General features: G+C 63.2%; 52 protein-coding genes and 1 tRNA gene (1 of these 53 running past the window's edge). 20 read left to right on the top strand and 33 right to left on the bottom strand.

The window, feature by feature from the left end:
- The 3 genes from GGR39_RS10930 to GGR39_RS10920 all read right to left on the bottom strand — a co-directional run.
- Positions 1 to 1,419 carry the 5' portion of a GumC family protein gene (locus tag GGR39_RS10930; RefSeq protein ID WP_183617173.1) on the bottom strand. It extends 783 nt beyond the left edge of the window, so only the first 1,419 of its 2,202 coding nucleotides appear in the window; its start codon is at positions 1,417 to 1,419; its stop codon lies beyond the left edge, outside the window.
- A 14-nt stretch (positions 1,420 to 1,433) separates the two neighbouring features.
- Positions 1,434 to 2,021, bottom strand: coding sequence for a polysaccharide biosynthesis/export family protein (locus GGR39_RS10925; RefSeq protein WP_221226097.1), 588 nt, complete (start codon positions 2,019 to 2,021; stop codon positions 1,434 to 1,436).
- 213 nt (positions 2,022 to 2,234) lie between these two features.
- A complete protein-coding gene (locus GGR39_RS10920; protein WP_183617171.1) occupies positions 2,235 to 4,853 on the bottom strand; it encodes an O-antigen ligase family protein in 2,619 nt (872 codons plus the stop codon).
- 64 nt (positions 4,854 to 4,917) lie between these two features.
- Between GGR39_RS10920 and GGR39_RS10915 the strand changes: the two genes are divergently transcribed.
- Positions 4,918 to 5,886 carry a M48 family metalloprotease gene (locus tag GGR39_RS10915; RefSeq protein ID WP_343055873.1) on the top strand — a complete coding sequence of 323 codons (969 nt, stop codon included), beginning with the start codon at positions 4,918 to 4,920 and terminating at the stop codon, positions 5,884 to 5,886.
- A gap of 71 nt (positions 5,887 to 5,957) precedes the next feature.
- Here the strand turns inward: GGR39_RS10915 and GGR39_RS10910 are convergent, their stop codons facing one another.
- Positions 5,958 to 6,239 carry a hypothetical protein gene (locus GGR39_RS10910; RefSeq protein WP_183617169.1) on the bottom strand — a complete coding sequence of 94 codons (282 nt, stop codon included), beginning with the start codon at positions 6,237 to 6,239 and terminating at the stop codon, positions 5,958 to 5,960.
- Between the two features lie 145 nt (positions 6,240 to 6,384).
- Positions 6,385 to 7,107: a metallophosphoesterase family protein gene (locus GGR39_RS10905; protein WP_183617363.1), complete on the bottom strand. Its 723-nt coding sequence runs from the start codon at positions 7,105 to 7,107 to the stop codon at positions 6,385 to 6,387.
- Positions 7,108 to 7,518: 411 nt separating this feature from the next.
- Here GGR39_RS10905 and GGR39_RS10900 point away from each other — a divergent pair, with 411 nt between their 5' ends.
- Both GGR39_RS10900 and GGR39_RS10895 read left to right on the top strand, forming a co-directional pair.
- Positions 7,519 to 7,911, top strand: coding sequence for a glycosyltransferase family protein (locus GGR39_RS10900; RefSeq protein ID WP_221226096.1), 393 nt, complete (start codon positions 7,519 to 7,521; stop codon positions 7,909 to 7,911).
- Entirely contained in the window at positions 7,908 to 8,435 is a 528-nt protein-coding gene (locus tag GGR39_RS10895) for a glycosyltransferase (RefSeq protein WP_183617167.1), read from the top strand. Before GGR39_RS10900 ends, GGR39_RS10895 begins: the two co-directional genes overlap by 4 nt.
- A gap of 88 nt (positions 8,436 to 8,523) precedes the next feature.
- Here GGR39_RS10895 and GGR39_RS10890 read toward each other — a convergent pair whose 3' ends face one another.
- The 3 genes from GGR39_RS10890 to GGR39_RS10880 form a co-directional block, all read right to left on the bottom strand.
- Positions 8,524 to 10,665, bottom strand: a complete 2,142-nt coding sequence (locus GGR39_RS10890) for a GumC family protein (RefSeq protein WP_183617166.1) — start codon at positions 10,663 to 10,665, stop codon at positions 8,524 to 8,526.
- A gap of 71 nt (positions 10,666 to 10,736) precedes the next feature.
- Positions 10,737 to 12,062, bottom strand: a complete 1,326-nt coding sequence (locus tag GGR39_RS10885; protein ID WP_058737134.1) for an outer membrane beta-barrel protein — start codon at positions 12,060 to 12,062, stop codon at positions 10,737 to 10,739.
- A gap of 187 nt (positions 12,063 to 12,249) precedes the next feature.
- A complete protein-coding gene (locus GGR39_RS10880) occupies positions 12,250 to 12,822 on the bottom strand; it encodes a polysaccharide biosynthesis/export family protein (protein ID WP_183617165.1) in 573 nt (190 codons plus the stop codon).
- Between the two features lie 168 nt (positions 12,823 to 12,990).
- Here GGR39_RS10880 and GGR39_RS10875 point away from each other — a divergent pair, with 168 nt between their 5' ends.
- Positions 12,991 to 14,121 carry an acyltransferase family protein gene (locus GGR39_RS10875; RefSeq protein ID WP_183617164.1) on the top strand — a complete coding sequence of 377 codons (1,131 nt, stop codon included), beginning with the start codon at positions 12,991 to 12,993 and terminating at the stop codon, positions 14,119 to 14,121.
- Between the two features lie 118 nt (positions 14,122 to 14,239).
- Positions 14,240 to 15,280, top strand: coding sequence for an acyltransferase family protein (locus GGR39_RS10870; RefSeq protein ID WP_183617163.1), 1,041 nt, complete (start codon positions 14,240 to 14,242; stop codon positions 15,278 to 15,280).
- 2 nt (positions 15,281 to 15,282) lie between these two features.
- On the opposite strand, the gene GGR39_RS10865 is transcribed toward GGR39_RS10870, so the two are convergent.
- From GGR39_RS10865 to GGR39_RS10835, 7 genes are all read right to left on the bottom strand, one after another.
- Positions 15,283 to 17,712, bottom strand: coding sequence for a WD40/YVTN/BNR-like repeat-containing protein (locus tag GGR39_RS10865; RefSeq protein WP_183617162.1), 2,430 nt, complete (start codon positions 17,710 to 17,712; stop codon positions 15,283 to 15,285).
- 30 nt (positions 17,713 to 17,742) lie between these two features.
- Positions 17,743 to 18,513, bottom strand: coding sequence for a WecB/TagA/CpsF family glycosyltransferase (locus GGR39_RS10860; RefSeq protein WP_246388636.1), 771 nt, complete (start codon positions 18,511 to 18,513; stop codon positions 17,743 to 17,745).
- 143 nt (positions 18,514 to 18,656) lie between these two features.
- On the bottom strand, positions 18,657 to 19,919 hold the full coding sequence (locus tag GGR39_RS10855) for a hypothetical protein (protein WP_183617160.1): 1,263 nt from the start codon (positions 19,917 to 19,919) through the stop codon (positions 18,657 to 18,659).
- Positions 19,916 to 21,346: an O-antigen ligase family protein gene (locus GGR39_RS10850; RefSeq protein WP_183617159.1), complete on the bottom strand. Its 1,431-nt coding sequence runs from the start codon at positions 21,344 to 21,346 to the stop codon at positions 19,916 to 19,918. Before GGR39_RS10850 ends, GGR39_RS10855 begins: the two co-directional genes overlap by 4 nt.
- Before the next feature lie 106 nt (positions 21,347 to 21,452).
- The gene (locus GGR39_RS10845; protein ID WP_221226093.1) at positions 21,453 to 22,559 is read right to left on the bottom strand and encodes a glycosyltransferase; all 1,107 of its coding nucleotides are present in this window, start codon (positions 22,557 to 22,559) and stop codon (positions 21,453 to 21,455) included.
- A gap of 1 nt (position 22,560) precedes the next feature.
- Entirely contained in the window at positions 22,561 to 23,559 is a 999-nt protein-coding gene (locus GGR39_RS10840; protein ID WP_183617157.1) for a glycosyltransferase family 2 protein, read from the bottom strand.
- Positions 23,556 to 24,734 (bottom strand): glycosyltransferase, encoded by a 1,179-nt coding sequence (locus tag GGR39_RS10835; protein ID WP_183617156.1) that lies wholly within the window; start codon positions 24,732 to 24,734, stop codon positions 23,556 to 23,558. The genes GGR39_RS10840 and GGR39_RS10835 overlap by 4 nt, the downstream gene beginning before the upstream one ends.
- A 143-nt stretch (positions 24,735 to 24,877) precedes the next feature.
- On the opposite strand from GGR39_RS10835, the gene GGR39_RS10830 reads away from it, so the two are divergent.
- Positions 24,878 to 26,782, top strand: coding sequence for an acyltransferase family protein (locus tag GGR39_RS10830; RefSeq protein WP_183617155.1), 1,905 nt, complete (start codon positions 24,878 to 24,880; stop codon positions 26,780 to 26,782).
- Positions 26,783 to 26,785: 3 nt separating this feature from the next.
- On the opposite strand, the gene GGR39_RS10825 is transcribed toward GGR39_RS10830, so the two are convergent.
- The 11 genes from GGR39_RS10825 to ykgO all read right to left on the bottom strand — a co-directional run bounded on the left by GGR39_RS10825 (position 26,786) and on the right by ykgO (position 37,004).
- Positions 26,786 to 28,279, bottom strand: coding sequence for a hypothetical protein (locus GGR39_RS10825; RefSeq protein WP_183617154.1), 1,494 nt, complete (start codon positions 28,277 to 28,279; stop codon positions 26,786 to 26,788).
- Between the two features lie 10 nt (positions 28,280 to 28,289).
- Entirely contained in the window at positions 28,290 to 29,687 is a 1,398-nt protein-coding gene (locus GGR39_RS10820; RefSeq protein WP_183617153.1) for an O-antigen ligase family protein, read from the bottom strand.
- A 142-nt stretch (positions 29,688 to 29,829) separates the two neighbouring features.
- A complete protein-coding gene (locus tag GGR39_RS10815) occupies positions 29,830 to 30,594 on the bottom strand; it encodes a proteasome-type protease (RefSeq protein WP_058737146.1) in 765 nt (254 codons plus the stop codon).
- Positions 30,595 to 30,638: 44 nt separating this feature from the next.
- Positions 30,639 to 31,475 (bottom strand): transglutaminase domain-containing protein, encoded by an 837-nt coding sequence (locus GGR39_RS10810; protein ID WP_183617152.1) that lies wholly within the window; start codon positions 31,473 to 31,475, stop codon positions 30,639 to 30,641.
- 12 nt (positions 31,476 to 31,487) lie between these two features.
- On the bottom strand, positions 31,488 to 32,435 hold the full coding sequence (locus tag GGR39_RS10805; RefSeq protein WP_183617151.1) for an alpha-E domain-containing protein: 948 nt from the start codon (positions 32,433 to 32,435) through the stop codon (positions 31,488 to 31,490).
- Positions 32,436 to 32,571: 136 nt separating this feature from the next.
- Entirely contained in the window at positions 32,572 to 34,002 is a 1,431-nt protein-coding gene (locus tag GGR39_RS10800) for a circularly permuted type 2 ATP-grasp protein (RefSeq protein ID WP_058737149.1), read from the bottom strand.
- Between the two features lie 112 nt (positions 34,003 to 34,114).
- The gene (locus tag GGR39_RS10795; protein WP_183617150.1) at positions 34,115 to 34,669 is read right to left on the bottom strand and encodes a CAP domain-containing protein; all 555 of its coding nucleotides are present in this window, start codon (positions 34,667 to 34,669) and stop codon (positions 34,115 to 34,117) included.
- Between the two features lie 116 nt (positions 34,670 to 34,785).
- On the bottom strand, positions 34,786 to 35,382 hold the full coding sequence (locus GGR39_RS10790) for a L,D-transpeptidase family protein (RefSeq protein WP_183617149.1): 597 nt from the start codon (positions 35,380 to 35,382) through the stop codon (positions 34,786 to 34,788).
- Between the two features lie 35 nt (positions 35,383 to 35,417).
- The gene (locus GGR39_RS10785; protein ID WP_183617148.1) at positions 35,418 to 36,038 is read right to left on the bottom strand and encodes a hypothetical protein; all 621 of its coding nucleotides are present in this window, start codon (positions 36,036 to 36,038) and stop codon (positions 35,418 to 35,420) included.
- Positions 36,039 to 36,143: 105 nt separating this feature from the next.
- Positions 36,144 to 36,695, bottom strand: coding sequence for an HAD-IA family hydrolase (locus GGR39_RS10780; protein ID WP_183617362.1), 552 nt, complete (start codon positions 36,693 to 36,695; stop codon positions 36,144 to 36,146).
- Between the two features lie 183 nt (positions 36,696 to 36,878).
- Positions 36,879 to 37,004, bottom strand: a complete 126-nt coding sequence (gene ykgO / locus GGR39_RS10775) for a type B 50S ribosomal protein L36 (RefSeq protein ID WP_003046794.1) — start codon at positions 37,002 to 37,004, stop codon at positions 36,879 to 36,881.
- A gap of 208 nt (positions 37,005 to 37,212) precedes the next feature.
- Here ykgO and GGR39_RS10770 point away from each other — a divergent pair, with 208 nt between their 5' ends.
- Positions 37,213 to 37,818, top strand: a complete 606-nt coding sequence (locus GGR39_RS10770; RefSeq protein WP_183617147.1) for a DUF4136 domain-containing protein — start codon at positions 37,213 to 37,215, stop codon at positions 37,816 to 37,818.
- Entirely contained in the window at positions 37,815 to 38,987 is a 1,173-nt protein-coding gene (locus GGR39_RS10765; protein WP_183617146.1) for a M14 family metallopeptidase, read from the top strand. Before GGR39_RS10770 ends, GGR39_RS10765 begins: the two co-directional genes overlap by 4 nt.
- Positions 38,988 to 39,048: 61 nt before the next feature.
- Here the strand turns inward: GGR39_RS10765 and GGR39_RS10760 are convergent, their stop codons facing one another.
- The 4 genes from GGR39_RS10760 to GGR39_RS10745 all read right to left on the bottom strand — a co-directional run bounded on the left by GGR39_RS10760 (position 39,049) and on the right by GGR39_RS10745 (position 41,552).
- Positions 39,049 to 39,819, bottom strand: a complete 771-nt coding sequence (locus tag GGR39_RS10760) for a hypothetical protein (RefSeq protein WP_183617145.1) — start codon at positions 39,817 to 39,819, stop codon at positions 39,049 to 39,051.
- A 96-nt stretch (positions 39,820 to 39,915) separates the two neighbouring features.
- Complete coding sequence (locus GGR39_RS10755) at positions 39,916 to 40,341, bottom strand: cytidine deaminase (RefSeq protein ID WP_183617144.1); 426 nt, start codon at positions 40,339 to 40,341, stop codon at positions 39,916 to 39,918.
- Entirely contained in the window at positions 40,338 to 41,000 is a 663-nt protein-coding gene (locus GGR39_RS10750) for a glycoside hydrolase family 25 protein (protein ID WP_343055872.1), read from the bottom strand. The genes GGR39_RS10755 and GGR39_RS10750 overlap by 4 nt, the downstream gene beginning before the upstream one ends.
- Before the next feature lie 69 nt (positions 41,001 to 41,069).
- On the bottom strand, positions 41,070 to 41,552 hold the full coding sequence (locus GGR39_RS10745; RefSeq protein WP_183617142.1) for a UPF0262 family protein: 483 nt from the start codon (positions 41,550 to 41,552) through the stop codon (positions 41,070 to 41,072).
- A gap of 143 nt (positions 41,553 to 41,695) precedes the next feature.
- Between GGR39_RS10745 and GGR39_RS10740 the strand changes: the two genes are divergently transcribed.
- Positions 41,696 to 43,207 carry a replicative DNA helicase gene (locus GGR39_RS10740; protein WP_183617141.1) on the top strand — a complete coding sequence of 504 codons (1,512 nt, stop codon included), beginning with the start codon at positions 41,696 to 41,698 and terminating at the stop codon, positions 43,205 to 43,207.
- Between the two features lie 3 nt (positions 43,208 to 43,210).
- On the opposite strand, the gene GGR39_RS10735 is transcribed toward GGR39_RS10740, so the two are convergent.
- Both GGR39_RS10735 and GGR39_RS10730 read right to left on the bottom strand, forming a co-directional pair.
- The gene (locus GGR39_RS10735; protein WP_183617140.1) at positions 43,211 to 43,603 is read right to left on the bottom strand and encodes an acyl-CoA thioesterase; all 393 of its coding nucleotides are present in this window, start codon (positions 43,601 to 43,603) and stop codon (positions 43,211 to 43,213) included.
- Positions 43,604 to 43,846: 243 nt separating this feature from the next.
- Complete coding sequence (locus tag GGR39_RS10730) at positions 43,847 to 45,937, bottom strand: S9 family peptidase (RefSeq protein WP_183617139.1); 2,091 nt, start codon at positions 45,935 to 45,937, stop codon at positions 43,847 to 43,849.
- Positions 45,938 to 46,106: 169 nt separating this feature from the next.
- On the opposite strand from GGR39_RS10730, the gene GGR39_RS10725 reads away from it, so the two are divergent.
- From GGR39_RS10725 to GGR39_RS10705, 5 genes are all read left to right on the top strand, one after another.
- The gene (locus tag GGR39_RS10725; protein ID WP_183617138.1) at positions 46,107 to 47,936 is read left to right on the top strand and encodes an aminopeptidase P family protein; all 1,830 of its coding nucleotides are present in this window, start codon (positions 46,107 to 46,109) and stop codon (positions 47,934 to 47,936) included.
- Positions 47,936 to 48,409 (top strand): cupin, encoded by a 474-nt coding sequence (locus GGR39_RS10720; RefSeq protein ID WP_246388635.1) that lies wholly within the window; start codon positions 47,936 to 47,938, stop codon positions 48,407 to 48,409. Before GGR39_RS10725 ends, GGR39_RS10720 begins: the two co-directional genes overlap by 1 nt.
- Before the next feature lie 125 nt (positions 48,410 to 48,534).
- The gene (locus GGR39_RS10715) at positions 48,535 to 49,077 is read left to right on the top strand and encodes an EF-hand domain-containing protein (RefSeq protein WP_183617137.1); all 543 of its coding nucleotides are present in this window, start codon (positions 48,535 to 48,537) and stop codon (positions 49,075 to 49,077) included.
- Positions 49,078 to 49,095: 18 nt separating this feature from the next.
- Positions 49,096 to 49,830, top strand: a complete 735-nt coding sequence (locus tag GGR39_RS10710; protein WP_183617136.1) for a response regulator — start codon at positions 49,096 to 49,098, stop codon at positions 49,828 to 49,830.
- A 32-nt stretch (positions 49,831 to 49,862) separates the two neighbouring features.
- Complete coding sequence (locus tag GGR39_RS10705; RefSeq protein ID WP_183617361.1) at positions 49,863 to 51,245, top strand: sensor histidine kinase; 1,383 nt, start codon at positions 49,863 to 49,865, stop codon at positions 51,243 to 51,245.
- 136 nt (positions 51,246 to 51,381) lie between these two features.
- Here the strand turns inward: GGR39_RS10705 and GGR39_RS10700 are convergent, their stop codons facing one another.
- Positions 51,382 to 52,980, bottom strand: coding sequence for a helicase HerA-like domain-containing protein (locus tag GGR39_RS10700; protein ID WP_183617135.1), 1,599 nt, complete (start codon positions 52,978 to 52,980; stop codon positions 51,382 to 51,384).
- A 167-nt stretch (positions 52,981 to 53,147) separates the two neighbouring features.
- Here GGR39_RS10700 and pabB point away from each other — a divergent pair, with 167 nt between their 5' ends.
- The 6 genes from pabB to GGR39_RS17545 all read left to right on the top strand — a co-directional run.
- Positions 53,148 to 54,986, top strand: a complete 1,839-nt coding sequence (pabB, locus tag GGR39_RS10695) for an aminodeoxychorismate synthase component I (protein WP_246388654.1) — start codon at positions 53,148 to 53,150, stop codon at positions 54,984 to 54,986.
- The gene (locus GGR39_RS10690) at positions 54,986 to 56,152 is read left to right on the top strand and encodes a pyridoxal phosphate-dependent aminotransferase (RefSeq protein ID WP_183617134.1); all 1,167 of its coding nucleotides are present in this window, start codon (positions 54,986 to 54,988) and stop codon (positions 56,150 to 56,152) included. Before pabB ends, GGR39_RS10690 begins: the two co-directional genes overlap by 1 nt.
- Positions 56,149 to 56,832: an RluA family pseudouridine synthase gene (locus GGR39_RS10685; protein WP_183617133.1), complete on the top strand. Its 684-nt coding sequence runs from the start codon at positions 56,149 to 56,151 to the stop codon at positions 56,830 to 56,832. Before GGR39_RS10690 ends, GGR39_RS10685 begins: the two co-directional genes overlap by 4 nt.
- Positions 56,825 to 57,235, top strand: coding sequence for an alternative ribosome rescue aminoacyl-tRNA hydrolase ArfB (gene arfB / locus GGR39_RS10680; protein WP_183617132.1), 411 nt, complete (start codon positions 56,825 to 56,827; stop codon positions 57,233 to 57,235). The genes GGR39_RS10685 and arfB overlap by 8 nt, the downstream gene beginning before the upstream one ends.
- A gap of 62 nt (positions 57,236 to 57,297) precedes the next feature.
- A tRNA-Gly gene (locus tag GGR39_RS10675) sits at positions 57,298 to 57,371 on the top strand.
- Between the two features lie 74 nt (positions 57,372 to 57,445).
- Positions 57,446 to 57,671 (top strand): DUF6538 domain-containing protein (locus tag GGR39_RS17545; protein ID WP_425490596.1); only part of this gene is annotated, 226 nt, incomplete at its 3' end.

The following is a 57,671-nucleotide window of genomic DNA, read 5'->3' as shown; positions in this document are numbered from 1 at the left end:
ACCGTAAGCGTAGAGCAATGCAAGGCCAAGGCCGACAATCAGCGCCATCGCCATGTTGACCAGCGGGCGCGGCGATGCGGGCCGACGCGGAACATCAGCGTTGTCGACCACGGTGATGTTGTTGTTGGTGACGCCGGCCTCCGCGCTCAACTCTTTGAAGCGCTGCAGCAGGCTCTCATACATCTGCCGATTGGTATCCACTTCGCGGCGCAGGATGTTGTACCGCACACCCAGGTCCTGCTCGGACAAGGTATCAGACTTCAACGCGTTCACCTGGCCGGAGATCGCGGCCTCCTGACGCTGAGCGGTCAGGTATTGGTTGCGGATCGAGTTGCGGATGCTTTCCCCCAACGCGCGGGCCTGGCGATCCAATTCGCTCAACTGCGCCGAAGCGCGCAGGACCGTCGGGTGATCAGGCTGCAAGTGCTGGCGCATCTGACCCAGATCGGCATTGAGCGCGGCGCGCTGCTGGAGCAACTCCTGCATCGCCGAGTTCGACAGGACCTCTGGCAAGGTCGTCGCCGGCACGCCCTCGGCCTGTTCCCAACGCTGCTGCGCCTGGAGCCTCTGCGCCTTGGCATCACCCAGTGCGCGGTTGAGCTGAACGAGGTTGGCAGTGACCAGCGAGCGCGGCTGATCAGCCTCGCCCGATTGCGCGGTTGCGCCATTGCTGGCGTCGATCAGACGCGTGGAGCGCGCGTAGCTGATCAAGGCGCGTTCCGAGGCTTCAAGACGGTCCTTGGCCAGGCCCAGCTGATTCTGCAGGAACTGGCGCGAATAGTCTCCGGTCGAGAATTTACGCTGAATGTTGCTCTGGATATATTCCTGGCAATACGTGTTGGCGATGCGAGCGGCCATTTGCGGATCGCGGCTCTTGAAAGCGATCCCCACCACGCGCGAGTTGCGACGAAGGTCGATCGTCAGGTTCATCACCAGTGCATCGATGACCTTCTCCTCACGCTGCGCGGGCGTCAGTTCGTCCAGCGACCCTGCACCTTCGGATGTGAGAAAATCATCCGATCTGGCAAGACCCAAGCGGTCGGAAACCCGCTTCGCCATTGTGCGGCTGTTCAGTACGTCCACTTGGGTCTGCAAGAAGCGATCGGCATCCGCGCCGCTGACAACGGGCTCGGTGTCCTCGGTGCCGAGGATCTTGTTGGTCTGCTGATCGACCTGCACGCTGGCGCTGGCCTGATAGACGCGCGGCATGAAAAGGATCGACGCCAGCCCGATCAGGAGCGCAGTCGCGACGATCAGGATAATCGCGATGCGATTGCGATATAGCATCGCCCATAGCGCCCGGACGTCGACCACCGGCTGGTTGGTGTAGCCCAGCGCGGAAACGGTTCCCTCGGCCGGGGCGAGATCACCCTCGTCGATCTCGTAGGGCCTGCCGGCCGCAATCTGCACCTGACGCATAACTGCGAGTTTTCCTACCTGAACGCCGTGAAGATGTTGAGCAGCGGTGCAGCACGCAGTGTATCGTGCCAAGCCTGCTTCACATTCGAATGGCCGACGACAATAACGTCTTTGCCCAGAATTGCCGGGTCCGGGTCATCGCCGCGACGGATGCGATTGAGGTCGAACATCGCTGCCGAACGCTGGCCGTCGATCGTGCGAATGACCAGCACTTCCTGCAGCTTCGCATCTTCGCTTTCGCCTTCCGCAAGGGCAATCGCATCCAGCAAGGTGGTGCCCCCGCGCACGTCGTACAGCCCGGCCTTCTTGACCTGGCCTTGAACGGTAACCCTCTGCGAAACCGAACTGTTGACCGTAACGGTGACCTGTGGATCAACATAATAGCGCCCATATCCCGACCGCAGAGTATCAGCGAGCTGGGTGGCGGTAAGCCCGCTGGCGCGAATGCGGCCTATCAGTGGCAGCGCCAGATTGCCCACCGCGTCGACGGGGATGCCGCTAGATGAAACTTCCGGCTCGTTGAAGACGTTGATGGCGATTACGTCGAGGGGACCGATAACATAATCCATCGCCGCCGTTTCCGGCGACGGAGGTGGGATCAACTTGTAGGCGTCCTCACCCGTGCGAACATTGCTGCCACGCAAGCTGGGTGCACAACCCGTCGCCAGCAACAGACAAACCAACACTGTCCGTGATGGTCGCATCATGCATTCATGCCCTCGATTACACCCCTGCCGTCCGATCCGCCGAACAAGCTCAGGCCTTTCCGTCTAAAACGGCGACAATTTCTCGTTTCAGCGAAAACGACTGCAAGGTCAAGCATGCGGACGCGGTGCGCTCCGGATCGAGACACCATCGATCCAAGCAGAGAACGGCCGCCCGTTGGTTTGCGGCAGGGTGAGTATCAGCGCCTGACCCGGGCACTCCGCGCTGACGGTGAAGCTGCCGCGCGCGGTCTGCCATCCATCCGCACCGGATGACCATGTTAGCGCGACTGGTACATTCGGCAACCCGGATGTCTGCTCACCCCGGCGGCATTGAAGCAGCGCGCCGAACTGCTGGACCAACATCACATCGTCGGCGGACACGGTAAAGGTCAGGTCATACGTTCCAGAAACGAGCGCGATCACCTGTTGTACCGCCGCCCCTTGGGCCAAGCCGTCTGAACCCACTGCCAGTGCCTGCCCGTGCCCCGGCGTTACCGCTGCGGCAACTTCGGTTCGTACTCCCGTGAGGGCTGGCGTATGCCAGGCATAAGGCGGCGCCCATGGCGACAGCACGCCTTTCTCCGCCTCGAAATCGCCGTCTCCGATCAGTGCGGTTTGCCCCGCTGCATGCCAGACGGTACGCATATCCCCAAAGCGATCGTTTGCGGCTAAAACGGTGCGAATCAGCCCGCTTTCCGCTGTGGTCATCGGCGTGCCGGCCCGGCGTAGATGACGGATCAGGTCGACCAGCTCTGCCATGGTCCAACCCGGCTGACGGGCGACCTGGTTGAAAAACGCAACCCGCCAACCAGGATTGAGCGAGAGTTGCTCCGCCAGGGCATTGCGTCCCGCCTGGGTTCGCAGCAGCTTGGGCATCAAGGGAAGCAGTTGGTCCCCGAATTTTTCCTGCCGGATAACCGCGTCCATCCGCTGCAACGCGAAAGCGTCCTGCCCGGCGGCCGTTGCCTGCTCGGCCAGCCAGAGCTGTGTCAGGATATCGCGCCAGCCCAGCGGTGCGCCTAGGCTCAGCAATGCCGCGCCTCGTTCCGCCTGCCCCCGCGCGATCAGCTCAAGCCCTTCCGTCCGCACACCCACCGGGTCAAGCGGCGCTAGAGCCAAGGTTCGCTGGGCCACTTTCAGCGCTTGATCACGATCCCCCCTGAGGACCGCCAGATTGGCGGCGGCGGCCTGCACCGGTGAAGACCATGGCGCGACGATCCGGGCCGCACCGCCCGCCCCGATCGCAGCGAGTTGCAAACCCCACTGGGTAGACAAGACCCCGAGCCCGAGCAGTGCCAGAGGTCCGGCAAATAACATCCGCCGTGCTGATCCAGCCTCCCGTCGGGCGGGTATCGGCAGGAGCATGCCGATCAGCAGCGCCAGGGTGACGGCGATCGTGTGCATCCGCGTCGGATAGTCCGTCAGCGAAGCCGCCAGCGTCAAAATCACCGCTAATGCCGCCACGATCGGTACCATCCGATCGCGTCGCCCACCCGCTTCGGCTCGGCTCCGCCAAGCTGCGTAAACTACGAAGGCAAGCCAGGCCACCAGCAGCGCAATCGCCGCGACGCCGCCCTCCAGCAGCAGTTCCAGCACATCATTATGCGCGTGGTTCACCACGTCGGGCCTCACCTCGCTCAGCGGCTCGTAAGTGGGATAGACCAAGGTAAAGGTGCCAAAACCAGTGCCCAGCGGCAGCGCATCGCGCGCGGCCAGCAAAGTGTTGGTCCAGTATCGAAAGCGCAAGTCTTCGGTTGCCGTGGCGTAGCGCGAGAGGACGGCATGCACCGGCGGGGCCACGCGCAAAACCAGCACCAGTACGACCGCCGCAACCGCGCCGCCCGCAACTACGGCGGGACTTAGCCGGCGGCGCTGCGATATCAGCACCGCCGAAGCCAGCGCCACCGGCAACAGGAATATGCCGGATCGGGACAAGGTGGAGAGAACGCCCAGCGCGAGCAGCGCCAAAGCGGCCAAGCGCGCGGCCCACTCGATCGCCTTGGCGTCCTGAGCCGGCCGAGCAGATCCCGGAATCCCCGGAACCGCCGCGATCAGAATGGCGATCAACAGGAACAGCGCGAAGTGATTGCGGTTCACGAACAGGCCAACGCCCAGTCCACGATGCGCAGAGGAAAACAGCATCGGCGCCGAATTGGGTCCAAGCGCGAGTTGCACGATCGCCAAAGGTGCGCTCAGCAACGCGATGATCAGAATCGCGCGCAGTATCCACCGCCGCTCCTGCGCATCCGAACGCGCCGCGATGAGAAGCGCTGCACTTGGCGGGGCCAGCGCGGACAAGGCCGCAAGTGTTCGATCGGGAGACAAACTCCAAGCGTGCCAGCCCGAGCCGCCCGCCGCCTCTGCGACCTGCGCCGCAAGTTGATGCCCAGGCAGCCCACCCCATAGTCGGCCAGGCAGCGGGACAACCTGCAACAGGCATAAGATCATGCAACTCACGATCAGCCACGCGGCCATGCGTGATCGCGTATCCAAGCCCTGCCAATCCAGCTTTGGAAGTTCCACCGCCAGCACGACCAGGGCGACCGTTGTAATCAGCCAACTTGCGATTGGGCTGGCAATTCCCGCCCCGCCCAGCAACAGCGCACAAACAAGGTATCCCCGTGAAAGGTTGAGGGATCGGCGCCAGATCGGGGTTTCCTGTTCAGGCTTGCGACGCTGCCGCCGTCGCTTCGATCCTGCTGTCCCGTAATTGCGTCCCGTTTCCATTTGTACGATCGCGTAGCCGAGCCATCGCACAGTGACAACCGAGCAGCTAAGGACTGTTCCTGAGATGACGAGCGATTCACCCTCCCCCCATCGACCCAGCCTCCGTGAATGGCTGGTCGGAGCGCTTTCATCGCTATTGTTCACCACGCCTGCACTGTCGCACGAGGCGGCAGAATCGCCCTTCCTGAATACTAGCTCCCCCGAAATGCGCACAGCAACGATCGGCTATCGGCTAGCCACTGCCAGCGCCACATCGTGCGCCAGGACTGAGCCTGTTACAGGCCTTTTACTTCATGACCTATCTGCATATCCGCTATCGGTCAGATCGGCCGTGTCCGCCCGCTATCGAATGACCGAGGGTTTTGGCATCCTGGGTATCGTGCCCGGGTCGCCGGCTGACGAAGGCGGTCTGAAGGCGGGAGACGAGATCGTGGCGCTGAACGAAGTCCCGATCGCCAAGCTGGAATTGCCCCCAGTTGCCATCGAACCGTCCTATGCCAGGATCGAGGCATTCGTGGCCATACTGACAAACGCACTCACGGTCGGGCCGGTCGTCGTGAAGGTTCGGAATCTTTTGGACATACGCAAGGTGAACCTGGCTGGCCGCACCGCCTGCGCCGCGCCCGTGGCAGTCGTCCCAGGCGATAGACCGGAAGCCTGGTCCGATGCCCATTATGCGGCGGTTACGCAAGGCTTGGCTCGCCTCGCCCGCGATGATGAACTGGCCTTCGCAGTCGCACACGAAATGGCGCATGTTCTGTTACAGCACGCTGGTGAACCGCACGGACCTTTAACCACGATCGGCATTGGTGGCCGCAGGTCACGCGAGCGCGAGCGGGCCGCCGATCGCCTGGGAACGATCTTGATGGTGCGAGCCGGCTACGACGCCAAGGGCGCGGAAGCATTTCTGCAACGGATGGCAGCTAGCCACCCCCTGGGGATCAGCATGACGCACCCTTCCGTGCGGGCGCGTATAGAAAGTATCAGGGTGACCGCCCAGGAGATGAAGAGCGAGCAAACCGTCAGGGATTGATGACCCGACACAAACAAAACGCCGCAGAAATATCCGCGGCGTCTCTATATCCATGCATGATCAGAGATCTCTTAGCCGGGACTGCCGTTCCTGCCTGTCGCCACCGCAGCGACAAGACCAATCACTATGATCAGACCGGCCAGCGGCACGAATACCGGAATTGTGCCGAAACCGGAGTTCGCCTTCTTCACCACGGGGGCCGACGCAGCAAATCCAGCCAGAGTGCTTGAATTGGCAGTCGCCGCCGGAGCGCGGAACGCGAGATAGGTCGGCCGCTGCTCAGCGGCGACAGCAACCGATGAGACAAGGCTGACACCAAGAGCAAGACCAAGAGCAAGTTTCTTCATGATCAATCTGCCTCCGCCTGACCGCCATCACGATCTGCCGTGATCAAACCGTCTCAGCAAAAATCCTTAAAGTCAATTCAAAGGCCGTTACGATGTACTGTGGTCGGCATCGAAGCTTCAAACACCCGCTCCGGCCGAGGGATACGAAAGTTCACCTATCGGTGACCGCGATCAACTCCTGACGATCATCTTCAAGATAAAGTGCGGTCAGCACACCGTGACAATATGCACCGGTATCAATTCCGATCCGGTTGGCGCGCACCTTAACCGTCGGCTCAATGGTATGGCCATGCACGATCACCGCGCCGTGATCGGCATCGTCATCGATAAAATCGTGGCGGATCCACAACAGGTCTGAGCGAGCCTGGCGCCCCAACGGCACGCCAGGGCGTATACCGGCATGACAAAAGAAATAATCTCCGGATTGCGCCGTCAGCGGTAGATTGCGCAGCCAGCGCATCTGTTGCTGCGGCAACGACGCCTGGAGATACCGAATGTATTGCCGCAGATCGTCGCGGGAAGTCGGCAGACGCAAGCCGTAGCTTTCTATCGTCTCCGCACCACCTACACCCAGCCAACGCTGCAGGATGCTGGCATCGCCCTCCAAGGATTGGATCATCGCCTCTTCGTGATTGCCCATCAGGACGATCACTTGATCGGTACGCTGCTCCAAGTCCCACAGAAACTCGACGACTTTGGCGCTCTGCGGTCCCCGGTCAACCAGATCACCCAGAAACACGAGATGCAAAGATTCGGGCTGTGGCAAGGCTGACGAGTGTTCACCGATCTTGTCCATCAAATCGCGCAACAGGTCATATCGACCGTGAATGTCGCCGATGGCATAGATACGTTCGCCCGGGTCAGTCCTTGGCAATGGATTCAATCCGCATATAAAACGTCGTGCATCTCATAACCCGCCATGCCCCAGCAACGCTCCGCAAACCAGCACGATTAATTTCACAGCGTCGCCACATGGCCCTTTCCGAGACGGCTTTCGGCAAACCGGCATGCCCCCTATGCGGCAGGCGAGAAATTTGCGATAGACGCATCACGGGGTCGTTAGCTTTCCACTCAAGGAAAACGGCGTAATGGTAATCTTTCGGATGAGAGCACGTTTCGCTTGATGCCAATCCACGCCCTGCCCAAGACAAGCGAGGATCCAGCTGCGATCTTGCGTGTGGATATGCCACCTGCCCCAGTCGAGGCCTCAATCGCTCGCTTTCCTGCCCGTCAGCGCGTGTTGCTGATCGCGTCTGGAGGAGGTCATTGGATTGAACTGACCCGCTTGGCCGATGCTTTTAGACATTGTCAGTGTGAGTTCGTCAGCACCGCCCCGAGCCTGATCGCGCCGATTGGCGATCAACCGGTCATCAAGGTAACGGATGGCTCCCGCGATACGTTGCGTAACCTCATCAGCGCAACGCGGCAGATTTGGCGGATCATTCGTTCACGCCGCCCAGACCTGATCGTGTCGACCGGGGCAGCTCCCGGTGCCATCGCCATCTACATCGCCAAGCTGCACGGTATCCGCACCATCTGGATCGACAGTGTCGCCAATAGCGACAGCTTGTCATTGTCCGGCCGCGCCGTACGTCCAGTGGCAGACCTTTGTCTTACCCAATGGCCGGAACTTGCCGAGCGCGACCCCCGTCTCAGGTACTTTGGGCGCGTTTTGTGATCCTGGTATCCGTCGGCACGCAGTTGCCGTTCGATCGGCTCATCAAGACTGTCGACCAGTGGGCGCTTGCCCGTGAGCGCAAGGACGTCGTGGGGCAGATCGGGCCGACGGACTACCTGCCCAAGGCGATCGACTACTTCCCATTCATGGAGCATGATCGTTTCTTCGCGTTACAGTCGAAATGCCGTGTCATGGTCAGCCACGCCGGCATGGGCTCGATCATCACCGCGCTTGAGCTTGGCAAACCCCTGATCATTCTGGCGCGCGATCATCTGCGCCACGAGCATCGCAATGCGCATCAAAGCGATACCTTGCGACAGTTTGCCAACCTAGCCGGCATCTATGCCGCGCGAGACGAAACCCATCTTTTGGAACTGCTCGACAGCCATGAGACGCTGACCGCACGGCCTTCCATAGATGCCTCGGCACCGCGCGAATTTGTCGACCGTCTCGCCGAATATGTTCAGAATACCCCGCACCGCTCACGCCGCGCTCGCTTGATGGCCAAGCTGCGCCGCCGGTAACTGCGCTTTTAGTACGTACTTACTCAATAAGAAAGGGCGCGAACGTTACCGATCGCGCCCTTTCCGGCTGTCTTATCGGCCCAGCACGTTAACTGGTAGGTTGGTTGTAATAGGCCGAATATTTCTTGGAATAATAATAGTACGCACCGACCGATTCCGAACTTTGATCGACCATCGTGTAGATCGCGCCAATCACGTTCGACCCATCAGCTCGCAACGAATTCATCGCACTGCTGACCGCGTGCTGTGGCGTTGCATCCCACTTGATCACCATCACCACGGCATCCGCCAGCGCCGCCAGGAAACGACCGTCGGCAAGACCGAGCAACGGCGGAAGATCGAGCACGATAACATCGTACTTGGCGGCCAGTTCTTCCAGAATGTTGGGCATCACATCATTGCCGAACAGGTTTTCGGAGCTGAAGTAAGGCTTGTTGACCACGATCTGATCGAGGTTCTCGAGCCCTGAGGCCTCGATCGCCTGCTCTAGCGGAGCATCCCCCGTCAGCACTTCCACTGTGCCTGCCGCCACAGCTGGGGTACCGAGGATCTGGCGAAGCTGAGCGCGTCGCACGTCGACGTCGAGGATGATCGTACGCTGGCCATTCATGGCCATGGTCCGCGCCAGTGCCAGAGCCGTAGTGGTCTTGCCCTCGCTCGGCATGGCCGACGTCAGTGCGATAACGCGCGGTTTCGTATCCGACTTCACACCCATGATCGACGCGCGCGCATTGCGCAGTGCCTCGGCGAACTGTGACGTCGGCTTTTCGATCAAGAGATCGGCCGGGCGAGCCACCTTTCGCATCGCGGGGATCGCGCCCAGCAACGGCACGCCGAGTTCGCCTTCGACGTCCTCGACACTGCGCATGCCCGACACCATCAGTTCCTGCACGGTGATGACTGCGATGCCCGCACCGACACCCACCAGCATCGACAACAGGATCAACAGCGGGCGGTTCGGCCAGCTGGGAGCTTGCGGGGCATCAGCGGCGTCGACGATCTTGGCTTGCGCGATCGAGTTTTGTGACGCCTGGCGCGTTTCGGAAACCTGCTGCGCCAAGCGGTCGTAAGCCGCATGGGCGCTGTCGGCTTCACGCTGGAGACTGTCGGCGATGACAGAAGCGCGAACGCTGTCGACCTGCTTGCCCTCCAACGCATTCATATCCGAGCGCAATGACCCCGACATTGCGGCGCTGGAGCTGGCTTGCGACTGCAAGGAGCGGATGACGCGCGCAGACTCTTCGCGAAGCTGGCGATCAAGTTGGCTGAGCTGGTCGCGCACGCGCGCGGTTTCAGGGTGACGGGGGCCATAGCGATCCTCGATCTCGCCCAAGGCACGCAAAACTTGCGCGCGCTGGCTGCGAAGATCCTGGATCGTTGTGGAATTGAGCACATCGGACACCGTATCGATCCGACCGGAGCGGACCTGCGCTTGTGCCGCCGCGAGATCGGCGCGCGCCTTGGCGGCTTGCGCATCTGCCTGGGCCAGCTGAATGGCAAGCGGCGAAATCTGCTGGTCGATGATGGTCTGCTGGCGCTGGTTCTGCTCGCCACCGCCGCTCAGAATGCCGTACTGCGATCGGTATTGCGCCACTTTGGCGTCAGCTTCACGAGCTTCGCGACCCAGTTCGTCCAGGCGCTTCTGGAAGAAGGCGAACTGGCGTTCGGCGGTGCCAATGCTGCTGCCCACCTTCGCATCAAGGTAAGCAGTCGCAAACGCGTTGGCGACACGGGCGGCCTTGGATGCGTCAGGCGAGGTAAAGCGGACGGCGATGATGTAGGTAAGCTTCTCGCGCGATACGGACACCTGTTCGCGCACCTTGTTCACGACGGCGTCGAACCGACCGGCGCGGCTAAGCTTACCCTTGGCGATGGCTTCGTCCAGGCCTTCGGTGAACTCTGGATCCTTATCGAGGCTGAGGCGCTGGACCACGGTGCGGGCCACCGCGATCGAGTTCGCAACCGAAACCTCGGTTTCGATCGCTTCGCTGGCCAGCTGGGCCTGCGCTTCGTTGGCGCTGCGCAAGGGGTTGCGCGTGGGATCGATCTGCACGCGCGCCACACCAGTGTAGACCGGCGTGATCCGCAGCGTCAGAAACACGCCTACGACCGTGACCAATCCGGCCACGATCAGCAGCGTAAGCAACCTGCGGCGCACGACATCGCGCGCCGTGCGGAGGACATCCGACAAGCGGGCCTCATAGTTTGCGACGTTGGTCGAGACTTTCATGCCGATCTCATTCCTTTGCCCAGTAAGCGCAAGATGCCCGTCATCCCCGCCCCCCTGGTTTCCTCGTTACCCTAGCGCCTGACGCGCAACGTGACTTGCCCGCGCAACTCGTCGAACGCGATACCCAACGGGAGCGCGCCTGGGCGCGCGTGACCGTACTGCACATTCGCGGCAATGCTGATGAAGCGGTTGGATTGGTATTTTGCGGTAAAGCCGGCAATCGTCAGGCGCGATGTCGCATCCGTATCCAGGAGCTTCTGGTTCACCCGCGTCAGATTGGCCGTCAAGATGAGATTCCGAAGCAAGGCATGATCGATGTTCACGCTGGCGCGTGTATCCGTATACGCACCGTTGAACGGCGAGCTTGAGTCCTGAATCGTTCGCTGCGCACCTAGCCCTATGGTCGTCAGAGGGGACAGGAAGAACTCCGATTGCACCTGCAGAATGAAGCCGGAGTTATCCCGGTAGAAAGCAGCATCGAAATTGCGTTTGGCATAGCCACCGCCGATCGTGCCCCGCATCAACCCCGCAAGGTCGAAATTAAGGCCCGTCAGCACGGTGTAGGCCTTGCCGTCGCGGTTTGCCCGTCCATCGGAGCGGAGCGGTGCCTTGTAGTCCGTTGCCTCGTAGGTCACCTGGGCGAAAGCTGCGATGCTCGGCGACAATCCATACTCGGCTTGCACCGTCAGGCGATCAAGGCTCCGATCGCGCTCGCGCTGGCTACGGATGGCGCCACTTACAAAGCGAATATCATCAAAGTTGAGAGATATACGTTCCGCTCTGGCCGTCAGGCGAGTTCGCCCGGCTGAATAAACCGCCGTCAGCGAAGGAGAGGCCCTAGTAAAGATCGAAAGAACCGAAACGTCAGCTGCAAGATCAGATGCAAAGGGCGATTCCGACGCCCGGCTATATTGCATCCGACCGGTGATCTGGAGGTTGCGGCCAATATCAAGACGGCCCTGCCCCGTCAGCGCATAGGCATTCTGGTTACGCAACTGCTCATGCGCGTAACGCTGGATGTCGGCACTGGCGACGATATCCACTTTATGGCGCGGCAGGTCTGTGGTGACATTCACGACCGGCTGAAGAAAATAGAATGCGTCGCTACGCTTGAATGAATTAGAATTGAAGACGTTGTTGGTCGCACCGGTGACGATGCTGAGCGAGGGATATACGAGCACCGAGCCCGATCGGACACCCAAAGGTTGGAATGCCGGATCAAATTGTTCGACTACGGCAATATTGCGACCACGGTTGTAGGTCGGTTCCAGCGTCAACGGCACCAGCGGAGCAATAGCCTGCGCTCGTGCCACGCCCGCGCCGGCCAGGAGCGGCAGCGCAACGATTGATCCGCAGAACGCCCGTGAGCGCAGGCCGCGAGCAACGACGTCAGTCATGCGGCGAGCAGAGCGTGTCGCTTGCATTATGGCCGCGTAAGTCAAATCCGACATGTCTGCGCGCAAAGGCCCGGCCACGACGATACGACCGTCACGCTTAATGATACGGCGTCCGTCCAGCGTCCGGTTCAGTCGCGGCGCCGACCCGCGACGCCCCCCGACATCGCGGAAATCAGAGGCGATATACTCAGAAATATCGCTCGCCTATGCGGATCGTATCGCCCGGCAGCACACGCAGGGTCGGCGTCAATTCGAATTCCGTCTCAGCCTCCTCGCCACGATGACGAATGAAGGCGCGGCTCTTCTTCGCGCGCGGTGTGAAGCCGCTTGCAGTGGCGACCGCACTGTAAACGGTCATCCCACTGACGTAGGGATATTGCCCTGGCGTGGTCACTTCGCCCAAAATGAAGAAAGGCCGGTAAGTGATGACTTCCGCGCTGACCTTGGGATCGCGCAAGTAGCCGTCCGCCAGGAGACGGGCGTAATCCGCCGCGACGTCGCGCGTCGTCTTGTTCGCAGCCGGGACATTGCCGACCAACGGCAGCGACACTTCACCGTCACCACTGACGAAAAATTCGCCCGAAAGTGTCGGCTCATTAAACACGGTTACGCGTAATTTGTCACCTGCACCTAGCGGGTACGTCTCAGACAACTGGTCGTTGACGGCGTAGCGCTCACCGCTGGAAACGACGCTTCCCGACGACGCACATCCGGCCAGCGACAATGCCGCCAAAATGACGTAATATTTGCGAAACCCCACCGGCAAGCGCCTTTCCGTTGCCACTTTATCGATACCTGCCTAAACAGCTTTCTCGAATTGATCAAGCTTCGGCGGAATGATTGGCGAAGCGGTTGGTGCCGAAACGACACAACGCCTCATACTTATTTACGATGGCAGCAAAAACGGACATATACGATCAATAACGATATGGCATTCTTGGTGGGTAGTAATGGTATTCATAAAAAGGGTACCATTGTTGATGGCATTCAATACCTCCGCGGTTTGAGTGCCGTTATTGTCGTTATCAGTCATTGCAATGGCATCATCGGTAAACCAGAATACTACTCGAGAATGGTGATGCCTGACTGGCACGTTGCATCGCTCTTCGCAGTTGCAGCATTCTTTTCTATCAGCGGTTTCATCATCCTGATCGCGGCGATGGATGAGCATCTCGTACCCAAAGCGCCGGTTGGAGAATTCCTGCGCAGACGGTTCGTCAGGATCGTGCCGTTCCTGTGGCTCTGCACAATCGGTTATAACGCATTGAGCTGGGCGGGAACTTCGCGCCTAGAGTGGGATCTCGCCCTTCGCACGCTTATCGTCTGGCCAATCGGGGAGTTGAAGCCGAACGTTGCCTGGTCGTTGCGACATGAGTTGTTGTTCTACGGCGTCTTCGCTTGGGCTTTGCTAGGCTCACGCCGCCGCCCTGCAATTCTGATCGCCTGGTTCGTCGCCAGCGCAGCCTTCTACTTCCTGAGCTACGATCTGGGGTGGGCAGCGGACGTGACGCAGCAGCCGTGGTTCGAGGTTCTGAAAGTCGTAATGGGCGGGGATCACGGCGCAAATTTCCAGTTTGCCATCGGCATGACGGTGGCATGGCTTTTCCTGACCAGGCCACATCTTCTGCCGATCGGCCAAGTGCCGGCGGTCACGATGATCGGCTTGATGGCGGCAAGTTGCCTGATCGTCACGTTGCTGCCGGAGCAATATGGCCTGGGCATTTCCGCTTTATGGACCGCACTGAGCGCGCCGATCCTGCTATGCGCGGTCTGCGCCCGGCCCGCCTGTGGTTGGTTAGGCAAGGCGGGTCTGGTTTTGGGCAATGCCTCCTTCGCGATCTACTTGGTACACAATCCCATCGTTTTGGTACTGCTGGCGATCGCCGCAAAAGTGCACCTTCCCTTGGGTAGCCCCCTTGCGCTGGCTGCGTTCTTGATCGCGTGCGTTGTTCTGGCGGTTACAGGCGGAATCGTGGTCCATTATCTGGTCGAAACGCCGTTGATACGGATCGTCAATCAATGGTCCCGCGGGCAGCGACCTATTCCGGTGCTTCGATGAACCCACGCAGCGTTAGCGTGCCGGAACAGGACCCATTTATATATTGCCCGAGCTCGGGCTGGACACGATGGCACACCAGCGCAATGGTCTTGCTTAACAACGAAAGCCATCGGGCCGCATGAGGATACTCCCGATCCAGTACTTGCGCGGTGTCGCGGCCCTGATGGTTGTCGTTGCGCATGCGCTGCTCCACCCCATCGATTACGTTGACGCTACCTATCGGCGACTGGGATCGTTTGGGGTGCTACTTTTTTTCGTCATCAGTGGCTTCATCATGGTCTATAATACCGGGCAGGGCCCGTTCAACGGTGGCCGCTTTCTGCGCCGCCGGATCGAACGGATCGTGCCGCTGTACTGGCTGGTGACCATCGGAGTCGCGCTGCTCGCGGTCGTGGCGCCAGCGTTCCTCAAGAACACCACGTTCTCATGGGCGCAGTTGGCCAAGTCGCTGCTGTTCATCCCTTACGCCCGCGAAAATGGCGAGTTGGTGCCGTTGATGAAGCTGGGGTGGACGCTGAACTACGAGATGTTCTTCTATGTGCTGTTCGCACTGGCGGCGTCACTCAGCGTGGGCCGGCGCGTGGCGGTGATCGCCATGCTGTTCGTGGTGCTCACACTCATCGGCGCGCTGATACCGTTTCAAAGCGCCATACCGCGCTTCTACACCGAAGAACTGTTGCTCACTTTCGCGCTGGGCATGGGCATCGGCATGCTTTTCCTGCGAGGCTCATGGCTGATAAAGGACCCCCGCATGGCGCTGTTCTGGATCGCGAGCGCGATCACCTTCATCGTGCTGGGCTTTGCCATGCCCGCCGATCCGCCGCTCGGGCCCAAGACAGATGCGATGTTCACCCTTGCCTCCGCATCGCTGATCGCACTGGGGCTATGCGTCGAACATCGCATCCCGGTGTCCCGGATCGGGCTGACCCTGGGGGATGCGTCCTACGCCATGTATCTGACGCACATGTATTTCGTGGCGGCATCGATCGTCGTGATCAGCCGGGTGGCCGGCCCGCAGGCGCCTTGGCTGGAGGTCGTCAGTTCGATAATCCTCAGCGTCCTGATCTCGATCCCCTTCCACCACTACGTCGAGAAGCCGATGAGCCGCTGGCTGCGGGCTGTGCCGCCTTTGCGACGCCACCGCCCGGCTTCCCCCTAGCCTCAACGCGCGACGGCAAAGCACTGGCTAATCGCAAAAGCGGACAGAGGTGAGGCCTTGCACGATGCCGGCTCGCCCCAGATCCAGCCCGAGCCTCTGTAGCCCAGGTAAACGCGCCCAAAAACGTCCGGATCGGCGGCCATCACCGTCACCTGATCGAGCGTGCCCATGGGAAAATCGGCTAATCGCTGCCAAGTCGCCGCGTTATCGATAGAGCGCCACACGCCGTAGGAGCCGTTGACCTGACCGGAGATGTAGATCGCCGGGTAAGCCGCGCCCGCCGCCGCCTTGCCGAAGGCGACATCATCCACGCGACCGAGATTGGCAACCTTGCTCCAAGTCCTCCCGCCATCGGTACTGCGCATCAATGGCGAGCGATTATCGGCGGTGCCCGTAGTGAAAAACAAGTGCCCCGCCTTGCCCGGTACCGACCGCAGCTTCGCCGCCGAATTGCTACCGGGCGCAATCTCACCGGCGAACACATGCTCCCAGTTCAACCCACCATCGGGCGAACGCCACAGTCCAGCCAATGCCGCATTCGGCGCTTCGCCGCTGTGGTAGAGATAGAACACGCCGCCGCTGGTCTTGTCAGCCGCCAGGGTCTTGCGCTGGTACCAGTTGTTCTGAAAGGAGCCGTAGTTATCCCCCTGCGCGCCTGATAGCCTGACCTGCTCCCACGTGCGTCCGCGATCCTTGGTGAAGAAGGGCGCGCGGTTCTGCGCCGGAGCCCAGACGATGTTATCGGGATCACTGGCGGAGACCGCGATCGTGCCGAACGCCATCCGCCACGGATCGTCCGCCTTTGTCCCCGGCGGTGTTGGCAAAGTCGGGAATTTGGACCAGGTGCTGCCGCCATCGATGCTGGTGCCCGCCATCACCGCGTTGCCGTCCTCAGCACAGCAGGGCCGTGTATCGCTGGCGTTGGTGACGAGGAAACTGGTGTCCGCCGGCGACCAGTCCAGTTGCTGCACGGCGATGAACCCCCGATCGGGCGAGAAGCGCGTGGAATAGGCGTTCAGGTCATGCTTGATGTGCATGCCGAAATCCCAGGCGGCGAAGACTGGCGCATGGCCTGGCGTCTGCACCACATCGTTGGCGGCAAGTTCCTCGATGCCGCGCGTCTGGCTGACCCAGGCAAGATTTGTGTCACCCCCGGTCAGATCGGCGCGGAATACGCCCACACCGTGCGCCGCCCAGATCCGATCCGGCCGGGCGGGGTCGAACATGATCGACCCGGTGGCGAAGAACGGCAGGTCAGCCACCTTCAGCCAGGGCGGATCGCCTTCGCCCACGCTGGCCGAATGCGTTATGTTCGACCATGTCTTGCCGCCATCGGGGCTGAGGAAGCCGTTGCCGCCCTCGTCCAGCGCGATGATGCGATCGGTGCGACTGTCAGCCGCCAGGGACTGGTAATTCAGCGCGGCAAGTTTGCCCTCTTGCACCAGATCGTGCCAGCCATCGGCTTGCCGGTAGGACCAGACGCGCTTGCCTTCCAGGTCAGCGGCGAAAAAGTCTCCATTGCGGGCAAAGCCCCCCCGGCTGAGGCTGGTCGGGTGCTGCCCGCCATCGCCGAGGGGCCTGAAGGTTGCGCCGCGATCGGTCGAGACGAACATGCCGATGCCGGAAGCAAACGCGAAGACCCGGCCCGTCGTCCGACCTTCGCGGCCCGGCTCGAACCAGATCTGGCTACCGGGGGATTGCACGCCTGGGTCGGGCGCGCGGTCCTTGTTGACCGGCATGCTCGCCACTTGCTGCCACGTGCGACCGCCATCGCTGCTGCGCCATAGCCCCCGCCCCGGCGTGCCGAGCAGAACGATGTCCGGATTGCCGGGATCGACGGCGAGGAAGGGCCCGGCAAAGCGCCATTGGCTGTTCGCGTCCCATTCCACCGGGAAGGGCCCGGTCTGCGCCGCGGTGAAGTGCGCGCCGCGATCGTCGGAGCGGTAGACCATACCCTTGATCGCGAGGTAAATGCGGTTCGGATCGGACGGGGCGACAACCACTTCGTAGGCACCGCGCGCCAGTCCATCCTGAACCCGGTCACCGGCCGGCATCGCCGCCGCCGTGACCAGCTGATGCCAGCGGTTGTCCTTGTCGCTCCAGATATATGCGCCGTAAACGTCGGTACGGGCGACGAAGGTTTTGCCAGCCGCATCCATCGACAGGCCCACAATAAAGCCGCCACCACCGATGGCCACATGCTTCCAGGCATAGGTCTCGCCCTGCACCGGACCACTCGCCTTGATCAGAGCCACAGGGGGCGTGGTGTCGAGCGATTCGGGATCGTGGCGGTGCAGCTTGACGTAGGCTGCTCCGGCCAGCGTACCGGCGAGAACGAGCGGAATGCCGATGTAGGCCATCAGCCGCGGCCAGCGCTTTTGCGGCTTTGCGAACTGGTCATAGCGGATCGAGCGGCGGTCGCGTGGGGGCATCGGTTCCTCATCAGCGTGTCGGCGCGAAGGTCAATCGCGCGTGCGGGTGAGCAGGTAGTAAACCGCGATCGGATTGGTCACGAGGTAGCGCCAACCAAGCCGCAGCGGCTCGCGCGCACCGCGATAGAGCCACTCCAGCCCCAGCACCTGCATCCAGTACGGCGCGCGCGACACGCCGCCGCCGTAATGATCGAAAAGGCCCCCGCACGTACGCACCCAGGCGACACCGCCCAGCATCTCACGCATGGCGACGGCGATCTCTTCCTGGCGCGGCGTACCAAGGCCAAGCCACAACACGTCGGTACCGGCATCGCGCACCTGGCGGCATATCTCTGCCAGATCGGCGTCCTTGAAATAGCCATTGCGGGTGCCCGCGATCTGGAGATCCGGAAAGCGGTAGCGCAAATGCTCGGCAGCGCGCGCGGCGACACCGGGGCGCGCGCCCAGAAAGAAGAAGCGCACCTGATTTTGCGCCGCCACCGCGCAGGCGTCGAGCAGAAAGTCGGTCGTCGCCGCGCGTTCTGTCAGCGGATGCTTGCAGAAGATGCGGCTGGCGAACACCAGCGGCATGCCGTCGGCATCGATCAGGTCCATCTTGTCCATGGCCGCCCGCAAGGCCACGTTGCGGTGATAGTCGGCGACGACGCTGCCGTTGGCCGATGTCAGCAGACGGGGCAGCGACCGGACTCTGCTGCGCACTTGCGCGACATCCACCAGCATCAGTTGCGCCATATGCGCGCGAGTGAGCCGAACGATAGGCAGGCCGCCGATCGTCAATCTTGCGATCTGCGGGTCGGCCATCGTCGCAGGCGAACCCGGCGCTATCGGGGACGCTATCTGGGATGCGGGAAATTCCGATCTCGCCTCGTTCAACCCGCAGCTCCATTCGCTGGCCGCATGGCCTCTCGGCATCTGTCGTAGCACACCATCGTTCAGGATAAACCCTAGGTCGAAGGACGCGCCAGGAAACGGGTAGTCGCTCGCCACGCAGCGAACGCGAACACACCTTCTCCCAGCACGATACCGGCGATCGAGATAACCGGACTGACCGTGAACACCAGGATCAGCACTGCCCCGATCGAAAGGACGGCGGTCCAGCCACTGATCCAGGCCAACTGGCGAAAGCGCCCCGCCGCTAGCAGGATCACACCCTCCGGCGCATGAAGCAATCGCGCCAGGGCCACCGCCAGCCACAAACCGATGCCGGCCAGCACGACGCCCAGGCCGAACTTGCCGACCATGTATGGCTTGGGCGCAAATGTGATGACCAGGCCGGCCAGCACGATCGTCGCCGCCCAGATCGCCAGCAGCAGCAGGCGCAGATGCAGCCGGGCAGTGGCAAGCGCAGCAAACTCGCCGCGGGCGATGCGATGCGCCGCTCGGGCTCGCTCAAACTCTACAAGTGCGTTGACGGCCACCGTCACCGGGCGGATGAACAGCACGGTCGCAGCGATCGGCGCAAAGGCGCGAGGCCCCAGTAGCGCCGTCACGATATAGCTGTGACTGTTGACCGTCGCCTCCGTGCTGATCACCCCCACCAGCGACCAGCGCGCATCGCGATGCCAAACTGTGGCATAGTGGCGTGGAGCGCCGCGCCGAACGCGGGGTTCACGCCGAGAAATGAGGAGCGGCGCCAAGCCACTCAACACAGCCGCCGCAAGCAACGCCAGCGCGCTTTGCTCACCGGTGCGGGGCAGGACGGACAGCACGATGACGCCGCCCAGCAGCACGGCGCTGTAGACCAGATCGGAGGCCATCGCCCTCCGATAACGACCCTGTGCGGTCGCCTGTACACGCGCGTATTGCCGGATCAGCACCAAAGTGCCGTAGGTGGCAAACAGCAGCGCCGAGGCCGTGCCCAAGCCAACAGCGAGCGCGATGGCCAGGAAGATCAGCCCTGCTGGCGCCAGAGCCAGCCAGGCCATAGCACGCACGCCCTCAAGCTCGTCATGCGCCGAGCCAGAACCGGCAGCGGCTTGTGCCGACAGCACCAGGAGGGGCGAAGTAAACAGCGCAGCCCACACCCCGACGCTGAACTGTGAAACGACAAACGTGAAAGACAGCCGCCCGAACTCCGCCACCGGAAGACTCGCCAGGAGGGTGAGGGAAAGCAGGAATTGAACCGCCGCCGATGCCATCGGCCCTGCGGCCGCAGTAGCGTACCACTGTATCCGTCCGCGCCAGGACGCGGCGTCGGCAGCGATCACCCGATGCGATCTTCCGCAGGTTCCGGCGTGCCGGCGGCATCGCGAACCGCGCCCGGCCGGCTCCAATCGCCTGTAGCAATTCTAGACCGGATCGCCTTGAAGCTGTTTCGCGTCGCCAGGCGGATCATCCGCTCGCGAAGGTACTGGTGCGCGCCCGCGCTCTGGTCCGACAAGCGGTGGATCAACACGACGGCGATGACCAGAAATATCTCCACCACGGCCGTACGATCCAGCAGCGTGGACTCCGTGATGTTCGAGCCCGCGCAAAATACCAGGATCGAACACAGCAGTGCCCGGCGCGGCCGACTTATGCTGAGGCTGCAGAGCAGGCGGATCATCGGCCAGACCAGCAGCACCGCCACCGCCAGGACCAGGCCAGGCAGTCCGATCGTCACCAACAGATCGAGATATCCGTTGTGACCGCTGCCAATGTTATGCGCTACCCATCCCCGGGCGTAATCGAAAATCGGACTGCGATCACCGATCTGCCAGAACGACCCAAATCCTGACCCGGTCAAAAGATGGTCACCAGCATACTCTAGCAAGGGGGGCCAGATCGAGCCACGCCCGGTCAGAGCGAAGGGATCGTTCAAGATCCTCTCGATGATCCCGGAATACATAAAGACGTATAGGACAATCAGCCCGGCCGCCGTAACCCCGGCCGGAAGAGCCATGGAACGGTGGCGCGGATTATAGAATTGCATCGCAAACCCGGCGGCGAGAGCGATGACGACCATTCCAATCGATGTCTTGGCGTTCGACATCACCAAAAAGACTGTCGCTGCCGATAACACCAGGGCATGAACCCAAGGTGGCATACGACTGCTGGTGCGATCGAAGGCGAAGAACAGGATCGTCATCGAGCAGGCCACGCCCGCAACGTTCTTGTGCGACATCACGCCGCGCCAGTCGTCGATGATGCTGGATTCATCCGTCGCCAGATGCTTTGCCAAGGGCGTGGCATAGATCGATACGAAATTGGCGACCAACAAGACGACCAGCACGATCCGCATCAGGTTCAGGGTGCGCACCGCTCCCAAATCACCCACGGAACGTACGACAATCCAGATAGCTGCGGTGGTGAGCGCTAGGCGCCGCATCGCCAGCGCCGGTTCAATTGCCCACAAACAAGTAAGCAGGCAATAGCCCAGAAGAATCAGTATCGACGTCGGCACGGCCATGGGTGGTCGCGCGTTCGACGGCGCGATCATCAACAAACCCAACGCCCCCAGGATCAGCACTTGTCGCCCGATATCGCCTTGCTGCGACGTCGCACTCGCGACGGTATCCGCATAAGGAGCCAGTCCAACCAGGGACAGTTCCAAAAGAATGAAAAGGGCTACCGAGGCAATCAGCCGCCGCAACCGCATGACTCTCTCGAAGGCCTGCGCGGCAAAATCATGCTGAGTGGGGAGCACGGTTGCCATCAGACCAGCCTTTGTCCAAGAATGATCACGAACCCGCCGCCCGTATCGGCTTGGTGGCGATCAGGCGAGCGTGGCACGACATTCCGGCCTGATAGCACCGAGTATCTCACCCTGCCACAAGCCTTTCGTAGGCGTCGATCATGACCGCGTGGCACGCCGTAAGGCCGAGGGATCGCGCCTGGTTGGCCCAATGTGCGCGATCGGCCTCGTCCGCCAGCAGCCGGTTCAGGACTGTGGCCAGGGCGGTATCGTCCCCGATCGGGACGGCGATTCCGCAATGCTCTCCCGATGGCGAGGTGATACCTTCCATCTGAACCGGAACCGCGGACACCACCAGGGGCAATCCCAGCCTGGCCGCTTCCACCAGGGCCAGGCTGTGCCCCTCATAATGGCTAACTTGTGCGAACACTTGCGCGGTGGCGGCATGGGCCAGCGCCTGCTGCCGCGTCATCTGGCCCAGGAAGCGCACCCGATCCGCTATGCCCAACTCGAGCGTCAGCGCACGAAGGGCCGCTTCGTCCTCCCCACCGCCGATGATGTCAAGCGTTCCGGCCGGAACCTGGGCCATCGCGCGCAGGAGCATCGGATAGTTCTTCTGATAGCTCAACCGGCCCATGGCCACGATCCGCCCCACCGCCTTCGGACGCGCTACCGCCACCAATCGGTCGATCGCCTGTTCCACGCTTTCGGGCAGCGCATTGTGAACGGTCACGCGCTTCGCCCGATAGGCGGCGGGTGCTCCATCCAGCGAGCGGGCCACGGCATCGGATACGCTGATGATCGCGCTGACTTCCCGCATGCCACCGGTCCACCGGTCGAGCCGGGCCAGAAGCGGGTTATGGGTATCGGCGGGCGAGTGGTGAGACACGTAGACGCGCGTCCCCGTTCCCGCCACGCGCACCGCCAGCGGCATGAGGACGTTCGCCAAGGGCATCGCCGTGATCACTGCCCGAGGCTGCTCTCGGCGCAGATAGCGCACCAGAGCGACAAACAAGCGGATGTTACCAAGCAAACCCGAGGGCCTCGCAGCCAACACGTGATGCCAGCCCTCCTCAGCCGCCGCATCGCGCTGCACGGCGTCACGATTGGGGTAGAGGACAAACCGGCGCACGGAATGGCCTCGCGCTGCAAGACCGGCGACGGCATCGTTCCAGATTTCGCGTAAGCCACCCGGCTCGCTATGCGTCATCGCGAAGTGAATGGCCCCCGCCATCTCAGCGCGCGGACAGATCGTTGCAGCCGATCGGCTCAAGCGCAGGACGACGCGGGCGGAAAAAGCCTTGGATCAGGCCGATGGCATTCACGTTCCAGGTCGCCAGGGAGTATAGGCCCAGTCGAAGCCCGCCCCGTCGCCAGGAAAAGTAACCGACAGGAAGCGCGACGATCGCAGCCAGTCCCAGCCGCCAACCGCCCGCTAGGCAAAGCGCCAACAGCACCCACCATGCGTAGATCACGATGCCAAAGCGCAACTGTGCGAAGTCCCGCAGCACCTGACCGAAATGCCGCTGGCCGATGGCTGCGCGCACGACCTCGCCCGCCCCCCCGGCATAGCCCGAGCGCAGGCGGCGCAGCATCAGCTTGTACCCCGCGACGACATGACCGTAGTGGTCCACTGCATCGACGCCGATACGCGCCAACTTCCAGCCTTTCGATCGCAAGCGGGCACCCAGTTCGAACTCCTCGAAAGCGTGAAGATTGCGGTCTGCAAAGTACCCCACCTCCCGCACCGCAGCCACGCGATACAGGCCGCCGCAGTCCAGCCGGTCCACTTCCCCGGCCACGCGGGAGCCTTTTTGGGCGTCGGATTGCGCGCGCAGCTCGAATTCAATGCTGTTGGTGTTCGCCTCGCACACGCGTCCGCCGACAGCGGCGAACTGCGGGTTCTCTTGCAAAAAGGCGACGCCAGCACCCAGAAATCCGGGTTTCAACACCATGTCGCCGTCGAGGAGGTAGAAGAAGTCACCGCTGGCCTGCTGAAATGCCAGCTGCGCGCCCGTGCCGCAGGACTTCTCCGCCGGGATGGCCAATTGCAGGATGCGAACCGGAAAGCCTCGCGCAATCTCGATCGTGCGATCGGTCGAGCCGCTATCTGCCAAGATCACTTCACCCCCGAACGGCGCGACGGCGGCACAAGCGCTCGCCAGAGCCTGCGCGATATGGGCCTCTTCGTTCAAGGCCTTGATCCCGATGGTGACTTTAGGCGTGGCGCTCATGCCCCACCCCCGGCCAACTCCGCGTAAGCCTGGCGATACCCCTGTACCATCTCCTCGGGCGAGAAGCGCGTCATCATCACCTGCCGCAAAGGCGCGACAACCTCGCGAGCGGCGGCAGGGTCGTCGATCAGACGCGCCACGATACCGCCCAAAGCGTGGGCATCATCGACCGGCGCATTGTACGGATAATCGGGCGGAAGGACTTCGGCGAGCCCGGGTGCGGTGGTCGTGGCCAGCGGCACACCTGCCATGAACGCCTCGATCGCGAGCAGGCCCAGCCCCTCGAACCGGGACGGCATCAGAACCACATCCCACTCGCCCAGTCGTTGCCCCAGTTGCTCGATCGGCGGCACCATCCGCACCGTCCACCCAGACGCGATGCCCTGAAGATCATGGCGAAGTTCCGCATCTTGCGGACCTGTGCCAGCAATCGTCACTTCCACATCCCGCCGTGTCGTTCCGGCATGCGCCGAAGCCAGGATCGCAGGCAGGAGATCGCTTCCCTTGGCTGGAACCAGCCGCGCGGCAAACAGCAAACGCACCGGAGACGGGGCTCTTGTGGTTACTGTCGAAGTCGAGGGCGCGACAACCCCGTTATAGATCACGGTCGGCCGCGTCCGGGTCGTGCGGGTCGGAATGGCGCAATCGGCATCGGCCGCCGCTTGCGAGACGGCGATGGCGTGGCCGTGCGACAGCCGCTGCGTCACCCAACCGCCGATGCGGCCCCAAGCGATCCATAACTCGCAATTGTGGACTGTGCGCAAGACGCCAACCCTGCGCAACCCGGGCGATAGCAGCGTGGCTAAGGCATAGGTCAGCTCCGGCACCTCCGTGTGGAGGTGAACCACGTCCGCCCGAAACGCTTTGACCGCCCGCGCCAGCCTCCAAGCCGCGACCAGAGCGCCGCCCTTCTTGAAATTGCCGGAGGCCCCGTCCCAAAAAGGCACGCGCGAGTCGCGAAGACGCGCAGCCATGTCTCGCCCGACCTGGGTCTGTTCCGAAAGCGCGAACACGCCGAACACACCGAAGTCCACTTCGCGATGCAGCGCGCCGATAAGGTCGATCGCGACGCTTTCCGCACCGCCGAGGTCCAGCTTGGTGATGACCTGAAGGACGCGCGGCCTTCGCTGGCGAGATGCCGGATCGGTCATCATCATGGCCGAGGCGCTGGACACGTACGATCCCTTGTTTATGGCAACGGCCCGTGCCGCCACTTGCCAAGCCTCTATCAGTGGATCAACGTAGCGTCGAGGGGATCGCTCGCGCGCCAGGCGACCTTTCACATCACCCCCACGCGACGTTGCCCGATCGCATCTGAATGAGCACCGCCTTGGAGCCTGTCGTCCCGCATACTGTCAGCAGGCCCAGCTCCGGCGTCAAGCACAGACCCGAAATCGACGGCCTGCGCGCGTTGGCGATCCTGCCGATCCTGCTGCATCACTGCGGCGTGACCGCGTTGCGGGGTGGCTTCACCGGCGTCGATATCTTCTTCGTGATCTCCGGCTACCTCATAACCGGCATCATCCAGGCCGAGCTGGCCGCCGGATCGTTTTCGCTCACCAGCTTCTATCGCCGCCGGATCGTCCGCATTCTGCCCGCGCTGACGCTGATGATCGTCGTCGTGCTGTCGCTGGGCTGCATCATCCTGCTGCCAAAGCCCTTGCGTGACCTGGGCCGGAGCGCGGCGGCGACCGCGGCCTTCGGATCGAACATCTATTTCTACACAACGGTCGACTACTTCTATTCGGACTTGAAGCCGTTGGTGCACACTTGGTCGCTGGCGGTGGAGGAGCAGTTCTACCTGCTATACCCGATCCTGCTGCTGGCGCTGCGCGGCCTGGAACGGCGGCGGTTGGTCCAAGTACTCATGGGCATCAGCGCCACCTCCATCCTGACGGGGCTTTATTATGCCGTCTTCGATCCCGGCGGTGGCTTCTACCTGCTCCCCGCCCGTATCTGGGAACTGCTGCTGGGCGGGCTGGTGGCGCTGGGCGTCTTCCCGAAGCTGCCGCAAGTTGTGCGAACCGTGGCGGTATGGGGCGCGCTGGTCGTAATCGTGGCCAGCGTGTTCGCGATCAAGTCGACCTGGCCTTTTCCGGTCCCTTTCGCGTTTCCGGTGGCAGGATCGGCGGCGCTGCTGATAGCCTATGCACCCGGCACCGGTGCGGCAGGCCTTCTCTCTTTGCGACCATTGCGATGGATCGGCCTGATCTCCTATTCACTCTATATTTGGCACCGCCCGATCATTGCCTTCTACCTTCAGGGCCGGTCGGAGATCATCGGCAGCGCCGATATCGCCATTTTGGTGACGCTGAGCTTCATGGCGGCGATCCTATCCTACTTCCTGGTGGAACGCCCGGCCCTGAGGCGCTGGCGAAACGGCACTGGCCTGATGCCGCATATGATCGCCCTGGGGGGGCTCGTCGCCATCGCGGCTGCCGGATTGATCATCGCCAAACAGGCGGAGCGTATCAAACACCTCCCGCCCGATGTGACACGGGTGGCAGGCTACCTCCAGTTCGACAAAACACCGGCGGGCCGCGCGCAATATGCCACCGGGCACTGCTTCCACCTGCCGTACACGACGCCCAATGATACGGCCTGCCTGCAAATGGCGTCGGACCGCGCGAACGTCCTGCTCGTGGGCGACAGCCATGCCGGACAGCTGTCACAGGAGCTGCGCCGCGCCATCGCACCGGCCAACATGCTGCAAGCGACGGCGGCGGGGTGCCGGCCGACGATCCAGGGCAAGGGGCTGCGCAGTTGTCGGGGCATCGTGATCGCGGCACTGGAGGAAGTGGACGTCTCTCGGTTGCAAGGCGTCGTCATCGCCGGTCGCTGGTTCGATACGGACCGGCCGTTGCTGATCGAAACGATCCGCCGGTTGCAACAACGCGGCGCGCGCCGGATCGTCGTCGTCGGCCCGATGGTCGAATACTCCGCCGACTTTCCCGACCTGCTGGCGCGCAGCATGTTGGATCACGATTTCGGTCGCATGGAAAACGCAAGAGAGGCCGATCGCCGCCCCCTGGACGCGGCCATGCGCCAGGATGTGATCGCCACCGGTGCCCGCTACGTCTCGCACTTCGACATCGAATGCCCGGGTGGCCGATGTCGCTTATTCACCGCCGATGGCGGACCGATCCATATCGATCACTCACACCTGACGCCACTGGCCTCTGTCCCAGTGGCACGAGCCATCGCGCGCGAGATCAGCCGATAGCTGTCAGCGCGGCGGGATCAGCAATGAATCGGGCGGGATCGAAACAAACATGCGTCCCGCCTCGGCAAGACCGATCGCCAGCACTGGCAATGCCAGGCACGCCACAGCGAGCCCACGCCTTTCACGCGGTAGGGTACGCCAAGCCCCATCACCAATGCCAATCGCCAGCGCGAATGAGGACAGGACTGCCGTCAGCAAAAAATAGCGCGGGGCCGTGGCCACACCGGCAATGGCGTAGGATCCCGCGTAAAGCAGCGCCGCCGCGCTCATCGACAAGGCAGTCCAGAGTACGGCATCGTTTTTCTCGACGCGCTGTAGCCGCATAAACAGCATGACAAACGTGCTGAGCGCCAGCGCCACAACCACGGCGGGGATGAAGATGACGCCCAGGGTATGCTTGGCAATAAGCGTCAGTAGCGAATCTTGCGGCGGGTCCCGCAACTCGGTGGGTGATACCGGGACGATGCCATTGCGTGGCTTCGTGGAAGTGAGCAGCAGCAGTTCGGCGTTCATATGCCGCACGCGATGCACGGCGTAGGTGACAGGATGAGCCGCCACCGCATCGATCCATCGGCGCTTGAAATCAGACGGCGGCGGCACGGCCCCGGCGATTATCTGGGGCTGATCCAGCAGTTTCGCACCAGCCCTTTCCGGAAACCACGGACACTTGCCCCAAGGCGCCATCGTGTCCCACATCACCGGGGAATAGCAGCGTGTCACATCGCGCTTGGTGATGCGGCTGGCCGGCCCGAACACCGTCAAGTCGCCACTTCCGCTCGCGATCCCGAGCAGGTCGAACAGCAACAGCGAATCTTCCACCCGCGATGATTCGGCGCGGAAGACCGCGCGGTTCGCCACTTGCACCGCGCCAGCGAGGGCGACCGCGATGATCGCGCACAAGCCAAGGCTCAACCAGAAGCGCCGCAGCAGTCTTGGCGCAAACGCCAAGATCACGGCAGGGCCTGCCGCAAAGGCGCCGTTGTGCCGCATCAGGACCCCGCAGCAGACCATTAGCAGTGCGATAGCGATCAGCGGCACGGATGCCCTCTCCCGCGTCCTGGCCGCCAGCAGCAGGGCGTAGCTCCAGATGAAGCAAGAAGTCAGCAAGCCATCCTTGCCGATCGGATCGAACCAGACCACCACCGCGATCACCGATGCCGCGACCGCAGCAAAAGCGATCATAGGTTTACCCAGCCGCACCAGGGTCATAGCGAACAGCCCGATGCCGCTCCAGTAGAAGAGGATCGAAAACACCAGCAGCGGGCGCGGGCCAGGTCCGAAAACGCCCAGGAGCTGCCACAATCGCGTCATCGCGGGTGGGTGCCAGTCGTTCAGGCGGTTGGTGCGAACTTGCAGCCATTGCATGCTGGCATCGTTGCTAAGCGGGGCCTGCCACGACACCGCTAGATGCGCCGCGATGATGATGACGATAAAAACAAGCAGCCAGCCCTGCACGATCGGAAGGCGCGCACCGCGGGGCCGCTGGCCCGTCATCATCCTGGCCGCCTCAGGCCAGTTCACGCCGGCGCTGCGAGAGGGCGGCGAAGATATCCGCTCCACTCATTTTGCGGCTGGCAGTGCCGACCTGCTCCCAGTTCTGGGCGATCGCCACGGCCACCATCATGATGACGCCCACCAGGGTATCGCGCTCCAGCAAGCTGGATTCGGTGACGTTGTGCCCCATGCAAAACACCAGCAATGCCACTGCCAGAGCGCCGCGCTGCGGTGTGATCCGACTGGCGAGCAATTTCCAGGCCGGCCACACCACAGCCGCGAACACCGCCAGCAACACACCGGGAACGCCGACGGCGACCAGCAAATCAAGATAACCGTTATGGCCCGACCCTGCCGTCTTCACGAAGCCCTGCCCGTAGTCGTAGATCGGGCTGTCCGTGCCAGCGTCCCAGAACGATCCGTACCCTGCGCCCAGCAAGAGATGCTCACCCGCGTAGCGGATCATCGCGTCCCAAATGAAACCGCGCCCGGTGAAGAATTTGGGGTTCAGCAGGTTCTCGAACACAAAGCTCTGATAGGTGCTGTAGAAGAACCACCCCGCCGCGGTGAGGAACATGATCATCGGGATCGCAAAGCTGCGGATGCGTTCGTCGTAGCGCTGAAAAATCCAGCCGCATAATAGCGCGATCAGCAGCATGCCGAAGGATGTCTTGGACTGGGCCTTGTAGAGAAAAAAGGCCGCCGCCAGGAGCACCGCCCAACGCAAGACCGGCTTGATCTGTTTGGTATCGTAAAGGAACAGCATCAGCGTGATGGCACAGGCCGCGCCCGCGATGTTCTTGTGCCCCATCAGACCGCGCCAGTTACCCACCACCGTCAGCTGGATATCGCCGTCCAGCATCATGTGAATGCCAATCGACGGCGCGATGGCCACCGTGATGTACCCTGCGATCAGGATAGCAACGAACAGAAAACGTAGCACCTTGATCGTGCGATCGTATCCGGCGGCCTGCATGATAATAAATGTGTTCCAGACGACGATCGTCATCAGCACCAGGCGACGAACGGCAACACCTGGATTGATCGCCCACGCCAAGCTGATCCAGCACCATCCCAGCGCCAGCATCAACGGCCAGGGCATGATCAGCGCCTTGAGGCCCGATCCCTGCTTCCAAGTCGCGAAAATCGAGAACAACAGGATCAGGACGTAACCAATCTGTCGGACGACGCTGCCCTCTCCCGAGGCGCTGATGTCACCGATCGCCATTTCGCGAACGACCATGGCAGGCGCCAGCAGAACCATAGCGAAGAACGCGACGGCAGCGATGTAGAGCAGGCGATCGTCGTTTGTCGCAACGCCCGCAGCGGAGGCTGACCGGCGTTTCCTGGCGGAGCCCGAGCCGGACCTTCTGGACGAGGTCGCTTCGGACTCTCTTGAGGCGATCTTCATCGGGGCGAACGGTTCCTGTTGCGCGTACCGCACGGTACCATCTGCCGATCACGGCAGGCAGATTATCTCGTAAACATCCCTATAGCTTCGCGGCGTACCGGTCCAGTCGCAATGGTGATCGGATCGGCGCTGCGTGCTTCCATTACGAGACGATGGCGTGGGTCGGCGTTGGCTCGATTTCGTAATTCGGCAGCGAGAGGAACGCCTTCTTCAACGCTTCCCCCCAGCCGGCCGAGATCGTCTGGAAATAGCGATCCTTGCCATCGATGCGACGCTCATGAAGCGGCTCGAAGTGATCGCGCTCCACCACCAGCAGATCCAGCGGCAATCCAACGGACAGGTTGGCCTTCACGGTGGAATCGAACGAGACCATCAGCAGCTTTACCGCGCTTTCGAACGACATATCGCGCTCGTAACCCCGGATCAGGATCGGGCGACCGTACTTTGTTTCGCCGATTTGGAAAAACGGCGTGTCATAGCTCGCCTCGATGAAGTTGCCCTCGGGATAGATTAGGAACAGGCGCGGCTCCATGCCCTTGATCTGTCCCGCCACGATCATCGAGGCGCCGAAGGTGTTGCCTGCATTCTGGCCGCCCTGCACTGCGCGGGACTGGATGGTCTGGCGCAACAGATCGCCCACGATCGTCGCCACCTGGAACATCGTGGGTGCTTCCAGCAGCGAATTGTGCCGATCGGACGGGGCCTTGTTACGTTCTTCCAGGCTGCTGATCACGGACTGGGTGGTGGCAAGATTGCCGGCTGTCATCACCGTGATCAGCCGTTCGCCCGGAACCGACCAGTGGAACATCTTGCGAAAGCTCGAGATGTTGTCGACGCCCGAATTCGTGCGGGTATCGCTCATCATCACCAGCCCGTGGTCCAGCATCATCCCCACGCAATACGTCATTATTCGAACCCGTCCTTCAAAACCCCGTCCGCGCCGCCCCAGCGTCAGGGAGCGGACTGTTGCTGCTGCTGGCTTACCTGCGGTGCATCTACCGAGAGATGAACGGACAGGCGCCCCGGTCCTGCGCCGGTCACTACACCTGTAAACGGCGCGGCTTCACTATAATCACAACCGGTGGTTACGCGAACATACCGTTCGTCCGGGCTTATCGAGTTCGAGACATCAAATCCGACCCAGCCAAGGCCCATTACGTAGGCCTCGACCCAGCCGTGGCCCGCATCCTGCTCCACCCGGCCGTCCATCTTGAGGTAGCCGCCAACGTAGCGCGCCGGCACGTCCAGCAAGCGTGCGGCGCTGATGAAGATATGCGCATGATCCTGGCAAACCCCGTGTCCGGCGGCCAGGGACTGCTCTGCCGTGGTAGTCACGTCGGTCGTGCCCGGTTCATATTCCACCGCCGCACGCACCGCCAGGCTCAAGCTGTGGAGCATCGCCAACCGCTCTTCCTTCTGCCCGGCGACCGAGGCGGCGAGCGAGCGGACCTTGGGGCCGGCACGGGTCAGCGGCGTGGCCCGGGTAAAGGCCCAGAGAGGAAAATGCCCGCTATGTTCCCCCAGGATGCCGTGATTGTCCGCCGTCTTCACCGTGCCGCGGCAAGTGATGACAACCTCGCGTACGCCCGGCTCCAGCGAAACCAGTTCCACATGATTGTGGTGCTGATCGTCGTAAGCCGCCTCGTGACGCGCGCCTTCCAGCACGGTCTCCCATTCCACCACCTGCTGGCCATGCGTCGGCTTGGGCCGCAGCCGCAAACGCTGCAGACCATGGATCACGCTTTGATCGAAGTTGTAGCGAGTTTCATGCTCGATGGTCAGCAACACGGGTGGGCCGTCCTATCCGATGAAGCGATAGTCGGACGAGATCGCCTCGCCGATGTTATGGGTGCGGCGGATAAAGTCACGCAGGAACTCATGCAGGCCGGATTCAAAAATCTGTTCGATCGTGCAGTCATGTAAGCGGCTGCCCGCATCCCGCAACTGCTGATGCGCCTGGGTTTCCCCGCCGTATTGCTTCGCCAGGCCCGCCATGTTGCTGCGGATCTTATCAAAACAGAACACCAGGCTGCGCGGGAAACGCCCGTCCAGGATCAGGAACCGGGCGATCTCGCGCGGGTCCATCGTGCCGGCGTTGAGCCAGGAGAAGGCGCGGTTTCCCGCCACCGAGCGCAGCAGCGTGTCCCACTGCACATTGTCCAGACTGGAGCCGACCCAGGCGACCGATGGCAGTAGGACGTAGTATTTCACGTCCAGGATGCGCGCGGTGTTGTCCGCCCGCTCAATGAAGGTGCCGATGCGCGCGAAGTTGAACACCTCGTTGCGCAGCATCGAGCCTTCCATCGCCCCACGAACTAGGCTCGCGCGCTGGCGGATGGTGGAAAGAACCTCGCCCAGATTGCCTTCTCGCACCGGACGGCTGAGCATGTCGCGCAGGATCATCCAGGTCTCGTTGATCGCCTGCCACACCTCATTGGTGAGGCTGGTGCGGACGACCCTGGCGTTGGTGCGCGCACTTTCCAACATGGATAGGACGCTGCCTGGGTTCTCCCGCTCGCGCAGGAGATAGTTGAAAACCTGCGCGCCGCTGATGTCCGGATGCGCGGCCAGGTAGCCCTGCTCGTGGCCGGTGGTGATCAGCACCGAGCGCCATTCCTCGTCCTGCCGCTCCCGGCTGCCGCGCGTGAGGGCGAGGTGAAAACCGACGTCGATCAGCCGCCCGGTATTCTCCGCCCTCTCAAGATACCGCGTCATCCAGTAGACGCCATTGGCTGCCCGGCCCAGCATCAGCGGATCACTCCGACGGCGGGGGCGAAATCGCGGCCGTCGCCGTTAGCCGTTTTCTGGGCGCGGGCCATGCCAAAGGGCAATGCGCCTCCGAGCCGCAAGGTCGCGCGCACGGGGAGAACGAGATTTTCCCTCATCATTCGTCCAGCACCCAGCTGTCCTTGGTCCCGCCCCCTTGCGAGGAATTCACCACCAGCGACCCCTTCTTCAACGCCACGCGCGTCAGACCGCCCGGCGTGATGTCGATCCCGTTGGGCGAAACCAGCACGAACGGCCGCAAATCGACATGCCGGGGTGCCAGTCCCGACTTGGTGAAGATCGGCACCGTCGACAAAGAGAGCGTTGGCTGGGCGATATAATTCGCCGGCCGCGCCCGCAGCTTGGCGGCGAAGGCGGCGATCTCCTTCTTGGAAGAGGTCGGCCCGATCAGCATGCCGTAGCCGCCCGATCCGTGCACTTCCTTCACCACCAACTCAGACAGGTTATCCAGCACATATTTTAGCGAATCCGGCTCGCTGCAGCGCCAGGTCGGCACGTTTTGCAGGATCGGCTTCTCACCAGTGTAGAACTCGACGATATCGGGCATAAAGCTGTAGATCGCCTTGTCATCGGCGATGCCCGTGCCCGGTGCATTGGCGATGGTGACACCGCCCGCGCGATAGACATCCATGATCCCGGCCACGCCCAGCACGCTGTCCGGCTGAAAGCTGAGCGGATCGAGGTAATTGTCGTCCACGCGGCGATAGATCACGTCGACCGGCTGAAATCCCTCGGTCGTGCGCATCTGTACCCGCCCGTTGCTGACGCGCAAATCGCTACCCTCGACCAGTTCGGCGCCCATCTGGTCCGCAAGATAGGCGTGTTCGAAGTAGGCGGAGTTGTAGATGCCTGGCGTCAGCACGGCCACCGATGGCCGCGATCCCGCACACGCCGGAGCGGAGGCCTGCAACGACCGGCGCAAGCGGCGTGGATAGTCCGACACGGGCCGAACCGGGATCTTCGTGAACAGCTCCGGGAACATCGCCATCATCGTCTCGCGGTTCTCGAGCATGTACGAGACGCCGGACGGGGTGCGGGCGTTGTCCTCCAGCACCATGAACTCATCCGGGCCGGTGCGGACCAGATCGATCCCGACGATGTGGGTATAGACCCCGCCGGGCGGCGTGAAGCCGATCATCTGCGTCAGGAATGCTTCGTTATCGCGCAGGAAATGGACCGGCAGACGCCCTGCCTTCACGATCTCCTGCCGGTGATAGAGATCCTGCAGAAAGGCGTTGATCGCGCGCACCCGCTGCTCGATCCCGCGCGTCAGCTTGCGCCATTCACGCGCGGTAATGATGCGAGGGATCATGTCGAACGGGATCAGCCGCTCTTCACCGGCATCTTCGCCATAGACGTTGAAGGTGATGCCGATACGGCGGAAGAACCGCTCGGCTTCCGCATCCTGGCGCTTCAGCCAGGAGATATCCTGGCCGTCATACCAGTCCCGAAAATCGGCATAGGCGGCGCGTATCGTGCCGTCCTCGTCGAGCATTTCATCGTAACGTGATCCGCTCGCAGAACTCATCGTGACTCCCGTTTGTCACGGGTGTGCAACAAGCCCTCCGCTTTGCCAAGCCGGTTATGCTGCGCGTGCGAAATAATATTTAGGCCAAGGCCGCGTCACATCACCGCAACGGTCAGAAAGGGCGCTCGCCCATGTAATTGCCAGCTTCGGCGTAGCGGCACACCAGCACGTCTTCCACCTGGCCGCGCGCCAGCGCGCAACCCACCTGTCGGGTCTGACGCCACACCAACTGCGTGTAATGCCCGACATCCTCTACCCGACCGGTCGTGCTGTTGGCCGGGAACGTACCAGGGCGGAAGAAGCGCTTTTCCCGCACCCAGCCATCGACCATCGCCTCAAGGCCGTAATAGCCGCGCGTTCCCGCCCACAAGTTTTCACCCTGCGGGTCGACCGGTCGCTCCGGCGCATGTTCGAACCGGCCAGTGGCAGCCAGGTGATGAGCCCAGCCACGAGCGGAATTGGCAAGTTGCGGGTTCCAGTGCAGCGGCTCTATCCCAAGGGCTGCGCGCTCGCGATTATGCGCGGCCAGGATGCGCGCCTCGAACTGCCCGGAAAGGCTGGTCGCTCCCGATAGCGCCGGAGCAACCGCCAGCAGTGCCCCCGCGGCCAGAAGCCGTCGCGCCGATGGCAGTGCGCTTTTGCCGAAGAAGATCCGTCCCGCGACCATGCGCAGGATATGCGGCGCGCAGCGTCAACGGCCGGTTCGCTACTTTGGTTACTCGCGCCTTCAACAGATTTTGCCGACGATTATCCGGCGGTTACGCGTTCACCGAAAGCAGCCGGTCATGCCGGGGGCGCGCCAACGATAGCCACGCGATCGCCTCGGCGGGCCTGCGCGAACAAGAGCCGCGCAAATTCCGGCGGCACACCGATGCAGCCATGCGTGGCGGCGCCCGCGCGCACGTTGCTGGCGTGGATCGCGATGCCATCCCTGGTCAGGCGCAACATATAGGGCATGGGCGCATCGTAGAGGTTCGAGCGGTGATGCCGCGCCCGCGCCAGGATGGGATAGACGCCCGGCGGTGTGGGCTTGCGATCCGCGCCGTAGAGAATCACCGCAGAGCCAATCTCATGCCCGGCACGGAAGACGGAAATGGTCTGCAGGCTCAGGTCCACCCGCATCCACACGGGGCCTGGCGGCACGCCGCGATCATCCCAGACATAGCTGCCGAATCGCATCGGCTGGCGGACATCCAGCAAACTACGCACTGTCTGCCGCTCTCCATTCGGGAGGCGCAGCGAGGGCAGGCGGGCTGCCGGGTAGATGATGCGCCGGCTGGCGACGGGTGGCGAAACGGTAGTCTCCGCCGCTTGCACCGGGATGGTCATCGACATCACGGCGCCCGTGATCGCCAAAGCGGGAGGGACGGTTCTGGCCATCCTCCTCAGCAGGTTCGTTACGACATTACGTACGCTCACGATCCGGTCGCTGGCGTATTGATAACGCTGGTCCGACGACGAAGCGTATGCCCGATCATGCCGATCCCCATCACCATCATCAGCCACGTCGCCACTTCCGGCACCGCGCCGCCGGGGGTGATAGGGGGCGTTGGCGTGCCGGAGCCTGTCTGCCGGGGGCGATCGCCGAACGCGAACGGTGGCACGTCGAAGCCAGGGGGAGAGAGCGCATTGCCAAGATCGGGCAGATCGAAAACACCCACCGGGAAGCCTGTCAACCCGGCATCCGGCGGCAGCGCGAACGCGGGTAGCTCTATGAGTGGCGCCGGAACAGGCCGCCGCCGCACGACCGCCAGCACTCGCTCTTTCGGTCGGGGAGCAATCACCGGGGGCCGCGCCCGCGTGATGGCCGCCTTGCGTGGCTTAGTCTGATAAAGCGCACCCTTCGGCCGCTGCCCCGGCGAGCGTGAGCGCAGGATCGACAAGGGATCGCGAAGGGCGGAGGAAATGGCAGCTCGGTCCTGACTGCCGGCAAAGCTGACGAACACGCCCAGCCCGGCCAGAGCGGCAATACAGGCGATCAGCACCTTGCGTTGCAGCGGCCCAAGCCTGGACAGGACTTCCGCTATCGCTTCCAAGAGTGGACCCTTCCCCGCATCAGTCTGTTTTAACATGCTTTACGGGCGTGAGGTTGCGGTTAACCTCGGTATCGGATCGATCTTCCGCGTCTCAGGGATTCCTACCTAGAGAAGGCCGCGCTGGAGTAAGTCCTGCTCCAGCGTGGCGACATCGTTGAAGTGATGCACCTGCCAGTTCAAGGCCCGCGCAGCCGCGATGTTCGCGGCGTTGTCATCGATGAACAGCATCTCCGGCGGAGCGAATCCGAACCGCCGTGCCGCCATGTCAAAAATGCGCCGGTCGGGCTTGGCGATCTTCTCATCACCAGAAACCACGATATCGCGGAAGTGCTTGAAATGCGGTTGCGTGGGCAGAAACTCGGCCCAGAACACGCTGGCGAAATTGGTGATCGCGTAAAGCGGCACATCCCGTTCGCCCAGACGGTTCAGCAGTTCGGTGGAGCCGATCACGGGCCCGGGAATGGTTTCCAGAAAGCGCGTGGCGTAGGCATCGATCAGCGCGGCTTCCTGCGGGAACAGCGCTTTGCGCTCCGTCACCATTTCCGCCAGGTCCCGGCCGGCGTCATGCTGAAAATGCCATTCCTCGGTCACCACGGTGGCCAGGAACCAATCCAGCCGCTGGGGATCGGCGATCAGCTTGCCGAACAGGCAGCGCATGTCCCATTCCACCAGCACCCGGCCCACATCAAAGACGATCGCCTCGACCGGATGGTGCGTAGCGTGCGGCTCCCGCGCGGATGGCTTTGCTTCAGACACGACAAAAGCCCCCGCAGTGGCGGGGGCCCTCAACGGCGCTTGTCCCGCCGAATGACGGCGCTCCCCGAAGGGAGCGCGTCGAAATCAGCCCTGACGCGCCTTGAAGCGGCGGTTGGTCTTGTTGATCACATAAGTCCGGCCGCGACGGCGGATCACGCGGTTGTCCCGGTGGCGGTCCTTCAGCGACTTCAGGCTGTTGCGGATCTTCATGTCAGTTCTCTCGTGATTCGCTATTGTGGCGGTTCCCGACCGCCGGAAAATCGAAGCCGCGCCGTTAAGGGCCCCGCCCATCGAAGTCAAGCCAGCGCACGCCGGTGAGATGATCTCCGTGCACTCTTGCAACCTGAGGTGCGAATCCACAAATCCAGGGAACTCAGGGGCCCTATTCAAAAGTCCCGTCCGATCCGGAGACGATGCGATGAAGCCTTTCGCCCGCGCGCTGATCCCCGCCCTGGCCGCCGGGGCGCTGCTGCAAGGCTGCGCAACTCCGGTCGGCCCGGTCGAGGTTACCCGCTTCCACTTGCCGGACACCGCGATGCTGGGTCGCGGAGTGATCCGTGTCGACCCGGCCCCTGGCCAGGATGGTGCCGGGATCGAGTATCGCACGTACGCCGCCGCCATTGCCCGGGAATTGACCCGTCTAGGCTATGCCGAAGCCGTGCCGGGCGGTCCCGCGCCCAGCCAGATCGCGGTGCTGAGCGTCGATCGCGAGACACTGGCCCCCCAACGCAGAGGCAGTCCGGTTTCGGTGGGCGTAGGCGGCGGCACCGGCTCTTTCGGGTCTGGCGTGGGCCTGGGCCTTGGCATCAACCTTTCCGGTCCGCCACCCGCGCAAGTCAACACGCGCCTCAGCGTGGCTATCCGCGATCGCGTGAGCAATCAGAACTTGTGGGAAGGCCGCGCGCAATTCGGCGTCAGCGCCAAGGCACCTCTGGCACAAACGTCGCTTGGCGCGGCCAAGATGGCGCAGGCCTTGTTCAAAAGTTTCCCTGGAAACTCAGGCGAAACGATCATCGTCCCATGAGTGACATTGCGATCACCTCCGCCTTCGATTCGGGCAATATCGAAGTCCGTTCGATCTTCGGGGACGAGGCTCTCCTGAAAATTCGGCCGGATCAGGATTCCAGTTTCCTGCAGTGGTTCCACTTTCGCGTTTCCGGCGCACGCGGACGGGCCCTGACCTTGCAGATTACCGGCCTCAACGGTTCTGCCTACCCGATGGGGTGGCCGGGCTATCGCGCGCGTGTTTCGGAAGACCGCCGGTTCTGGGGCCTCGCCGATTGCGCGTGGGACGAAAGCCTTGAGGGTGGCACGTTGACGATCCGCTATACGCCCACCAGCGACGTAGCCTGGTTCGCCTATTTCGCGCCCTACTCGATGGAGCGGCATCACGATCTTGTTTCACGAATCGCCTCCGCTCCGGGCGTTTCGTACCGCGCCCTGGGCCAGACGCTGGACGGCAGATCGCTCGATTGCCTGGAGGTGGGCGATGGTCCGCTGCAAGTGTGGCTCTACGCCCGGCAGCACCCGGGCGAATCGATGGCCGAATGGTGGATGGAAGGCGCGCTGGAATTGCTGGCCGATCCCGCCAATTCCGTCGCGCGCGAATTACGCCGCCGCTGTCGAGTGCATCTGGTGCCCAATGCCAATCCCGATGGTTCGGCGCGCGGGCACCTGCGCACCAACGCTGCCGGCGTGAACCTCAATCGTGAGTGGCAGGATCCCAGTGCCGAACGCTCTCCCGAGGTGCTCGCGCTACGCACAGCGATGGACGAGACCGGGGTCGATTTCGCCATGGATGTTCATGGGGACGAGGCTATCCCCGCGGTGTTCATGGCCGGGTTCGATGGCATTCCCTCGCTTCGTCCAGAGCAGGCGGAAGGCTACCGGCGTTTCATCGCGATCCTGGAGCGGCGCACGCCCGATTTCCAGACGCAGCGCGGATACCCCGTTGCGCCACCTGGCAAGAGCAACCTGACGATGTCCACCAACCAGCTGGCCGAGCGCTTCTCGGGCCGGGGATGCGTGGCGATGACCTTGGAGATGCCGTTCAAGGATCACGATGACGCGCCGGACCCGCGCCAGGCATGGAGCCCCGAGCGATCGGCGCAATTGGGCCGGGATTGCATGGCGGCGCTGCTGGAATGGCTGGAGGGCCGCGACAGCGTTGGGCACGTGGCGGATTATCCCTGAAAGTGCCACGCCGGCCTCCGTTCGGGTGTGGCTGCGGTAAGGACAGGACGCTCCGCGCGTCTTAGCCCGCCTTGTTCACCGTGTAGTCGATCCTGATTCGCACCCAGGCCCCCACTTGCGGTTTGTCGTCGATCCGGGGCGGACGCACCAGGAATTGCCAGGCAGCGTTCTGCACGGCCCGTCCAAACCCTGAGCCGCGCGGCGATTCGCCCAGGATCTGGCAGTTGTCCACGTGGTAGCGATCGATCGTTTGGCAAGCGATCAGACCCCAGCCTTCCAGCCCGCCCTTCTGCGGCATGTACGTCGCCAATTCGGCATCGGTGGGGCGGCGATACCAGTCAGCATCGTACAAGGTGACCCCTCCCGGCCCCTCACCCGGACCTTGGGCCAAGCGGGAATCGTTGCCGCGGCCATCATTGGTCGATCCCTTTGTACGGCCTTTCATTTTGCCGATATCGGATGCTGCCATGTCGGCGCGTGACAGCTTGATAAGGCCGGGAATGCCGTCGTCCGCATCCGGGCTTTCGACATGCTTCTGAATCGGGATCAGCGGCTTGGGTCGGCTGACGGGGCGCTCTTGCGCCTTGGTGACGACTTGCGGAGACTTCGGCCTGGGCTGACTGGTCTTTGCTGCCTTCTTGGGATCGTTCGATGCCACGTCGAACGAGACGGTCCGGCTGTTAGGTACGAAGGCCGGCGGGGCCACCGCCTGGTAGATCGCCAGCAGCACCACGATGACGATAATGCCGATCGACAGCGTAGCCGAAACCGCTCGCTCGCGCGGGGAGCCGGGCTGGTAACCGGTTGAGAGCCGATAGCTATCCACGTCCATCGGGCGCGGCGCTAGCGGGGAAGCGTGCGTGCGGCAATCGCACGATGATGGCGGCGACATTTCGTGACAAACTCAGCCACGGCCGGGCAGCGTCGATCAGAGCAGATTCTTGGGTCCGAATGCGTGCGGCAGGAGAGCCCCCAGCGTCGTCTCGATCACCTCATCCCCATCGCACCATACGATCGGATCGGTATCGCCAAGCTGGGCCACTTCGTTCAGCATCTGCCTGCAGCGACCACAAGGCGTGACGGTGGGGCCCCGCCCCGACCGCCCCGGCTCTCCCCCCGTAACCGCAAGCGCGACAAGTTGGCGCGATCCCGTACCGCTCAGCACCTTGCCCACCGCCACCGTTTCGGCACACAGCGACAGGCCGTAGCTGGCGTTCTCCACATTCGAGCCCGTCACGATCGAACCGTCCGCAAACAGCAGCGCCGCGCCCACATGGAACTTGGAATACGGCGCATAAGCCAGCCCCGCCGCCTCTCGCGCCAGGGCCAGCAGTTCCTCTTTCCGCTCGATCATCGCTGCACCACCACCCATCGCAAACCCTGATCGGACAGTTCGTTGGCCAGCGCCGAATTCGCCGTCCACATCGTCCAGGGGCGGCCAGCATAGTCGGGCTGCACGCGGTCCTCCACCAGCCAAAGATTGCGGTCCAGCTTGCGCGCCACACCGTAGCGAGCCTCGAACCCGCGCGTGATCTTGAGTACGGTGGGCTTGCCGGTATGAGTCTCCACCTGGTTCAGGAAGGTCATCAGCTCGCTTTCGACCTTGGCGTCGGTCACCGTCATCGGGCAGCCGTCCGCCAGCATGTCCAGTTCCACCGCAGGGGGCAGCAGCGAAGGGTCGCGCGGCACCGTCGTTACGAAATTCGCGGCCTGCTTGTCCGCCGGCTGGCACGGATCATAGCGGTGCACCGCGCCCACCTGCATTCCGGCGGCGCGCGCCTTCTCGAAGTTCAACACGAAATCGGGATCGCGGGCGAACACGCTGACGCTGGCATCGATATAGGCAAAGTCCGCCCCGATCGCCTTGAGCGATGTGAAGCGAACATCGCCGTCCGCCGCGCCGATCTCCACGCCCTGCATGGGAAATGCTGAGCGCGCGGGCATCCAGTGATGCAGATGCCACCAGGCCCAGCCCCCGCCGATCAGCACGAGCAGGAGCAGCCCCGCCAGCACGCGGGGCAACAGCCCTCCCCTTGCGCGACCGGCGCGCCGTTTTGGCTTTTTCGCCATACGTGTTCCCCCTCAGGCCCTGATATGCAGGACGCAGATGAGGGTGAACAGCCGCCGCGCGGTGGGAAAATCGGTATCGATCTTGCCCTCCAACCGCTCCAGCAGCAGTTCGGCCGCCTGATTGTGGATGCCTCGCCGGGCCATGTCGATCGTCTCGATCTCCAGCGGCGTCGCCTTGCGGATTGCTTGGTAATAGCTTTCGCAGACCGCGAAGTAGTCCCGGATCGGGCGGCGGAATCGCGCCATGCCCAGAATCAGCGATTCGAGTTCCTCGCCCGCCGCGCCCGAAACCTCCATCACCAGCCGCCCGTCTCGGACGGACAGCCGCAGGCGATAGGGCCCGTGATGCCCCGCCTCGAACGAGCGGATCGGCTTGAAAGTGTTATCCTCGATCAGGTCGAACATCGCCACCTGGCGTTCCTGCTCGATATCCGAATTGCGCCACAGGATGGTCGCATCGTCTAGCTCGATATGGGAAATGCGCAGGTCCGGCATCGCCGCGCCTTACGCTTTTGTGGCAGATTGGCCAAGCGGATCGCTGGCATCCCCGTATCGCGCCGCAGTCCACAAGCTGTGGAATAATAAGCTCGGCAAAGCCGCTTGCCGCCTGCCCGTGTCAGGTTCAAAATCGGCGGCTTATGGCAACGGCACCTTCTCTCATCCGCGATGCGGACGTCCCGGCGATTCGCGCGCTACCTTCCAACGTGGAGGCCGAAGCGGCGTTCCTGGGCGCTGTCCTGATCGACAATCGCGTGATCGAGGAACTGCAGATCCAGCTGACCCCGCGCCACTTCTTCGAACCGGTGCATGCCCGCATCTACGAGCGAATCATGCAGCTGCTCGATCGCAAGGCCGTTGTCACCCCAGTCACGCTGCGGCCCTATTTCGATGCGGACGAATCGCTGAAAGAGCTGGGCGGCGTGGCCTACCTCGCGCGGCTGACGGCGGACGGGCAAGGCTTGCTGGCCCCGCGCGAACTGGCGGAGCAGATCTATGATCTGGCGCTGCTGCGCGAACTCGTCTCGGTGGGGCGCGGCCTGGTCGAAGGGGCGATGGACACGTCCGAATCGGTCGAGCCGATGCAGCAGATCGAGCAGGCCGAAGCCTCGCTCTACAAAGTGGCCGAAGGCGCGGCGGGCGCGAACGAGGCCAAGAATTTCGGCGCGGCCACCCGCGTGGCGATCGCGTCGATCGAGAAGGCGTTCAATTCGGGCGGCCACATCTCGGGCAAGACCACCGGCCTCAATTCGGTGAACGAGAAGATCGGCGGCCTGCACGATTCCGACTTGATCATCCTCGCCGGTCGCCCCGGCATGGGCAAGACCTCGCTCGCCACCAACATCGCCTTCAACGCCGCCGACCGCCTGCGCCGCGATATCGCCGACGGCATCCCGATCGAGCAGTCGGTGGGTGCGGCCTGCGCCTTTTTCAGCCTGGAAATGAGCGCGGACCAGCTGGCCACGCGTATTCTGGCGGAGCAATCCGGCATCAGTTCCGAAGCGCTGCGCATGGGCAAGATCAGCCGTGAGGACTTTCAGCAGCTGTCCTTCGCCAGCCAGCGCTTGGCCGAGCTGCCCCTGTTCATCGACGATACGCCGGCCCTCACCATCGCCGCGCTGCGCACCCGCTCGCGGCGGCTCAAGCGGCGGCACAACATCGGGCTGATCGTGGTCGACTACTTGCAGCTGCTGCAGGGCACGGGCCGCGCCAACGACAACCGCGTGAACGAAATTTCCGAAATCTCGCGCGGCCTCAAGACCCTGGCCAAGGAACTGCAGCTGCCGGTGATCGCCCTGTCGCAGCTGAGCCGCGCGGTGGAGCAGCGCGAGGACAAGCGGCCGATGCTGTCCGACCTTCGCGAATCCGGCTCGATCGAGCAGGACGCCGACATGGTCTGGTTCGTCTATCGCGAAGATTATTACGTCAAGGCGACCGAACCCAAGTACCCGACCGAAACCGATCCACCGGACGTCCATACCAAGTGGGAAGCCTGGCGCGAAAAGATGGAGCAGGTGACGGGTCTATCGGAACTGCTGATCGCCAAGCAGCGTCACGGCGCGACGGGCAAGGTGCGCATGCGTTTCGAGGCGCGGATCACCCGGTTCTCCGATCTTGCCGACGATTCGATGGCGCACGCCTACGACGATTGAGGGTCACCCCAGGAAGCGGGCGGAGACATCCTTCGGCACGCGCATCACCCGCTCCGTCGCCAGGTCCAGCATAGCCCATTGCGTTCGCGCCTTGACGATCACTTTGCCGGCGGCATTGCGGAACTCATACCGGCGTTCGAAGCGCGCGCCCTCGGGCGGGGCTTCGACCCAGGTGGTCGCCTCAGTGCTTTCGCCTTCGCGGATATTGCCACGATAATCGATCTCGTGGCGCACCACGAGCCAGACGTAAGCGGCCTGGTGCTCTGGGGCGGCAACGGCTTCCCAATGCGCCGTGGCCAGTGCCTCCATCCATTGCACCCAGACCGCATTGTTGACGTGGCCCATCCGGTCGATGTGATCGGGCTGGGCGGTGAAGGAGAGGGTGAACGAACTCATCCAAGCCTCCGTTCGTATCGAGCGAAGTCGAGATTCGAGAGCGCTGCACCGGCGTGTCTCGACTTCGCTCGACACGAACGGGAGGGTGGCGTGAGGCTCTCCCCTCCCGCCTGCGGGAGGGGCTGGGGGAGGGCTTGTCGCCCTTGCCGCGAAACTGTTGCTGCGGGCAGAAAGAACAGGCCCTCCCCCGGCCCCTCCCGCAGGCGGAGGGGAGTTCAAGGACAGCCTTGCTCCGCTGGCTGATCAGCTTTCCACTCCCAGCTGCCACAGGATGAAGGCGAACTCTTCCGCCGTCTCGTGCAGGCTTTCGAACCGGCCCGACTTGCCGCCATGTCCTGCGCCCATGTTGGTCTTCAGGATCAGTTCGTTGTCGTCGGTCTTCAACTCGCGCAGGCGGGCCACCCACTTGGCGGGCTCCCAATAAGTCACGCGCGGGTCATTCAGGCCGGCGGTGACCATGATCGGCGGATAGGCCTGTGCCGAAACCTGATCATAAGGGCTGTAGCTGCGGATCAGCTCGAAGGCTGCCTGGTCCTCAATGGGATTGCCCCATTCCGGCCATTCGCCGGGTGTCAGCGGCAGCGAGGCGTCCAGCATCGTCGCCAGCACGTCAACGAAAGGAACATGCGCCACGACCGCACCAAACAAGTGCGGGTCTGAGTTGACCACAGCACCCATCAGTTCGCCACCTGCCGAACCGCCGGAGATGCTGATCTTCCCCTCTGCGGTATAGCCGCGTTCCACCAGCCCCTTCGCGACATCGACGAAATCGTTGAAGGTGTTAGTGCGCCGCTCCAGCTTGCCCGCCTTGTACCAGGCGCGACCCAGGTCGTCGCCGCCACGGATATGTGCGATGGCGTACGCGAACCCGCGATCGACCAGGCTGAGCCGCGCGGTGGAGAAGCCGGGATCGATCGAGATACCGTAAGCGCCGTAGCCGTACAAGTGCAGCGGCCCGCCATCTGCACGGTCCTTGCGCATCACCACGCTGACCGGGATCTTCGTTCCATCCCGTGCCTCGATCTCCAGCCGCTCGGTCTTGTAGAGGCTTTCGTCGTAGCCTGAGGGGATCTGCTGGACCTTCAGCGTCTCCAGCCGACCATCGGCGACGTGATAGTCAAACACGGTGGCCGGGCTGACCATCGATTCGTAGGAGATGCGCAGGCGATCCATGTCCCATTCGGGATTGTCGCCCAGCCCCGCCGAATAGCTCGCCTCCGGGAAGGCGATCGGCTGGAATTCCTCTTCCTCGTACCAATGCAGCTCGATCTTATCGAGCCCGGCACGGCGGCCTTCGATCACGAAGAAGTCCTTGAACAGGTCGACGCCCGTCAGGTAGAATTCGTCCGACCCCTCGATCAAGGTGGTCCACTCGCCCGGATTGTCGAGCGGGGCGGTGGCGAGGCGGAAGTTCTCGTGCGTGTCGTTGGTGTGGATGTAGAGCACGCCCTCGCGCTCATCGACGTCGTATTCCACGCCCTTCTGGCGCGGCTTGACTAGAATCTGCTCGCCCAGCGGATCGGCGGCGCGGACGAGGCGGATCTCGCTGGTTTCATGATCGCTGGTGCCGATGATCAGCCACTGCTCATTGGCGGACAGCGAGGAGCCGACACGAAAGCCCTCGTCGTCTTCGTGATACAGCTCCACGTCCTCGGACGTAGGTGTGCCCAGCTTGTGCAGGCGGGCATTGTCGGTGCGCCACTGCTCGTTCGCCAGCGAATAGACCAGCGCCGTATCATCGGCGACCCAGACCAGACTGGAAAGCGTGCCGGGAATTTCATCAGGCAGAAGTTCGCCCGTTTCCAGCACTTTCACACGCGCGATGAACCGCTCCGAGCCATTGTCGTCGATCGAGTAGGCGAGCCGATCGCCCTTGTTGCTGACCGCGATCGCGCCCAGGCGGAAGTACTCCTTGCCTTCTGCCAGCGCCACTTCGTCCAGCAGCAGTTCGTCCTCGCTGCCATCATCCGCCGCATCGACCGGGCGACGCCACCACTTCTTGTATTCCGCGCCTTCCTCAAACTCGATCCAATAGAGCCAGTCGCCATCCTTCTGCGGCACCGACTTGTCGGCCTCCTTGATGCGGCCGCGCATTTCCTGGAACAGCGTATCGATCAGCGGCTTGCGATCGGCCATCCGGCTTTCGAACCAGGCGTTCTCCGCCTCCAGATGAGCCAGCACTTCCTTGTCGGTCACTTCGGGGTAGCCGGGGTCACGCAACCAGGCATAGTCATCGCCGACATCGATGCCGTGATGGGTGATGACTTGCGGCTTCTTGACCGCTTTCGGAGGACCGGCCGGTGCGGTCGTACTGGAGTTTGCCATGCCGCGCATCTAAGGTGCTCGGCGCCGGCTTCCAAGGCGCTGCGCAAATCGTAAGATTATTTCAATAACGATAGGTTCGCCATTTCTCGGCGAAATCGTTGCCCACCATTTGCGGTACTTTCTCTTTTTAAAGCCGCGCAGTAATGGCGGGGCAGGATAGATCAATCGGACACTTGCCATGTTGATGAACACCCATGAGGCGCGCCTCGACGCGTTGCGCAAGGAACTTTCCAACCGTGGGCTGGACGGCTTCGTAGTGCCGATCTCGGACGAGCATATGAGCGAATATGTCGGCGCTTACGCGCAGCGCCTGGCGTGGCTCACCGGCTTCGGCGGTTCGGCGGGCACGGCGGTGATCCTGACCGATCCGGCGCATGATCCGGCAGCGGCGATGTTCGTGGATGGCCGCTACGTCCTGCAAGTGCGCGATCAGGTGGACGCGCGGTTCTATGCTTATGAGACCGTCCCGCAGACCAGCGTGGCGAAGTGGCTGGGACAGCACGCTCCCGCGGGCGCACGGATCGGCTACGATCCCTGGCTTCACGGCAAGGGCTGGGTCGCCGCCGCACGCAAGGCGCTGGCGGGCACTTGCGGCGAATTGGTGGCGGTGGAAAGCAATCCGATCGATGCGGTGTGGGAAGATCACCCTGTTCCCTCCCCCGCCCCCGCCGTGGTCCACGAAGAAACGTATGCCGGTGTCTCCAGCCAGGCCAAGCGCGAAGAGATTTCCGCGTGGTTGACCGAGCAGAAGCTGGACGCGACGGTGATCACCGCGCTCGATTCGATCGCCTGGCTGCTGAACATTCGCGGTGCCGACGTGGACCGCACGCCGGTCTCGCTGTCCTACGTGCTGGCGCATGCCGATGGCACGGCGGACTTGTTCATCGCCGAGGAGAAGGTGACGCCGGATCTGGCGCGCCATCTGGGCAACGCCGTGCGCATCCGCAAGCGCAGCGCCTTCGTGCCCGCGCTGCGCGATCTGGCGGGCAAGCGCATTGCCGTCGACCCGGAGCGTGCGGTGGAAGCGATCTTCGCCACGCTGGAACAAGCCGGGGCCGAGATCGTGGAAGCGCGCGATCCTGCCGTGTTGCCCAAGGCGATCAAGAATCCGGTGGAGCAGCAGGGCCACCGTGATGCCCAGGCCCGCGATGGCGCGGCGGTTTCCCGCTTCCTGCGCTGGCTGGAACAGAACGGCCCCTCCGGCACCGTGACAGAGATGTCCGCTGCCGATGCGTTGCAGGACTTCCGCCAGCAGAGCGGCGACCTGCGCGATCTGTCGTTCGACACGATCTCCGGCGCTGGGCCGAACGGCGCGATCATGCACTATCGCGTCAGCGAAGAGACCAATCGCACGCTGGAGCCTGGCAGCGTCTATCTGGTCGATTCGGGCGGTCAGTACCCGGACGGCACTACCGACATCACCCGCACCGTCTGGGTTGGCGGTGCGGGCGAACCCTCCGCCGAAGTGAAGGACCGCTTCACGCGCGTGATGAAGGGGCACATCGCCATTGCCCGCGCCGTCTTCCCGCGCGGCACGGCGGGGCATCAGCTCGATGTGCTGGCGCGCCAGTTCCTGTGGCAAGCGGGTTTGGATTACGCCCACGGCACCGGCCACGGCGTCGGCAGCTTCCTGGCGGTTCACGAAGGTCCGCAGCGCATCGCCAAGTCGGCGGGCGGCCAGGCGGGCACCGATCAGGAACTGGTGCCGGGCATGATCATCTCGAACGAGCCCGGCTATTACAAGGCGGGCGCGTTCGGCATCCGGCTGGAAAACCTCGTGCTGGTCGAACCCCGCCAGATTGATGGGGCCGAGGATGATTACATGGGCTTCGAAACGCTGACGCTGGTGCCGTTCGATGCCTCTTTGCTCGACCTCTCGCTGATGACACCGGACGATATCGCCTGGTGGAATGCGTATCATGCGCAAGTCCTGGCCGTGATCGGCCCGCGCCTGGAAGGCGAGGATCGCGCCTGGCTCGAAGCGCGCTGCCAGCCGATAGCGGGCTGATGGGCGCCATCGCACACGATCTTCGCACGCATCCCGCGCACCTCGGGCTGGGGGCGAAGGCCGTGGCACAACCGGCCTTCGCCGGGATGGCATGGTATGAAGCCTATGCGGCCCGCACGGCTACCGATGGCGCGGAAGGCCGCCTCGTCTCGCTCTACGATTTCACCGAGAGCTGGACCAGTTGGGAGATGCATCCCGCCGGGGACGAGATGGTGATCTGCGTGGCGGGCGAAATGACGCTGATCCAGGAAGCCGCTGATGGCAGCACTTCCTCACTGACTCTGACGGCGGGCCAATACGCGATCAATACGCCGGGCATGTGGCACACCGCTGATGTCGATGGACAGGCCACGGCCTTGTTCATCACCGCCGGCCAAGGCACGCAACATCGACCGCGACAGCGCGAAAGTCGGTCTTGCGGCTGGGTGAACCAGCCGCGGCGGATGATACAAATCATCACAAAGTGCTGTTAAACTGGCATAACTGCGCGACAAAAGGCCTCTAGAAGAGGACGCAGAAAGTCGCAGGACGCGTTTCCCCTCCCTTGGCGCGGACTGCGGCTTTCCCATTTTGATGGGCAGCAGTTTTGGAGATACAGATGAAAACCCTAACCCTCGGCATTTCGATGGCCGCACTCGTGCTGGGCGGCACCGCGATCGCCGCTCCGGCACAGGACCAAGCGCGCGAAGGCCGCGATCCCAATCGCGTGATGACCCGCGCCGAAGTGCAGGCCAAGTCGCAGGAGCGCTTTGCCCGCATGGATACCAATAAGGACGGCAAGCTAGATCGCACCGATTGGCAGGCCTTGCGCGAAACGCGCAAGGAAAAGCGGTTCGCGCGGCTGGATACCAACAACGACGGCCAGATCAGCAAGGCCGAATTCATGGCGGACAATGGCCCGATGAAGCAGGGTCGTGGTCATTGGGGCCATCGCCGTGGTGGTGGCATGATGGGCAAGATGGCCGGCGCGCAGGGCGATCGCTCGATCACGCAGGCCGATTTCACCGCCCGTGCCCTCCAGCGATTTGATGCTATGGACGCGAACAAGGATGGTCAGGTAACGCCGCAGGAGCGCGCCGCCGCGCATGAGCAGATGAAGGCCAAGTGGCAGCAGATGCGCGCGCAACGCGAACAAGGCTGAGGATAGAGCGGACCGGGAATGAACGATACCGCACCCCCCAAGGTGCTGCTCGTCGATGACGAGGCGGCCTTGCGTGAACCCCTGGCGGAGTACCTCACTCGCCAGGGGTTCCTCGTGACCGCGGCCGCCAGCGCAGCGGAAGCGCGCAGCCGTCTGAAGGAAGACAAGCCGCACATCGTCCTGCTCGACATCATGATGCCGGGCGAAGACGGCCTGTCGCTATGCCGGCACCTGGTGGAAAGCCGGGATATTCCGGTGATCTTCCTGACGGCGCGGGCCGAGGCGACCGATCGTATCGTCGGACTCGAAATCGGCGCGGACGATTATGTGACAAAGCCCTTCGAGCCGCGCGAACTTGTCGCCCGCATCCGCAGCGTCCTGCGCCGCGCCTCGCGCACCTCTGCGCCCACTGGCGAGAACGAACTGTTCGAATTCGAAAGCTGGTGCCTGGATCCGTTGAAGCGGCGGTTGACCGACAAGGACGGCGCGGTGGTCGCCATCTCCTCGGTCGAGTTCCGGCTGCTGCTGGCCTTCCTGGAGCATCCGCGCCAGGTTCTGGATCGCGATCGCCTACTCGACATGGTGCAGGGGCGCGAGGCTCACTTGTTCGACCGGGCGGTGGACAATCAGGTTAGTCGCCTGCGCCGCAAGATCGAGGTGGACAGCCGCAATCCGCAATTGATCCAGACGGTGTGGGGCGGCGGCTACATGCTGGCCGCAGACGTGAAGCGCGTAGCGGCGGACGCGGATTGAGGCTGCCCCGCCCCGGCAGCCTGATGGGGCAGATGCTGCTGGCGGTCGCGGCGGCGCTGCTGCTGGTTCAGGGATTGGGCGCGGCCTTGGTCTATCGCGCGCAGCGAGAGCGCTTCCAGGCCGAGACCATGAGCGCGCTGGCCTTCCGTCTGATCGCCAAGACGCGTGGGATGGAACGCGCGCCACGCCAGATGCGCATGGGGCCCGGCTTGTTCAGCGAACGGCTGCATCGCTACCCCGTGCAAGCGCGCGGACAAGCTCCGCTACTGCCGGGCGAGCATCGCGATCTGAGCGCGGAGGAGAAGCTTCGCGATATCCTGGCGACGCAGGACTTTCCCGTTACGGACGTAGTCGTGCTGCGCCGCCCGGTCGCGGCCGATCCGTTCGCCAGCGCGGCGCTTGCGCGGCGGGCCGCGAGGCTGGCGTTGCCGCGAGAGGTGATCGCCCATGCGCGGCGAGCCGATCTCTACATCGCCGGAGTGCGCGCGCCGCAGACGGGCGGCTGGATGATCGCTCGGGTGCGGGCACCGCCACTGGCGGATGCGCTGCTGCTGCCGCTGCTGCTGCAGACGCTGGCGATCTATGTCGTGCTGGTGGGTGTGGTCGCGCTGATCCTGCGCCGGATCACGCGTCCGCTGGACGCACTGACGCGACAGGTCGCGCGCTTCGCGGCGACGCAGGACCCCTCCGGACAAGTCACGCCGATGGGGCCGGAAGACATGCGCCGCCTGATCGTGGCGCTGAACGCCATGGAGTGGCGCATCGCCTCGCTCTTGGATGAAAAGGACGTGATGCTGGGGGCGATCGGGCATGACCTGAAGACGCCGCTGACCGCGTTGCGCGTCCGCATCGAATCCGTGGAGGATGATACCGAGCGCGCCCGCATGGCCGCCACGATCGAGGACATCGTGCGCACGCTGGATGACATCCTTTCGCTCGCGCGTGTCGGCCGCCCCAGCGATCCACTGGAGCGCACCGAGCTATCGGCGCTGGTCTCCGCCGTGGTCGAAGAGTTCGAGGATATGGGCGAAGCCGTGGAATTGGGCGATACCGAGCGCGCCGTGATGGAGCTTCGTCCCACATGGCTGCGCCGGGCGCTACGCAACCTGATCGGCAACGCCCTGCGCTATGGCCAAACCGCGCGCATTTCGCTGGCACGCGACAAGGATACGGCGGTGATCCGGATCGAGGATGACGGCCCCGGCATTCCCGAAGCCTCGATCGAAACGATGATGCAGCCGTTCATGCGCGGCGACCCTTCACGCAATACCGAAACCGGGGGCGCCGGGCTCGGCCTGGCCCTGGCACGCGCGATCGCCGATCAGCACGGTGGTGCTTTGCATCTGGCCAACCGCTTGGCGCGCAATGGCACGATAGACGGGCTGACGGCAGAGTTGCGCCTGCCGCTGGGGTGATGCCGACCCGGAGCTGCTCCGGGTGGAGGCAAGGTTGTTCTGATACGGCCGTTCATGTCGAGCGAAGTCGAGACACCTGTGCGCCAATCCATCGTGTCTCGACTTGGCTAGACACGAACGGGAAAGCGGGCCGCCCCTACCGCATCAGCCCGCCAATGAGATTGCGCGCAAACCGCCCCAGCCCGGGAATGCCGATCGCCTTTTCCAGCGTGTTGCCAATGGTCCCCGCCGCCGCGCTGGCGGCGGTGGCGCGGGGGCTGGCGCGGCTGGTCTTGCCCTGTATCGAGCTGGCCAGGATAGAACCCGCGCTGGCCGCCGCAGCCCCGACCGCCGCACGCGCCACTTTGCCGCCGATACCGTCCCACAAGCCGGGGCTCTTGCGCTCCTGCCGGGCGACCGCCTCTTCGCCCTTCTCCGCCACCTCCTGCGCGGTGGCGGCAGCGTCGGCCACCTTGGCCGCCAGCACCTCTTCGGCGCTTTCCCGATCCACCCGCTCGTCGTATTTCCCGGCAAACGGGCTGACCGACTGAATCACCGCGCGCTCCTTGGGCGTGATCGGCCCCAGGCGTGAGCGCGGCGGCGCGATCAGCGTGCGCTGCACGATGGACGGCGCACCATCCTCTTCCAGCGTGGAGACCAGCGCCTCACCCGTCTTCAGCTCGGTGATCGCCTGCTCGACATCGAGCTCGGGATTGATCCGAAAGGTCTCGGCAGCCGCCTTGATTGCCTTCTTGTCACGAGGGGTGAAGGCGCGCAGCGCGTGCTGCACGCGGTTGCCCAGCTGCCCGGCGATCTGTTCCGGCACGTCGATCGGGTTCTGCGTCACGAAATAGACGCCCACGCCCTTGGACCGGACCAGCCGCACGACCTGCTCGACCTTTTCCTGCAGCGCCTTGGGTGCATCGTCGAACAGCAGGTGCGCTTCGTCGAAGAAGAACACCAGACGCGGCTTCTCCGGATCGCCCACCTCGGGCAGCGTCTCAAACAATTCGGCCAGCAGCCACAGCAGGAACGTGGCGTAGAGCTTTGGGCTGCGCATCAGCTTGTCGGCCGCCAGCACGTTGATCATGCCGCGCCCCTGCTCGTCGCAGCGGATGAAGTCGTTGATTTCCAAAGCCGGCTCGCCGAAGAACTGGGCACCGCCCTGACTTTCCAGGCCGAGCAACTGGCGCTGGATCGTGCCGACGCTGGCCTTGGAGACGTTGCCGTACCTGGTGGTCAGCGTGGCGGCGTTTTCGGCCGTGTGGATCAACATCGCCTGCAGATCTTCCAGATCCAGCAGCAGCAGTCCCTGCTCGTCAGCATACCGAAAGACGATGTTCAGCACGCCCTCCTGCGTCTCGTTCAAGTCCAGCAAGCGCGCCAGCAGCAGCGGGCCCATTTCCGAGATCGTGGTTCGGATCGGATGGCCTTGTTCGCCGTACAAGTCCCAAAAAACCGCCGGATTGTCGGAATAGGCGTAGTCGGTAAGCCCGATTTCGGCGGCGCGCGCTTCCAGGATGGCGGCGTTCTTGAAGGTGGGGCTGCCCGGCATGGCGATGCCGGAAAGATCGCTTTTCACGTCGGCCAGGAACACCGGAACTCCGGCGGCGGAGAACTGCTCGGCGATGGTCTGCAAGGTCACCGTCTTGCCGGTGCCGGTCGCGCCCGCGACCAGGCCGTGCCGGTTCGCACGCGAAAGCCGCATTTCCTGCCGCTCGCCATTGCCGCCCAGCCCCAGAAAGATATCGGCCATCTGCGCGCTCCTTGTATTTCAACGAGCGACGATAAGCCGCAGTCGCGCCCTGTGCGAGAGGGATTTTGCCACGGCGCGCCGCGCCCGCTAAGGCACCTGCCGTGCCGACCGCCGATGCCCTTGATCCAGACCAACCCGCTCTGGACTATCCTGACGCGGACCGCCCGCTGGCCGCCGCGCCATTCGTGCTACTCGACGATGCGCGCCACGAAGGAGCCGCCGCCGCCCGGCTCTATCGTGATCCGGTGGCCGTCGTGACCGCGATGCGCCCTGCCGACGTGTTGCCCGCGCTCGCCCGGCTGGAAGCGCTTTCCCACCAAGGTCATCACCTGGCCGGAATGTTGACATACGAAGCCGGCTTGGCGCTGGAACCTCGCCTCGCGCCGCTCCTGCCCGCGCGATCGGGCCAGGCGCCGCTTCTGTGGTTTGGCGCGTTCGCGGGCTACACTTCCATCGCCGCAGCGGACATGCCCGCATGGCTTGAGCGCCGGCACAAGGGTCTTTTCGCCAGCATAGGCCCCCTTGAACCGCAAGTCTCGCCGGGGGCCTATCAACAGTCTTTCGCGCGATTGCAGCAGGCGATCACCGAGGGGGACATCTATCAGGCCAACCTGACGTTCCCGCTGGCCGGGCCATGGGCCGGAGATCCGCTGGCGCTTTACGCCGCGCTGCGGCCCAACGCGGCGGCGGGGCACGGGGGCATCGTGCATGACGGCGCGGATTGGTGGCTCAGCTTCTCGCCCGAACTGCTGTTCAGCCTGGCGGGCAAAGCAGTCCGAGTGCGCCCGATGAAAGGCACGCGGCCGCGCGGCGGGGATACGGCGGAGGACGAAGCCTTGCGCGCCGATCTGGCGGCTTCGCCCAAGGATCGCGCCGAAAACCTGATGATCGTGGACCTGATGCGCAACGATCTTTCCCGCGTGGCGCGCCCCGGCTCGGTTCGTGTGGAACAGCCGTTCGCCATCGAAAGCTATCCCACGGTGCATCAGATGGTTTCCACCGTCTGCGGCGAACTGCCGCCTGATCGGAATGCATTCGATCTGCTTAGGGCGCTGTTTCCCTGCGGTTCGATCACGGGCGCGCCCAAGATCCGGGCGATGGAACTGATCGCCGAGGTGGAGCGTGATCCCCGCCAGCTCTATTGTGGTAGTATCGGCCGGATCGATCCCTCTGGCGATGCGGCGTTCAATGTGGCAATCCGCACCCTTCGCCTGGAAACGGACGGCACGGGGGGCAACCAACCCGGCGGCCGAGCGGTTCTGGGCGTCGGCTCCGCAATCGTCGCGGATTCGCAAGCGCTTCCCGAATGGCGGGAGTGCCTGGTAAAAGGGGGCTTTGTGCGACAATCGGGAAGGAGCCCCACGGCAAGGCCAGCAACCGGACAAGTCGCCCGTTTCGATCTGATCGAAACCATGCGCTTCACACCGGAGAACGGCATTCCGCTGCTGGAACTGCATCTGGAACGGCTTCGCGGCAGTGCGGAAACGCTGGGCTTCTCGTTTGACCGCCATGCCCTGCGCAATGCCATCCAAGCCCTGTGCTTCGATGCCGACAAACCATCGCGCCTGCGCATCGTCGCTTCGCGCAGCGGGGCATTCGCGCTGGAACTGTCCGATATCCCGCCTCTCCTGCCGCAACCCGCGATCTGCGCGGTATTGCCTTTGCCGGTGGATGAGGGCGATTGGCGGTTGCGCCACAAGACCACCGACCGACGCTTTTACGAGGCGGGCCTGACCGTCGCGAAAGAGGCGGGCGCCGACGAAGCGCTGTTCCTGCGCGATGACGGCCACGTCACCGAAGGCTGCTTTACCAACATTTTCGTCGAACGTGACGGCGGCCTCCTCACTCCGCCGACGTCGCTCGGCCTGCTGCCGGGCGTGCTACGCCGGTCCTTGCTGGACGAAGGCCGCGCCGTCGAAGCCGCGCTGACCCTGGATGATCTGGCCCCCGGCTTCCTGATCGGCAACGCCCTGCGTGGCCTGATGCCTGCCCGGCTGCTTACCTGATGCAAACCTCCCTAGCTCTTCAGCGCATCGCGCCTTCGCAAACCACCGCCATGACAGACCGGGCCACCCGGCTACGCGAACAGGGGGTGGACATCATTTCGCTCTCTGTGGGTGAGCCGGACTTCGCCACCCCGCCGCATGTCATCGCCGCCGCCAAGGCCGCTTTGGATGCCGGGGAGACGCGCTACACCGCAGTGGGTGGCACCACTCGCCTGAAGCAGGCCGCCGCCCTCCACTTCGCGCGCGATCTGGGTATCGAGGTACCAACCTCGCAGATCACCGTCAGCGCCGGGGGCAAACAAGCGATCTTTCACGCGCTGCTGGCGACGATCAGCGAAGGCGAGGAAGCGATCGTGCCCGCGCCCTGGTGGGTCAGTTATCCTGAGATCGTGCGCTTCGCCGGGGGCAAGGTGGTGCCGCTGATCACGTCACCCGGCCGCGACTACCTGTTCACCGGCGCAGATCTGGAAGCACAGATTGGTCCGCGCACCCAGTGGCTGCTGTTGAACAGCCCCGGCAACCCGACCGGGGCATGGTACCCGCCTGAAATGCTGCGCAGCATTGGTGACGTGCTGCGCCGTCATCCGCGCGTGATGGTGCTGTCTGACGACATCTACGCACCGCTCAACTACACCGGGAAACCGCATGTTACGCTAGCCACGCAATGCCCCGATCTGGCGGATCGCATCCTAACGATCTCGGGCGTTTCCAAAAGCCACGCGATGACCGGATTTCGCATCGGCGTGGCTGCCGGCCCCGAATGGCTGATCCGTGCGATGGAGAAGCTGCAATCCCACTCATCCGGCAATCCCTGCTCGATCAGCCAAGCCGCGGCCGTCGCCGCGTTCGAAGGCCCGCAGGAATTTCTGGCCGACTGGCGCGAACGCTTTCGCACCCGCCGCGACAAGGTGGTCAGCGCGATCAACGCCATCCCCGGCCTCTCCACACCGGTTCCGCAAGGCGCTTTCTACTGCATGGTCGATGCTGCACCGCTGATGGATCGCTTCGGTGACGATGCTGCACTCGTGCTGCACCTGCTGGACCACGGCGTGGCGGTGGTCCCTGCTTCCGCATTCGGTGGCAGGGACGGCTTTCGCATCAGCTTTGCCGCCGATGAGGCAAGGCTGGATGAAGCCGTTCGCCGCATCGCGGAGGCGGTGGCATGAGCGTGCCCGCAATCCTGTTCGAGGATGGCGAGGCGCTTGTCATCGACAAGCCAGCGGGCTTGCCGCTCGATGCCCCCCGCACCGGTGGCCCCAGCCTGAACGATCAGCTGGAATACTTGCGCCTCAACTTCCAGCGTGATCCCGCGCCGGTTCATCGCCTGGACCGTGATACATCCGGTTGCCTCCTGCTGGCGCGCAATCCCAAAGCGCTCAAGCGCTTTGCCGCCGCGTTCGAAGCGCGAACGGTGGAGAAGGTTTATCTCGGCATCGTCGATGGCGTGATTGCGCAGGACGCGGGTACGATCGAACTGGCACTGTCCAAGGTCAGCACCATGAAGGATGGCTGGCGCATGATCCCGGCGCGCAAGGGAAAGCCCGCCATCACGCACTGGTGCAAGCTGGCCGAGCATGAGGGCCGTACCTTGGTCGAATTCCGCCCCGAAACCGGCCGTACGCACCAAATCCGCGTCCACGCCGCCAGTGGCCTTGGCGCGGCGCTGCTGGGCGACCCCGTTTACGGCGACGGCAACAATGCGGCACGCACCATGCTGCATGCCGCCGCCCTCACAGTTCCGCGCGATGGCAAGCCCCCGATCGTTGCGCAGGCCCCCTTTCCCGAGGATTTCGCCGCGCTTGGTTTTGCTGCACCCGATGCAGCGCAGCAAAACGACGATGGCTGATGAACTGATCGAGCGCGCCCAGTCGCTGGCGACCGAGAGCTTCCTCACAGCGTCGGGTCCCGGCGGCCAGAACGTCAACAAGGTGGCCACCGCCGTGCAGTTGCGCCTGGATATCTACGCCCTGCGCCTGTCGCCTCCCATCTTTGCAAGACTGAAAGAGCTGGCAGGCAGCCGGATGACTGCACGGGGCGAATTGGTGATCGCCGCTCGCCGCTTTCGCACGCAGGAAGCCAACCGCGCCGATGCCCGAGAGCGCCTGGCCGAGTTGCTGAAGGAGGCGCAGCAGCTGCCCGCGCAGCGTGCCAAGAGCCGCCTGAACCGCGTCGGCAAGGAACAGCGCATCAAGGGCAAAAAACTGCGCGGCTCCGTCAAAGCCGGTCGGGGCAAAGTCTCCTTCGACTGAACCGCAGTGCATCGTTTCCCCGTTGACCTTCCCCCCGCCCAATGCCAGTGAAGCGGCCGAACGCGGGTGTAGCTCAATGGTAGAGCTTTTGCTTCCCAAGCAAGTGACGAGGGTTCGATTCCCTTCACCCGCTCCAACACCGATCAACCTCATGATAACGAACAGAAATCTAGTTTCTGCGAGGCGGATTCGGATGCTTGGGTCACAACCGTGGGTCACAATGGTGCGCCCGGCTCTCCTGTAAGTCGCTCAAATCACAAAGAGAATTACCCTCAACAGTGGGTCACACGGTTGGGTCACAAACTGTCGCATCGCGGACTTTCCCGGCGTGGTTCGATCTACCAGTTCCGGGTGCGTGTTCCGGTCGACTTGCGAGATGCTGTCGGGCGCAGCCATGTGAAGCGATCACTTCGAACTGACTGCCTCTCATCGGCTG

The organism is Novosphingobium fluoreni (genome assembly GCF_014196615.1).
Lineage (GTDB): Bacteria > Pseudomonadota > Alphaproteobacteria > Sphingomonadales > Sphingomonadaceae > Novosphingobium > Novosphingobium fluoreni.
This window is presented reverse-complemented; position numbering and strand designations above follow the sequence as displayed.

What these genes read in the sequence shown, in the direction of transcription:
- GGR39_RS10720 (WP_246388635.1), top strand. Translation starts at nt 47,936, where the DNA reads ATGGGCGCCATCGCACACGATCTTCGCACGCATCCCGCGCACCTCGGG.
- GGR39_RS10845 (WP_221226093.1), bottom strand. Translation starts at nt 22,559, where the DNA reads ATGGCGGGGGCCATTCACTTCGCGATGACGCATAGCGAGCCGGGTGGC.
- GGR39_RS10860 (WP_246388636.1), bottom strand. Translation starts at nt 18,513, where the DNA reads ATGGCCGACCCGCAGATCGCAAGATTGACGATCGGCGGCCTGCCTATC.
- arfB (WP_183617132.1), top strand. Translation starts at nt 56,825, where the DNA reads ATGGCTGATGAACTGATCGAGCGCGCCCAGTCGCTGGCGACCGAGAGC.
- GGR39_RS10850 (WP_183617159.1), bottom strand. Translation starts at nt 21,346, where the DNA reads ATGGCAACCGTGCTCCCCACTCAGCATGATTTTGCCGCGCAGGCCTTC.
- GGR39_RS10760 (WP_183617145.1), bottom strand. Translation starts at nt 39,819, where the DNA reads ATGGACGTGGATAGCTATCGGCTCTCAACCGGTTACCAGCCCGGCTCC.
- GGR39_RS10825 (WP_183617154.1), bottom strand. Translation starts at nt 28,279, where the DNA reads ATGATGACGGGCCAGCGGCCCCGCGGTGCGCGCCTTCCGATCGTGCAG.
- GGR39_RS10780 (WP_183617362.1), bottom strand. Translation starts at nt 36,695, where the DNA reads ATGCGCTGCCTGTTCGGCAAGCTGATCGCCGATCCCCAGCGGCTGGAT.
- ykgO (WP_003046794.1), bottom strand. Translation starts at nt 37,004, where the DNA reads ATGAAGATCCGCAACAGCCTGAAGTCGCTGAAGGACCGCCACCGGGAC.
- GGR39_RS10885 (WP_058737134.1), bottom strand. Translation starts at nt 12,062, where the DNA reads ATGACTGACGTCGTTGCTCGCGGCCTGCGCTCACGGGCGTTCTGCGGA.
- GGR39_RS10755 (WP_183617144.1), bottom strand. Translation starts at nt 40,341, where the DNA reads ATGATCGAGCGGAAAGAGGAACTGCTGGCCCTGGCGCGAGAGGCGGCG.
- GGR39_RS10800 (WP_058737149.1), bottom strand. Translation starts at nt 34,002, where the DNA reads ATGAGTTCTGCGAGCGGATCACGTTACGATGAAATGCTCGACGAGGAC.
- GGR39_RS10690 (WP_183617134.1), top strand. Translation starts at nt 54,986, where the DNA reads ATGCAAACCTCCCTAGCTCTTCAGCGCATCGCGCCTTCGCAAACCACC.
- GGR39_RS10745 (WP_183617142.1), bottom strand. Translation starts at nt 41,552, where the DNA reads ATGCCGGACCTGCGCATTTCCCATATCGAGCTAGACGATGCGACCATC.
- GGR39_RS10740 (WP_183617141.1), top strand. Translation starts at nt 41,696, where the DNA reads ATGGCAACGGCACCTTCTCTCATCCGCGATGCGGACGTCCCGGCGATT.
- GGR39_RS10870 (WP_183617163.1), top strand. Translation starts at nt 14,240, where the DNA reads ATGAGGATACTCCCGATCCAGTACTTGCGCGGTGTCGCGGCCCTGATG.
- GGR39_RS10730 (WP_183617139.1), bottom strand. Translation starts at nt 45,937, where the DNA reads ATGCGCGGCATGGCAAACTCCAGTACGACCGCACCGGCCGGTCCTCCG.
- GGR39_RS10715 (WP_183617137.1), top strand. Translation starts at nt 48,535, where the DNA reads ATGAAAACCCTAACCCTCGGCATTTCGATGGCCGCACTCGTGCTGGGC.
- GGR39_RS10815 (WP_058737146.1), bottom strand. Translation starts at nt 30,594, where the DNA reads ATGACGTATTGCGTGGGGATGATGCTGGACCACGGGCTGGTGATGATG.
- GGR39_RS10840 (WP_183617157.1), bottom strand. Translation starts at nt 23,559, where the DNA reads ATGAGCGCCACGCCTAAAGTCACCATCGGGATCAAGGCCTTGAACGAA.
- GGR39_RS10770 (WP_183617147.1), top strand. Translation starts at nt 37,213, where the DNA reads ATGAAGCCTTTCGCCCGCGCGCTGATCCCCGCCCTGGCCGCCGGGGCG.
- GGR39_RS10890 (WP_183617166.1), bottom strand. Translation starts at nt 10,665, where the DNA reads ATGAAAGTCTCGACCAACGTCGCAAACTATGAGGCCCGCTTGTCGGAT.
- GGR39_RS10830 (WP_183617155.1), top strand. Translation starts at nt 24,878, where the DNA reads ATGAGCACCGCCTTGGAGCCTGTCGTCCCGCATACTGTCAGCAGGCCC.
- GGR39_RS10735 (WP_183617140.1), bottom strand. Translation starts at nt 43,603, where the DNA reads ATGAGTTCGTTCACCCTCTCCTTCACCGCCCAGCCCGATCACATCGAC.
- GGR39_RS10820 (WP_183617153.1), bottom strand. Translation starts at nt 29,687, where the DNA reads ATGAAGATCGCCTCAAGAGAGTCCGAAGCGACCTCGTCCAGAAGGTCC.
- GGR39_RS10725 (WP_183617138.1), top strand. Translation starts at nt 46,107, where the DNA reads ATGTTGATGAACACCCATGAGGCGCGCCTCGACGCGTTGCGCAAGGAA.
- GGR39_RS10795 (WP_183617150.1), bottom strand. Translation starts at nt 34,669, where the DNA reads ATGGTCGCGGGACGGATCTTCTTCGGCAAAAGCGCACTGCCATCGGCG.
- GGR39_RS10805 (WP_183617151.1), bottom strand. Translation starts at nt 32,435, where the DNA reads ATGCTGGGCCGGGCAGCCAATGGCGTCTACTGGATGACGCGGTATCTT.
- GGR39_RS10705 (WP_183617361.1), top strand. Translation starts at nt 49,863, where the DNA reads ATGCTGCTGGCGGTCGCGGCGGCGCTGCTGCTGGTTCAGGGATTGGGC.
- GGR39_RS10920 (WP_183617171.1), bottom strand. Translation starts at nt 4,853, where the DNA reads ATGGAAACGGGACGCAATTACGGGACAGCAGGATCGAAGCGACGGCGG.
- GGR39_RS10915 (WP_343055873.1), top strand. Translation starts at nt 4,918, where the DNA reads ATGACGAGCGATTCACCCTCCCCCCATCGACCCAGCCTCCGTGAATGG.
- GGR39_RS10685 (WP_183617133.1), top strand. Translation starts at nt 56,149, where the DNA reads ATGAGCGTGCCCGCAATCCTGTTCGAGGATGGCGAGGCGCTTGTCATC.
- GGR39_RS10875 (WP_183617164.1), top strand. Translation starts at nt 12,991, where the DNA reads ATGGCATTCTTGGTGGGTAGTAATGGTATTCATAAAAAGGGTACCATT.
- GGR39_RS10790 (WP_183617149.1), bottom strand. Translation starts at nt 35,382, where the DNA reads ATGGCCAGAACCGTCCCTCCCGCTTTGGCGATCACGGGCGCCGTGATG.
- GGR39_RS10865 (WP_183617162.1), bottom strand. Translation starts at nt 17,712, where the DNA reads ATGCCCCCACGCGACCGCCGCTCGATCCGCTATGACCAGTTCGCAAAG.
- GGR39_RS10765 (WP_183617146.1), top strand. Translation starts at nt 37,815, where the DNA reads ATGAGTGACATTGCGATCACCTCCGCCTTCGATTCGGGCAATATCGAA.
- GGR39_RS10700 (WP_183617135.1), bottom strand. Translation starts at nt 52,980, where the DNA reads ATGGCCGATATCTTTCTGGGGCTGGGCGGCAATGGCGAGCGGCAGGAA.
- GGR39_RS10710 (WP_183617136.1), top strand. Translation starts at nt 49,096, where the DNA reads ATGAACGATACCGCACCCCCCAAGGTGCTGCTCGTCGATGACGAGGCG.